The 48,755-nt window shown below is 60.2% G+C and carries 43 protein-coding genes and 1 pseudogene (1 of these 44 only partly in view); 27 read left to right on the top strand and 17 right to left on the bottom strand.

Going from position 1 to position 48,755, the window contains the following annotated elements:
* Window positions 1-190: 190 nt before the first annotated feature.
* A complete protein-coding gene (locus tag M2394_RS18735) occupies window positions 191-1,027 on the bottom strand; it encodes a cache domain-containing protein (RefSeq protein ID WP_259173490.1) in 837 nt (278 codons plus the stop codon).
* 50 nt (window positions 1,028-1,077) lie between these two features.
* Entirely contained in the window at window positions 1,078-1,851 is a 774-nt protein-coding gene (locus M2394_RS18730) for a transporter substrate-binding domain-containing protein (protein WP_259173489.1), read from the bottom strand.
* 415 nt (window positions 1,852-2,266) lie between these two features.
* On the opposite strand from M2394_RS18730, the gene M2394_RS18725 reads away from it, so the two are divergent.
* The gene (locus M2394_RS18725) at window positions 2,267-3,637 is read left to right on the top strand and encodes a glutamine synthetase family protein (protein ID WP_178921585.1); all 1,371 of its coding nucleotides are present in this window, start codon (window positions 2,267-2,269) and stop codon (window positions 3,635-3,637) included.
* A gap of 79 nt (window positions 3,638-3,716) precedes the next feature.
* Here the strand turns inward: M2394_RS18725 and M2394_RS18720 are convergent, their stop codons facing one another.
* From M2394_RS18720 to M2394_RS18710, 3 genes are all read right to left on the bottom strand, one after another.
* Complete coding sequence (locus tag M2394_RS18720) at window positions 3,717-4,475, bottom strand: hypothetical protein (protein WP_259173488.1); 759 nt, start codon at window positions 4,473-4,475, stop codon at window positions 3,717-3,719.
* A gap of 179 nt (window positions 4,476-4,654) precedes the next feature.
* Window positions 4,655-5,857, bottom strand: a complete 1,203-nt coding sequence (locus M2394_RS18715) for an amidohydrolase family protein (protein WP_259173487.1) — start codon at window positions 5,855-5,857, stop codon at window positions 4,655-4,657.
* Complete coding sequence (locus M2394_RS18710; protein ID WP_259173486.1) at window positions 5,854-6,897, bottom strand: TauD/TfdA family dioxygenase; 1,044 nt, start codon at window positions 6,895-6,897, stop codon at window positions 5,854-5,856. The genes M2394_RS18715 and M2394_RS18710 overlap by 4 nt, the downstream gene beginning before the upstream one ends.
* Before the next feature lie 233 nt (window positions 6,898-7,130).
* Between M2394_RS18710 and M2394_RS18705 the strand changes: the two are divergent.
* The 7 genes and pseudogenes from M2394_RS18705 to M2394_RS18675 form a co-directional block, all read left to right on the top strand.
* A pseudogene (locus M2394_RS18705) lies at window positions 7,131-7,280 on the top strand (glutamine synthetase); the annotation flags it as partial.
* A 101-nt stretch (window positions 7,281-7,381) separates the two neighbouring features.
* Window positions 7,382-7,981, top strand: coding sequence for a class I SAM-dependent methyltransferase (locus M2394_RS18700; protein WP_178921583.1), 600 nt, complete (start codon window positions 7,382-7,384; stop codon window positions 7,979-7,981).
* A gap of 123 nt (window positions 7,982-8,104) precedes the next feature.
* A complete protein-coding gene (rnd, locus tag M2394_RS18695; protein WP_259173485.1) occupies window positions 8,105-9,238 on the top strand; it encodes a ribonuclease D in 1,134 nt (377 codons plus the stop codon).
* On the top strand, window positions 9,235-9,528 hold the full coding sequence (locus M2394_RS18690) for a YcgL domain-containing protein (RefSeq protein ID WP_016971378.1): 294 nt from the start codon (window positions 9,235-9,237) through the stop codon (window positions 9,526-9,528). The genes rnd and M2394_RS18690 overlap by 4 nt, the downstream gene beginning before the upstream one ends.
* Before the next feature lie 119 nt (window positions 9,529-9,647).
* Window positions 9,648-10,580: a D-2-hydroxyacid dehydrogenase gene (locus M2394_RS18685; protein ID WP_259173480.1), complete on the top strand. Its 933-nt coding sequence runs from the start codon at window positions 9,648-9,650 to the stop codon at window positions 10,578-10,580.
* Between the two features lie 138 nt (window positions 10,581-10,718).
* On the top strand, window positions 10,719-14,228 hold the full coding sequence (locus tag M2394_RS18680; protein ID WP_259173479.1) for a hypothetical protein: 3,510 nt from the start codon (window positions 10,719-10,721) through the stop codon (window positions 14,226-14,228).
* A gap of 46 nt (window positions 14,229-14,274) precedes the next feature.
* Window positions 14,275-18,714, top strand: coding sequence for an SET domain-containing protein-lysine N-methyltransferase (locus M2394_RS18675; RefSeq protein WP_259173478.1), 4,440 nt, complete (start codon window positions 14,275-14,277; stop codon window positions 18,712-18,714).
* Window positions 18,715-18,762: 48 nt separating this feature from the next.
* Here M2394_RS18675 and M2394_RS18670 read toward each other — a convergent pair whose 3' ends face one another.
* On the bottom strand, window positions 18,763-19,347 hold the full coding sequence (locus tag M2394_RS18670; RefSeq protein ID WP_176995308.1) for a nitroreductase family protein: 585 nt from the start codon (window positions 19,345-19,347) through the stop codon (window positions 18,763-18,765).
* A 154-nt stretch (window positions 19,348-19,501) separates the two neighbouring features.
* Here M2394_RS18670 and M2394_RS18665 point away from each other — a divergent pair, with 154 nt between their 5' ends.
* Window positions 19,502-19,951: a YcgN family cysteine cluster protein gene (locus tag M2394_RS18665; RefSeq protein ID WP_003172524.1), complete on the top strand. Its 450-nt coding sequence runs from the start codon at window positions 19,502-19,504 to the stop codon at window positions 19,949-19,951.
* Window positions 19,952-19,965: 14 nt separating this feature from the next.
* A complete protein-coding gene (locus M2394_RS18660; RefSeq protein WP_259173476.1) occupies window positions 19,966-21,186 on the top strand; it encodes a hypothetical protein in 1,221 nt (406 codons plus the stop codon).
* Between the two features lie 141 nt (window positions 21,187-21,327).
* Here M2394_RS18660 and M2394_RS18655 read toward each other — a convergent pair whose 3' ends face one another.
* The 3 genes from M2394_RS18655 to M2394_RS18645 form a co-directional block, all read right to left on the bottom strand.
* Window positions 21,328-21,669 carry a DUF2892 domain-containing protein gene (locus M2394_RS18655; RefSeq protein ID WP_259173475.1) on the bottom strand — a complete coding sequence of 114 codons (342 nt, stop codon included), beginning with the start codon at window positions 21,667-21,669 and terminating at the stop codon, window positions 21,328-21,330.
* A gap of 67 nt (window positions 21,670-21,736) precedes the next feature.
* On the bottom strand, window positions 21,737-22,204 hold the full coding sequence (locus M2394_RS18650) for an RNA methyltransferase (RefSeq protein WP_003189607.1): 468 nt from the start codon (window positions 22,202-22,204) through the stop codon (window positions 21,737-21,739).
* 97 nt (window positions 22,205-22,301) lie between these two features.
* The gene (locus tag M2394_RS18645; RefSeq protein WP_178921568.1) at window positions 22,302-23,246 is read right to left on the bottom strand and encodes a LysR family transcriptional regulator; all 945 of its coding nucleotides are present in this window, start codon (window positions 23,244-23,246) and stop codon (window positions 22,302-22,304) included.
* Window positions 23,247-23,435: 189 nt separating this feature from the next.
* Between M2394_RS18645 and M2394_RS18640 the strand changes: the two genes are divergently transcribed.
* Genes M2394_RS18640 through M2394_RS18610 form a run of 7 tightly spaced genes read left to right on the top strand, consistent with a single transcriptional unit; the run spans window position 23,436 to window position 32,948 of the window.
* Window positions 23,436-25,082: a DUF1302 domain-containing protein gene (locus M2394_RS18640; RefSeq protein WP_178921566.1), complete on the top strand. Its 1,647-nt coding sequence runs from the start codon at window positions 23,436-23,438 to the stop codon at window positions 25,080-25,082.
* A 38-nt stretch (window positions 25,083-25,120) separates the two neighbouring features.
* Complete coding sequence (locus M2394_RS18635) at window positions 25,121-26,470, top strand: DUF1329 domain-containing protein (RefSeq protein ID WP_178921564.1); 1,350 nt, start codon at window positions 25,121-25,123, stop codon at window positions 26,468-26,470.
* A complete protein-coding gene (locus M2394_RS18630; RefSeq protein WP_178921562.1) occupies window positions 26,470-27,513 on the top strand; it encodes a YCF48-related protein in 1,044 nt (347 codons plus the stop codon). The genes M2394_RS18635 and M2394_RS18630 overlap by 1 nt, the downstream gene beginning before the upstream one ends.
* Entirely contained in the window at window positions 27,510-29,924 is a 2,415-nt protein-coding gene (locus M2394_RS18625; protein ID WP_178921560.1) for an RND family transporter, read from the top strand. Before M2394_RS18630 ends, M2394_RS18625 begins: the two co-directional genes overlap by 4 nt.
* Window positions 29,921-31,150, top strand: a complete 1,230-nt coding sequence (locus M2394_RS18620) for an MFS transporter (RefSeq protein WP_259173469.1) — start codon at window positions 29,921-29,923, stop codon at window positions 31,148-31,150. The genes M2394_RS18625 and M2394_RS18620 overlap by 4 nt, the downstream gene beginning before the upstream one ends.
* 35 nt (window positions 31,151-31,185) lie before the next feature.
* Complete coding sequence (locus tag M2394_RS18615) at window positions 31,186-32,163, top strand: fumarylacetoacetate hydrolase family protein (RefSeq protein WP_259173468.1); 978 nt, start codon at window positions 31,186-31,188, stop codon at window positions 32,161-32,163.
* Window positions 32,160-32,948 carry a cyclase family protein gene (locus tag M2394_RS18610; protein WP_178921554.1) on the top strand — a complete coding sequence of 263 codons (789 nt, stop codon included), beginning with the start codon at window positions 32,160-32,162 and terminating at the stop codon, window positions 32,946-32,948. The genes M2394_RS18615 and M2394_RS18610 overlap by 4 nt, the downstream gene beginning before the upstream one ends.
* Before the next feature lie 117 nt (window positions 32,949-33,065).
* On the opposite strand, the gene M2394_RS18605 is transcribed toward M2394_RS18610, so the two are convergent.
* Window positions 33,066-33,440: a YajD family HNH nuclease gene (locus M2394_RS18605; protein WP_010212122.1), complete on the bottom strand. Its 375-nt coding sequence runs from the start codon at window positions 33,438-33,440 to the stop codon at window positions 33,066-33,068.
* 98 nt (window positions 33,441-33,538) lie between these two features.
* Here M2394_RS18605 and M2394_RS18600 point away from each other — a divergent pair, with 98 nt between their 5' ends.
* Window positions 33,539-34,459 (top strand): ParB/Srx family N-terminal domain-containing protein, encoded by a 921-nt coding sequence (locus M2394_RS18600; RefSeq protein WP_259173465.1) that lies wholly within the window; start codon window positions 33,539-33,541, stop codon window positions 34,457-34,459.
* 131 nt (window positions 34,460-34,590) lie between these two features.
* Here M2394_RS18600 and M2394_RS18595 read toward each other — a convergent pair whose 3' ends face one another.
* The gene (locus tag M2394_RS18595) at window positions 34,591-35,277 is read right to left on the bottom strand and encodes a spermidine synthase (RefSeq protein WP_178921551.1); all 687 of its coding nucleotides are present in this window, start codon (window positions 35,275-35,277) and stop codon (window positions 34,591-34,593) included.
* Window positions 35,278-35,355: 78 nt separating this feature from the next.
* On the opposite strand from M2394_RS18595, the gene M2394_RS18590 reads away from it, so the two are divergent.
* Window positions 35,356-35,640 carry a hypothetical protein gene (locus tag M2394_RS18590; protein ID WP_176995312.1) on the top strand — a complete coding sequence of 95 codons (285 nt, stop codon included), beginning with the start codon at window positions 35,356-35,358 and terminating at the stop codon, window positions 35,638-35,640.
* On the opposite strand, the gene M2394_RS18585 is transcribed toward M2394_RS18590, so the two are convergent.
* Both M2394_RS18585 and M2394_RS18580 read right to left on the bottom strand, forming a co-directional pair.
* Complete coding sequence (locus M2394_RS18585) at window positions 35,637-36,110, bottom strand: cyclic nucleotide-binding domain-containing protein (RefSeq protein WP_178921549.1); 474 nt, start codon at window positions 36,108-36,110, stop codon at window positions 35,637-35,639. The two genes, M2394_RS18590 and M2394_RS18585, sit on opposite strands and share 4 nt — an antisense overlap.
* Before the next feature lie 70 nt (window positions 36,111-36,180).
* A complete protein-coding gene (locus tag M2394_RS18580; RefSeq protein WP_259173463.1) occupies window positions 36,181-38,223 on the bottom strand; it encodes a S9 family peptidase in 2,043 nt (680 codons plus the stop codon).
* A 24-nt stretch (window positions 38,224-38,247) separates the two neighbouring features.
* Here M2394_RS18580 and M2394_RS18575 point away from each other — a divergent pair, with 24 nt between their 5' ends.
* Genes M2394_RS18575 through M2394_RS18565 form a run of 3 tightly spaced genes read left to right on the top strand, consistent with a single transcriptional unit; the run spans window position 38,248 to window position 40,130 of the window.
* Window positions 38,248-38,778 (top strand): MFS transporter, encoded by a 531-nt coding sequence (locus M2394_RS18575; protein ID WP_259173462.1) that lies wholly within the window; start codon window positions 38,248-38,250, stop codon window positions 38,776-38,778.
* Between the two features lie 21 nt (window positions 38,779-38,799).
* Window positions 38,800-39,576 (top strand): class II glutamine amidotransferase, encoded by a 777-nt coding sequence (locus tag M2394_RS18570; RefSeq protein ID WP_176995316.1) that lies wholly within the window; start codon window positions 38,800-38,802, stop codon window positions 39,574-39,576.
* An 11-nt stretch (window positions 39,577-39,587) separates the two neighbouring features.
* Window positions 39,588-40,130: a DUF2937 family protein gene (locus M2394_RS18565; RefSeq protein WP_178921544.1), complete on the top strand. Its 543-nt coding sequence runs from the start codon at window positions 39,588-39,590 to the stop codon at window positions 40,128-40,130.
* A gap of 109 nt (window positions 40,131-40,239) precedes the next feature.
* On the opposite strand, the gene M2394_RS18560 is transcribed toward M2394_RS18565, so the two are convergent.
* Window positions 40,240-41,160: a LysR family transcriptional regulator gene (locus M2394_RS18560; protein WP_259173461.1), complete on the bottom strand. Its 921-nt coding sequence runs from the start codon at window positions 41,158-41,160 to the stop codon at window positions 40,240-40,242.
* 173 nt (window positions 41,161-41,333) lie between these two features.
* Here M2394_RS18560 and M2394_RS18555 point away from each other — a divergent pair, with 173 nt between their 5' ends.
* The 3 genes from M2394_RS18555 to M2394_RS18545 are packed head-to-tail and all read left to right on the top strand — an operon-like array spanning window position 41,334 to window position 43,686.
* Window positions 41,334-42,074 carry a 5-oxoprolinase subunit PxpA gene (locus tag M2394_RS18555; RefSeq protein WP_259173460.1) on the top strand — a complete coding sequence of 247 codons (741 nt, stop codon included), beginning with the start codon at window positions 41,334-41,336 and terminating at the stop codon, window positions 42,072-42,074.
* On the top strand, window positions 42,071-42,775 hold the full coding sequence (locus tag M2394_RS18550; protein ID WP_259173459.1) for an allophanate hydrolase subunit 1: 705 nt from the start codon (window positions 42,071-42,073) through the stop codon (window positions 42,773-42,775). The genes M2394_RS18555 and M2394_RS18550 overlap by 4 nt, the downstream gene beginning before the upstream one ends.
* Window positions 42,772-43,686, top strand: coding sequence for a biotin-dependent carboxyltransferase family protein (locus M2394_RS18545; protein ID WP_259173458.1), 915 nt, complete (start codon window positions 42,772-42,774; stop codon window positions 43,684-43,686). The genes M2394_RS18550 and M2394_RS18545 overlap by 4 nt, the downstream gene beginning before the upstream one ends.
* 106 nt (window positions 43,687-43,792) lie before the next feature.
* Here the strand turns inward: M2394_RS18545 and M2394_RS18540 are convergent, their stop codons facing one another.
* The 3 genes from M2394_RS18540 to M2394_RS18530 all read right to left on the bottom strand — a co-directional run bounded on the left by M2394_RS18540 (window position 43,793) and on the right by M2394_RS18530 (window position 47,126).
* A complete protein-coding gene (locus tag M2394_RS18540) occupies window positions 43,793-44,971 on the bottom strand; it encodes a VWA domain-containing protein (RefSeq protein WP_176995322.1) in 1,179 nt (392 codons plus the stop codon).
* On the bottom strand, window positions 44,971-45,816 hold the full coding sequence (locus M2394_RS18535; protein WP_034112447.1) for a MoxR family ATPase: 846 nt from the start codon (window positions 45,814-45,816) through the stop codon (window positions 44,971-44,973). Before M2394_RS18535 ends, M2394_RS18540 begins: the two co-directional genes overlap by 1 nt.
* A gap of 233 nt (window positions 45,817-46,049) precedes the next feature.
* A complete protein-coding gene (locus tag M2394_RS18530; protein WP_178921533.1) occupies window positions 46,050-47,126 on the bottom strand; it encodes a DUF748 domain-containing protein in 1,077 nt (358 codons plus the stop codon).
* 124 nt (window positions 47,127-47,250) lie between these two features.
* On the opposite strand from M2394_RS18530, the gene cysK reads away from it, so the two are divergent.
* Together cysK and M2394_RS18520 are read left to right on the top strand one after the other, a co-directional pair.
* Window positions 47,251-48,225 (top strand): cysteine synthase A, encoded by a 975-nt coding sequence (gene cysK / locus M2394_RS18525; protein ID WP_259173456.1) that lies wholly within the window; start codon window positions 47,251-47,253, stop codon window positions 48,223-48,225.
* Window positions 48,226-48,334: 109 nt separating this feature from the next.
* Window positions 48,335-48,755, top strand: the start of a protein-coding gene (locus M2394_RS18520; protein WP_259173455.1) for an aspartyl/asparaginyl beta-hydroxylase domain-containing protein. 518 nt of this gene lie beyond the right edge of the window; the window shows 421 of its 939 coding nt (coding positions 1-421); its start codon is at window positions 48,335-48,337; the stop codon falls past the right edge of the window.

Below are 48,755 nucleotides of genomic sequence, written 5' to 3'. Positions count from 1 at the left end.
TGGATGGCGCGTGGCGGCGGCCCCCCAAATCACTGTCGGATTACGGGCACACCGAGCCTAGGCGAGGTGCCGAGTGTTGGGGCAAGAGCCTTTTGGTTACTTTTGGGCTCTTTCCAAAAGTGACCCGCCGTAAGGGCGGAACCCATATCAGCCATCACCCAAATAATGGATACGCCCACCACCCAAAACCTCAGGGACTGTAATACCCCACAGCCACCATCAAATCCCCCACCCTACGCAAATAAGCATGCTTATTCTCAACCCGATCCGTCACCGGGTTCTTCCAGCGATACTTGTACTCCCCCTGATCCTGCTCCCCCATCAGCCTCAAGATAGGCTCCCCCACCGGCTTCCCATCCGGATCCTTGATCTTGGCAAAGTCGGTATTCACCAGCCGCAAATTGGTCCCATGCGCCACATAGCGTTCGGTCTTAAGGTCCACCACAAACACATACAAATCATCCTGCAGAAACCCACCCTGCAATGAGTTGATCGCCTTCAGCGTCCCGGCTTGGTCCTTGAGCAGCGCATTCGCCGCCTTGTTGCGCAAGGCCCGCGCCTGTTCCGGCGTCGCCCGTGGCAGGTAATACCCCACCGCCAGAATCCGCTCCCCCACACGCTGATAAAACACATGCTTGTGTTCAACCTTGCCGTCATTCCAGTTCTGCCAGCGGTAGTCCGCCTGCTGGATGCCCTGGCCCTCGGGCACGTTCAAGGCGTCCTTGAACGACTGCCGCAAATCCGGCCCCAGCACCTCGGACACATCACGGCCGATCAGCGCCGAGGAGGGCCCGCCGCTGGCCAGCAAGACGCCTTTTGTGTCGACCACGAACACGTAGCGGTCATGGTCGACAAATTCCCCCTGGCGGCTGAACGCGGCGAAGGCCTTGTCGCCGTTGCTCTGGTAATACGCCAGGGCTTTTTCCAGTAGCGCCTTGGCGGTGTGGGCGTCCTCTTCCTGAGTGGTGGCGTGCACCTGGCTGGCACACAACAGCAGCAGCCAGGTGAGTCGGAGCAGTCCCTTCATGACCCGTCCCTCGTTGTTATTGATGTGACAACAGCGTAGACCGCCGTGGCTCAGGGCGCCGCCAGCCATTGGTTGACGATGCCGTCGTACACGCCAGTGGCCACGCTCAGGTGCAACCACTGGTCGACGTAGCTCTTCCAGGCCACATCATCGCGGGGCAGCAAAAAGGCTTTTTCGCTGTATTGCATCGGGTGGTCAGGGTTGACCGCGCACAGCCCGGGTTTCTGCTTCTGTTGGTAGCGCGCCTCACTGGCGTCGGTGATCATCACGTCGGCCTTGCCCGCCAGCAGTTCGTCGAAGATCGTCACGTTGTCGTGCAGGCGGATTTGCGCCTGGCCCAGGTGGGCACGGGCGAACACTTCGTTGGTGCCGCCAGCGGGCTCGATCACCCGCACTTCGGGTTTATTGATTTGCTCGACAGTCTGGTAGTGCTGCACATCGGCGCAGCGCACCAGCGGGATCTTGCCATCCACGCCGAGGGTTTGGCTGAAGAAGGCTTTTTTCTGGCGCTCCAGCGACACCGAGATACCGCCCACGGCGATGTCGCAGCGTTGGGCGAGGAAGTCCGGCATCAGGGTTTTCCAGGTGGTGGGCACCCAGCGGATCTTGGCGTTGAGGCTCTTGGCCAGGTTTTCGGCCATGGCAATGTCGATGCCTTCATACGTGCCGTCGGCGCGCAAGGAGGTGTAGGGCTTGTAGTCGCCGGTGGTGCACACGTTGAGCGTGCCACGCTGCAGCACCTCGTCGAGACGCGACGGGGCGTTGTCGGCCAGGGCAGGCGTGGCCAGGCAGGCCAGTACACACAGGGTCAGAGGCGCTTTCATGCAGTCGAATCCTTGGGGGCATGATCAGGGGCGGTCATTATTTGCAGGTGCCGGGGAGGGTGGCAAGGCGCGGCGAATGTTTAGCCAACGTGCAACCAAACTCCATCAACCCTGACTTGAACCCCCTTTGCAGGCATGTGACGCTGCCGGGCATCTACCTCACTGTGACCCTTGTATGGACGGTTCCCCCGACACTCACCCCGAGACATCGCCTGGCGCCCATGTGCCGAGCTGTCCGACGGTTGTCGAGGCACTGCCGTCCGAGTTGGCCTTTTGGGCGTTGTTCCACTGCCGACACGCGCGCCCACCAGATACTTTTCTCCTACGTTGATCTGCCCCATGGATGACGCGCACCTGTGCGCATCTGCCCGGCGGCGCCTGCGCGCCTGCCTGACGCAAACGTATGAGAATTGCCATGAGTGTTTTTGCCAGCCTGCACGAAGCCCAATCCTTCCTTGAACACAACCCGGACATCGAGATGTTCGAGCTGTTTATCCTCGACAACAACGGTGTGCCGCGCGGCAAGTTGCTGCACCGCGACGAGCTGTTGGCGGTGTACGACAGTGGCCGTCCGCTGCCCAGCACCATCCTTGGCCTGACCATCAACGGTGATGACGTAGAAAACTCGGGGCTGGTGTGGGAGGTGGGTGATATCGATTGCCGTGCCTACCCGGTCAGCGGCAGTTTGCAGCGCATGCCGTGGCGCCTGATCCCGACGGCAGCGGTGCAGGTCAGCATGCACCCCACCGAAGGCCTGCCCGCGACGGTGGCCGACCCTCGGCATTTGCTGGCCAAGGTGATCGACGGCCTCAAGGCTGATGGCTATTACCCGGTGATGGCGGCGGAGCTGGAGTTCTACCTGCTCGACCAGAAGCCCGACAGCAATGGTCGCCCGCAACCGGCGCGGGATGGGGACGGCGGCCGGCCGCGCTCGACCCAGGTCTACGGCCTGCGCGAGCTGGAGCAGATCGAGCCGTTTCTCGCCGACCTCTACAGCGCCTGCAAACTGCAAGGTATCCCGGCGCGCACGGCGATCTCCGAATACGCCCCGGGCCAGGTGGAAATCACCCTGGAACACCGCGCCGACGCGCTGCAGGCGATGGACGAGGCGGTGCGTTACAAACGCCTGGTCAAGGGCGTGGCCCACAAGCACGGGATGACCGCCTGTTTCATGGCCAAGCCCTTCGACGACCTGGCTGGCACGGGCATGCACATGCACGTCAGCCTGGCGGATGCCCAGGGCAATAACCTGTTTGCCAGCGAAGCCACCGATGGCACGCCGCTGTTGCGCCAGGCGGTAGGCGGCATGCTCAGCACCTTGCTCGACTCGTTGCTGATGTTCTGCCCCAACGCCAACTCCTACCGCCGTTTCCAGACCAACAGCTATGCGCCGCTGGCCGCCACCTGGGGCGTCGATAACCGCACCGTCAGCCTGCGCGTGCCGGGAGGGCCGGCGAATTCGCGGCATATCGAACACCGCATCTGCGGCGCCGACGCCAACCCTTACCTGGCGGCCGCCGCGATCCTGGCCGGTATCCACCGGGGGATCCGTGAGCAACTGGACCCCGGCGCGCCGGTGGAAGGCAATGGCTATGCCCAGGCCAAGGAACTGCTGCCGACCGACTGGCTCACCACCTTGCGCGCGCTGGAAGGTTCCAGCTGGGCGCGGGATGCGTTCGGCAGCGAATTCCTCAACGTCTACCTGGCGGTAAAACGCGCCGAATACCGTCAATTCATGGGCGAAGTGGGTGAGCAGGATTGGCGGTGGTACTTGCACCAGGCATAGCTACCAAAAAACGATAAAGATGTATGGGTGGTGGGATGACGCCACCTATCAATTGGGCAATATGAATAAAGGGTTATTGTTATGGAGTGAGCCTTTTAATTCTTGAAAATACAAAGTGAATGATTTTTGGCATCGTATAAATAGGGAGTTGGGAGCAAGCAAAAAATAGTGCTATAGACGGAGTAATGCTTGTGCCCAGCACCGCCCATAGCAATCCAATATTTCTATTGCCGCAGGTGAGGGCCATGGTCAGTCGATCATTTAGGTTTCCCGGAAATGCTATGAAGCCTGCTATTTGTAATGTGGTATTTATGGCGTACGCTAAGAATATAGTTGATAGCACGACTTGAGGCTCGTTGATGATTAAGGCTTGCATGTCGCTCATTGTGCCGCAGGCAAATATGAGTAAGGCACAGATGACGATGCCGTCTATCGCAATTCTATTTTTTATGATTTTTTCTTTTGCGATGCGTCTAAGAACAACAGTTATCGCAATACAGCTTGCCAATAGCGTGATTAATCTTAGAGCGAGTCCGTAAGGGTCTAGAGTGATGCTTGAGGTGGGGTCGAATATTTTTAATATAAGTGGTGCTGTAAAGGGTGCTAACAACATTGACGCGATCGTTGTGACAAGCGAGAGTGAGGGCGATAATCCAAGCATTCTTGCCACGGCTGCATTACCGCTAGCTGGCGGTGCTGCTATGGCAAGCGCAATAGCGAGAGATAGACTGGGGCTCACACCTAACAAAAGGCTAAGGGTGCCTGCGATATAAGGACAGGCGACTATCATGAATACAGGGAAAAATAGACTGATTTTTGGCTTTTTTACAGCAGTCATAACCTCCGTCATATCGGTTCTTAGGAGCGTGCCCAATACAAATATAAATACCGTTTCGGTGATCAAAGATGTTGCGTGTTCAGCAAGAGTAGGGAAAATTATTCCTATGGTTACACCGATTGCGAGCACAGTTGGACCATGGTGAGTGATTAGTTCAAGAGTGTGTCGGAGTGTAAGTCTCATAGGGATTCTCTGGAAGGCATAAGAGCTATCGTTGGCATCACTTCTGCTGGTGGGGAGTTCTTTGATTGTTGTAGGATCAGTTTTCCATCAATGATGATTGATGTGATGCTAGGTAAGTCACCTATTTTTAGGCTGGAAAGTACATCCTTACCTGCGCCGCCTAGTGGTGCGCTGGTAAGTATGAAATCGGCTTCTCTATTGATTTCGATCATGCCGCGATTCAGTTTTCTTATCTTTGCTGTATTGCCGGTAGCAAAACAGATGACCTGTTCGGGTGGTGTGTTGCCGAGACTGCTCAGGAGTGCAATTGTGCGCATCATTCCGAGTGCAGGTACACCACATCCCGCAGGTGAGTCTGTTCCAATTACAATGCGGTTGGTTTGGTTTAGTTCTTTTGCGTAGTTTAAAACCATAACTGCCGCCAACTCATTTCCATTGTGAACAATTTCCAAGGCTCCAAGGCAGCCCTCACATAAGCAGCGGATTTCATTTATGGGGAGTGCTGTGTAACCTCCATTAATATGGCCGATGATGTCAGGGGCGATTTCCAGTATTTCTTCGGCTCCCATCCTCTTGGAAGTCGCGATAGAGGGGCCTCCTGTGTGAGTCATTGAAATGATGGAGTGTTTTTTTGCATATCGAACCAGTTCTGCTGCTTTGGAAGCACTTTTCACCGGGCCTATTCCAACCTCCCCAAGCTGAGTAATCCCTTGGCTCGCTAGCTCTCGAAAGTCGTCTTCTTCAAACTCGTTGTTCAATAAAGGCGAACCCGCGATCATTTTTACGCCTGAGGGTCGGTAGTTGCTGAATACCCTCTGAGTAGCAATGGCCATTGCTTTGATGCCGATGCGATCAGACGGGAGGCCGGGAGTGTGAACTTCTCCTGCCGATATCATTGTAGTAACGCCTCCCTGTAAACAATGCCAAATCCAGTTGTGGTTTCCTGAGCGAGGGCTGTACTCACCTAACGTGGGGTGTGTGTGGTTATCAATAAGTCCGGGCATTAGAGTAGTGCCGTGCGCATCGATAAAAAGATCTGCACCGGATAAATCAATGTCGCAGGCAGCACCAATCTCTACGATAATCCCATTAATGCTCACGATAGTGTCCGCCAGTATAATCGGCTCTTCGATATTTCCCGACAGTAACGTGCCAATGTTGGTTATTACTGTTTTGTATTTTGCAATTTTGATACTCATTCTTGCTCCTTGGTTGCAGGTGAGTCATATGTTTGAGAGGGATCGAAAATCCTATTTTTATGCTCTTTAAGATGCCTGAAAGCCCATAAGTTGTTTGTTATGAAAACTCTCTGTATCCATCGATATGGCATGCCGTTTTTATCATAAGTTGCTTTGAATTTTTCTCGTGCGTGGAGTGTGAATCGATTGTTGATGAAGACGAGGCAGCCGGGGGTGATATCAACACTCTTGGCGGCGAGCTTTATCTGTTTTTGGAAGGCGTTGTATGCAAGTTCTGCGCTCTTGTTTAACGGAGAGACCATATCTGCATAAAATGCGACTGCTACTCTTGGGAGGTTGATAGGGCCGCTCAATATGGCGGAGGGGGGCGTTTGATCAGGTTTCGACTTGTCCCTCCAACGAAAGGGTTTTTTAATAGCGAAGCTATTTGAGTACAACACGTTAATCTCTTCAGGCGACATTTTTTCTAACGCATCCCTCGCGTCTGAAATCAATGTTTTAGGTCCTGCTTTTTTCGGGTCTTTTCGCACGCCGAGTAGAAGCAGTGCTAGCGGGGACGTATCGCCTCTCACATCGTAAATTTGAGCTGCATTCTCAATATGAAAGTCGAGTTCAACCTCTGAGCCTAAGCCGGTGTAGTCCATTGCTGACGTGCAGCGCGGCGTCAGGTCGTTAACGATTTTCGTACCCTCGAATGAAGTGGAGTAGGGTTCGGCAATGAAAGATCCGAATGCGAGCAATATATTTTCTGTCAGGTTGCCGCTTTTTATTTTGTATTCTTGAGTTGTATCGGTGGGGCTGCCCATAACATCGTCGATTGGAAGATTTTCGAAGATGCAGTACGAAGTATTGTTTCTTTTGAGTGATTCGAGTTTGGTTATTAGTCTGTCAGGGAATAGGGTGTGCGCTGTTCTTCTTAGTTTTTCTATTTGGTGTTCTGAGTGTTCCGGGGTATACGGAATGTCAGAGAGTGCTTTTTTGAGTAGTTCTTTTTCTCTAGTCGTTAATCTAAAGTGGTGTGTCGTACCTTTTCTGGGCATGTTGCACTCCTTTGAATTATGCCGAGCTTCTGTCTTTGATCTATTGTCATGCGCTAGTTTCTCGGGTGATATAGGAACTGTCCTTCGGTTCCGTAATTTGTTTTTTGCTATTCAGTCGTACATTTCCTACATTGCGTGTCGTGGATAATCATTTTGAGTGGCGCCTTTCGCGTAATCGTATTTAGCTGTTTTGCTACTACGCCCAATCTAAGCAATTAGTCGGCTAACTCATCTTGCGCGCGCTGGAAGGTTCCAGCTGGGCGCGGGATGCGTTCGGCGGCGAATTCCTCAACGTCTACCTGGCGGTAAAACGCGCCGAATACCGTCAATTCATGGGCGAAGTGGGCGAGCAGGATTGGCGGTGGTACTTGCATCAGGCGTGACGGGTTTGGTGGCGGTACGGGTTTCGACCTTTTTTTCACGTTGCAGTGGTTAAGCTGCGTATCAAGGTCGTTCACTACCGTTCCACTCACTTGAGCCCGTGATGTCGCCACAACCACCATCCTCCATCGAGATTGAATTCGCCGAGCGCTGCGACCGTGAGCACGCCAGGGTCTGCGGCGACACGCGCCCGCCGGGGCTGTTGCAGCGCCTGGCGGTGTGGCGCGATGAGCGGCTGGTGCGCCATGCGCTCAAAGTGGCCGGCGAACCGGGCCTGATCCTCGACCTGGCCTGCGGTTCGGGGCGGTTCTGGCCGGTGTTGGCCGAGCACATCAACCGCGTGATCCTGGCCTCGGACAATTCCCAGGCCATGCTCGACCACGCGTGCACCCATCACCCGGCGTCGTTGCTCAAGCGGGTCAAGACCTTCCAGGGTTCGGCGTTTTCCATCGGCCTGTCGGCCAATGCGGTGGATTGCATCTTCTGCCTGGAATTGTTCCGCCATGTGCCCACGCGCGAAGCGCGCCTGGCGCTGCTCAGTGAGTTCTATCGGGTCAGCCGCGATACGGTGATCGTGTCGGTCAATGCCGGCACACCGGTAGAGGAGGAGTTTCGCCACGCCGGCTTCAGCGTCCTGAACCACCAAGAGTTCCTGCCGGGCTCCAAGCTGTGGCGTGTCTACGTTCTGCGTAAGAGAGGATAACTCCTAGCGGTCGGACTACTCTTTCATCTCTTGTAGGAGTTTTCACGATTGTGCGTGCACAGCGAATGCTCGCTACGGCCTTTCGCGATATATACTGCGCGCCATTCTTCAAGGGAGAGCCGTGTGGCCATCGATATTCACTGGATCTGCGACAACGATAGCCTCGGCCAGCACTGCGCCGAATGGCAGCAGTTGCCATTCGTCGCCCTCGACACCGAATTCATGCGGGTCGACACCTTTTATCCTATTGCCGGGCTGATCCAGATCGGTGATGGCGCACGCGCTTACCTGATCGATCCCCTGACCATCGACAACTGGCAACCCTTGGCCGCCTTGCTGGAGAACCCGGCGGTGATCAAGGTGGTACACGCCTGCAGCGAAGACCTGGAAGTATTGCTGCGCCTGACCGGCAGCCTGCCGGTGCCGTTGTTCGATACCCAACTGGCGGCGGCTTATCTGAACCTCGGTTTCTCCATGGGCTATTCGCGCCTGGTGCAAGCCGTGCTCGATATCGAATTGCCCAAGGGCGAGACCCGTTCGGACTGGCTGCAGCGGCCACTGTCCGAGACCCAGGTGAGCTATGCCGCCGAAGATGCGGTGCACCTGGCGGAGGTCTACACCCGCTTGCGCCCGCAACTGTCGGACGACAAGTACACGTGGGTCCTGGAAGACGGCGCCGAACTGGTGGCCAACCTGCGCCGCGAAGTGGACCCTTACGAGGTGTACCGCGACGCCAAGCTGGCGTGGAAACTGTCCCGCGCGCAACTCGCCGTATTGCGCGAGCTGTGCGCCTGGCGCGAACAGCAGGCCCGCGTGCGTGACCTGCCGCGTAACCGCATCATTCGCGAACACTCGCTATGGCCCCTGGCCAAATCCCAGCCGGACAACCTCGCCGCGCTGGGCAAGATCGAAGACATGCACCCGCGCACCGTGCGTCAGGACGGCCAGTTCCTGCTGGATCTGATCAAACGTGCCGGCAGCGTGCCGATGGACCAGTGGCCGCCCGCCGTTGCCGAACCGCTGCCGGTGGATGCCGCGGCGCTGATCAAGCAACTGCGTGCCCTGGGCCAGGCCGAAGCTGAGCGCCTGGACATGGCGCCGGAACTGATGCTGCGCAAGAAAACCCTCGAAGCCCTGGTCAAAAGTGGCTATCCCGATGGGCCTTACCAATTGCCAGACTCGCTGCGTGGCTGGCGCCGCGAGTTGATGGGCCAGGCGCTGCTCGACAGCCTGGCCACTGCCGGAGAACAGCCTTGAAACGTATTTGCTCCATCTACCGCAGCTCCAAACGCACCGGCATGTACCTGTATGTGCTCAAGAGCGATGCCCTTGAACGGGTACCCGAAGGCCTGCTGACGATTTTCGGCAAGCCGGCGCACGCCTTCGACCTGGTGCTGACGCCTGAGCGCAAGCTGCAACAGGAAGACATCGTGCAAGTCCTGGAAAACCTCGACAAGCAGGGTTACCACCTGCAAATGCCACCGGCCGAGGACGAGTACATCGAACACTTGCCCGAAGAGCTGCTGCGCCGCAACGACCCGATGTGATCGGTCAGTGCCCTGTTCAGGGCACATTCATCCATGGACTCGTATTATCAGGCGCTGGCCGCAGGGAGGCAGCGAACGGCCTCGGCGGTCGCCTGCATTGTTTTTGAAAGGTTTTAACCATGCGTGTTCTGATTGCTGAACAGGATCACCCGCTCTACGCCCAGTTGCTGAGCGCAGCGGCTCCGGACCTTGAGGTGCTCACCAGCGGCGACTCGGCCGAGCTGTCGCGCCTGGCTGCCGATTGCCCGGTATGGCTGGGCCAGCCAGACCTGCTGGCGACGCTGTTGCGCCAAGGTCATCATCCGCAATGGCTGCAATCGACCTGGGCCGGTATCACGCCGCTGTTGGCCGATGGCTTGCCCCGCGACTATCGCCTCACCCGTGCGGTGGGCATCTACGGCCAGGTCATGGCTGAATTCGTGCTCACCTATATGCTCGGCCACGAGCGTGAAGTGCTGGCGCGGCTGGTCAGCCAGGTCGAGCGCAAGTGGGACAATCGCATGGGCCAGAGCCTGGCGGGGCGCAAGGCGTTGATCGTGGGCACCGGCGATATCGGCCAGGGTGTTGCCGAGTTCTTGGTGCCGTTCGGCGTGAAGCTGTACGGCATTGCCAGTGCCGCCCGGGAGCAGGCGCCGTTCATCGAAGTGGCCGGGCTGGACCAGTTGGGCCGCCTGGTGGGCGAGGTGGATTACGTGATCAACCTGCTGCCCAACACCCCTAACACCCACGACCTGTACGACGCGGCGTTGTTCAAGCAATTCAAGCCGACCGGGTTGTTTATCAACGTCGGGCGCGGTGTGTCGGTGGTGGATGCCGACCTGGTCGAGGCCTTGAAGGAAGGGCACCTGGCCGGCGCGGTGATCGATGTGTGCCGCCAGGAACCGCTGCCACAACGGCATCCGTTCTGGACCGCCTGGGGGCTGTTGCTGACGGGGCACAGCTCGGCGCCAACGTCGCCGGAGTTGATGGTGGAGTTGTTTGTGCAAAACCTGCGGGCGTATCAAGCCAAAAAAACACTGCGTGGGACTGTGGATTTCGCACGGGGTTATTGACCCAAATACAGTGGCATTGACATAAGCACTGACAGTCAAGCGGGAACTGCTTCCCTGGGGATTAACACCCAGTGAACGCCAACCAGGCCGAAAGGCGTGGGTGGCAGGAAGTATTCCCGCTATGGACAGGTCACTACTATGCACGCCATCAATACCCTACGTACTCCATCATATTCCGTAACAAGCGCAGGTGATCAAACACCGCCACCCTCGACGAACCTCCCGCTACAGTCGCCAAACCGTCAGGTGCAGGCCCCGACGCTCGACAACCCGGCGGCGTTGAAAAGGGCTTTCGGCGACAGTTGCAACTGGCTAGCCCTGGCAAAAAAACTCAAGGATGTCACACAAGCCTTGAGCGAGGCTTATCCTGATCAAGCGCTGGCAGCGCCGCATCAGCAGGGCAGCGGTTTTCAGGCGGACTTGGCAGCACGCTTGAAAAACACCACGATCCATGTGTGTGAGGACTCCACCTATTTTCAGCAGCATCCTCTGACGTCTTCCAGTCTGGACGCCTTTCTGGCGGCCAGTGGCCTGAGCGTACCGAAATCCATTGGCGCGCTGATCGAACTCAATAACGTGGTTGCCAAGAACGCTCAGGTACATCCCCTGGGCAATTTCAGTGGCGCACTCGCCTGGCCTGTACCGTTGTCGAATCAGGACCAGGATTCGTTGGCTGCCTGGCTGCAAAGTGATTCGTCCGGCCTGCCGGGGGTGCCATTGGCCGAGGGTGCCAAAGGGGTGCTGGGGCACTTGCTCAGTGGCAGTGCTGTGTCCGAGTCTGACTTGAAGAGGCCGAGCCTGGCGATTGAGAAACTGCTCGGCTCACCCAAGGCCCAGGCGCTGGGGAAAGCCCTGCAGGACAAATTGGGTGGTATTGCCACGGACACCAGCATCAATGACTACCTTTTGGCAGCTATTCATGTCGGGCTTGATCCTGAGTCACGTGGGCGTCCTGCCCCCAACAGTGTTGCCGGGTTTGACCTGGCGCAGCGTTCACACTGGGGCAAACCTGCGTCGGTAGTGATCCAGGCTTTGGCCGAGCACTTGAGGATAAAGGGCAGAGCCTCCCGGCAGACGGCAGATCTGGCCGCACGCCTGCTGCTGGCTCGCCAGGCCCCTGAGTTGCTGGTCAAGGGCGCTCCTTCCAGCGTGACATATGGCAGCCTGCTCTGGACCCAATTTGCGATAGCCACGGCCAAGCTTGAGGCGGACTCCCCCGGCCGAGTCCTGAACATGACCTACAGCGAAGTCCTGGTCGCAGCCGAAGAGATCGGCCCCGGCCTACCGGGCGTTCAAGTGGCCCAGCGCAACGCCCTGACCCTATGGGCAGCGGCCAACGGTGTTGTTGATGGGCGCGACACTTCATCTGTCGCAAGTGAAATGGAACGCATCCGGCTCGCCTACAACAACCAGTTAAGTGTCCTGACGTCTGCAGCGACCTTGCTGCAGACTGAAATACCCGACCGCAAGGCGTTGGCGCTTGCCCAGCTCAAAGCGGCCTTTCCTGAGGTGGAAACCCACGTCTTTGAAGCAAAGACCTTGCAGAAAGCCTGGCTCAATCCAGGGCGGCCCGGTGTGTTTCCTGGCATGCGTTCGATGATGGATATCGTCATGGAGGGAGACACGCTGGGTGATAAGGAACATTGGATTTCCCAGGATAAACGCATCCCCATCCAGCGGTTCTGTGCATTGTCCGAAAGCGGCAAGCTGGATGTATCGGGTGCATTCGCCAGCGCCTATGAGCAAAGCCTCAAAGCCCTTGAAAACGGGCATGAGGGTTTGGTTCGCTACCTGATTTCCACGCTGGCGCCTGAAGATAGAATGAACTTCGAATATGGCCGGCTGGAGTTTTTTCACACGAATGACTACACCATGGCCATGGACCTCACCACCCCCCTGGCTTTGAAAACCCGGGGGCATACCCTCGATGTCAAGGTAACCCGGGGCGGCGAGACGCATATTTATGAGATCGACACCCGCACGTTCAGCATAAAAAACCGCGACTACTTAAGGTCACGCTACACACCGCCCTATACAACCGGGAAGCTGGAAGATCGCACGGCAAATACCGTTAGTAAGACAGTGCTGTTTGATCCCTTCAAGGAGGAGGCGGCCCAGGCCCGCGAAAAAAACGCGCCGGCAACCGTGCCTGACAGCTTGGGGTCCGAACGCAGTAAATACATTGCGAAGGTTTTCGCCAAGTCTCTCGACTTGCACAATGAAGACCTGCTCAACCACGCCAGGGGCTTCACGTCCTACGACCAGGGGCGTGCCCGGAATGATGCGATAGGTGAGTTCTTTCTCAACCTCATTCCCTTGCGATCGGCCATCGTCAATTTCAGTAACGGCAACTACGCGGCAGGCCTGTTTGACCTCGGGCTGGATGTCATAGGCCTCGTGACGCTGGGGGCCGGGAAGGCTGCACAGGCGAGCAGATTGCTGGCCAAAGGTGTTTCCAGTCTAGGTGCGGTGACCAAAGCCGCGCGCTTGCTGGGGGCTACCGCTGTCGAGGCGTTCAACCCCTTCAGTGGTTTGGTGGATTTGGCCACGGGAGGCGCCCGTTTGCTTGCCAAAGGTGCGCAGAAAGGCGTGGAAACCGTCAACAAGCTCAGGGGGGCCAGTGGCAGTTATGACCTGCTTAAGGCTGCCAGCAAACACTACGGTGAAGCAGCGACCGGCAGCCTCAAAATAGCGGGCCAAAGCACTGAAAACGGTGCAGTGCTCCTCAAGGGCAAATGGTACGGTTTCGACCCTGACAAGATGCGCCCCTACGGCCCACCCCTTGATGGGTTCACGCCAAGAACCCGGGCTGTGGACGGTGCGATCAGCCCCGCGAATATCGAGCCCTCCCGAGCATTGAGCAATACCCAATTTGGCAACTACAAGGTGCCGGCATCGAGCATTACCGGGCTTACACCTGACAGCCGGGGCGTGTACGTCGCTGCTGATGGGCACCTGTCGCATATCCGGCATACCGACAGCACCGGCCTGAGCGCCGTGTACGAAGTCCGCCAGGTGACCCGTACGGCAGACGGGGCCGTGCAAGCGCGGATCTATCACAACAACCGGCAAACCCCTCTGCTGGTCGAGCATGTCCAGGGTGACCAGTGGCAACGTCTCGGCGCTCAGGGCGGTGGCCTGCCGTCGGTCAAGTCGGACCTTGGGCCGGAGATTGGGCGGGGTGGAGAGGGCATTATCTACGCGAGCCTGGATGGCAAGAGTGTTTACAAAGACCTGGGACCGACGCGACTGACCACTGCCGAGGGCCACACCGATATGGAGGTGGTCAACCTGAACAAATACTACGGCGAAGGCTTTGCCGTGGTGATGATCGATGAGGGGCGTAAGTACATAAAGATGGGCAGGATCGACGGCATCGACCTCAGTCAGATTGAAAAGGGCAGTTTGCCGGCATCCGCGCGGTCGTTACTCGACGATGCATTCGCAGAAATGGAAGCGAAGGACATTTTCCATAACGATCCTCAGTTGAAAAACTTCATGTACTCCGCAAGAGACAACAAAGTGTATCCCGTGGACATGGATGGTCTGCCTGCCGAGTTTATGGTGCCGGGCGTCAGCGATGTGTACTACCGGAGTAAGGAAGAGGCACGCCGCAAGTTCAACGAGCTTCTCGCTAAGGCGCCTTGACAGCGTTACGCCGGACAACCCCTTGACTATGGACAGGTAGCCTCTCATGACGGTCATTAATCCCGCCAACCCCTATTCCCGTGACACCCAGCCGACTGTGCCAGTCGCCAACCCTCTATCGACGGTGGTGGTAGGTCGGCCCCAGACGTCGAGCTCGCAAGGTGCAGCGTCGACGCTGGATAACCCGACCGCGTTGAAAACCGCATTTGGTGACAGCTGCAACTGGCAAGTTCTGGCGAGAAAATTACACACGCTGATTGAAGCACTGAATAAACGGTTCCCCTCAGACATCCCCCTCGTGCAGGGCCAAAACGCCGCCCGGTTTGAAGCCGAGGTAATGGCAGGCCTGAAAAGTGCCTCAATGACGGTGTGCGAAGACTCCACGTTTTACCGCCAACAGGCGCTGACGGCGCCTGCCGTTGTCAGCCTCGAGGCTTTTCTGAAAGGCAGTGGCTTGACCCTTGCGAAAACCTGGGACGCGTTGATCGAGTTGAATCACATCGTGACCCGGCGCGCGCAGGTCCACCCTTTGGGGAATTTCAGCGGTGCGCTGGCTTGGCCGATACCGCTCAGCGTGCAAGCACAGCGGTCAATCATCGACATGCTGCAAAGCCCAACCACCGGGCTGCCCGGCCTGCCGTTGGTGGATACGCACACTGGCGTCCTCGGGTATCTGCTCAGTGGCAGCTCGATCACCGAGAACGACTTGCGCGCGCCAAGCGCTGCGATTGAGACGTTACTTGGCTCACCCAAGGCCCAGGCACTGGGACGGGCGATCCAGGCAAAACTGGATGGGGTTGCCAGCGACAGCAGCCTTAACGAGTACCTGTTGGCTGCGATCCAGTTGGGGCTGGACCCTGAGGCTTTGGCCGCACCGCCGCACACGACAGTCGCCGGTTTTGACCTTGCACAAAAGGGGCATTGGGGCCAGCCACCTTCGACAGTGATCGATGGCCTCAGCCGTCATCTGTTGGAAAAAGGACGGGTGACAGCGCAAACCGCCAATCTGGGCGCTCGGCTGCTAATGGCGAAGTCGGCGCCGCAGTTCCTGGTCAAGGGCATTCCCTCAAGCGTGACTTACGGCAGTGTCACCTGGGTGCAGTTGGCGATTGCGACGGCGCGCATTGAAGCGGATTCTCCAGGGCGTGCGCTCAACCTCAATTACACCCAGGTGCTGGCCCTGGCCGAGCAGCTCAACACGCCCGAGGCTGTTCTTCAGCAGGCTCAGCAACACGCGCTGACCGACTGGGGTGTGGCGAACGGCTTGCTGAAAACCACCGCGCCGACAGATGCCGAGCGTGAGCGGGTAAGAGTGGCCTACAACAGCCAACTGGCGGCCTTGAGGCGTGCCAATACCCTGGCTCAGACGCCCATCCCCAGCCGTCGGGAAATGGCGCTGGACGCGCTGAAACAGGCGTTTCCCGACGTGGACCCCAAGGTGTTCGAAGCGCCAACCCTGCATAAGGCGTTCCTGATCCCAGGCCGTACCGGTCGATTTCCCGGGATGCAGTCCATGCTGGACATCGTCATGCACGGTGGCCCGTTAGGTGCCAATGAGCACTGGGTGTCCCGGGACACGCGCATCCCCATCAAGCCCTTCTGCACTCAGTACGCCGCGGGCAAGCTGGACGTTGCGACAGCCTTCAAGACCGCATACGACCAGGCGATCACGTCGATCGAAGCCGGCCAACAAGGCTTGGCCAACTACTTGATCTCCACGTTGCCGCCCCAGGATCGTGAGAACCTGGAGCACGGGCAATTGGAGTTCTTTCATACCAACGACTATACGTTGGCCGTGGACATGACGACCAAACCCACCCTCAGTAATCGGGGCCACACCTTGCAGGTGAAAACCACGCGTGGCGGGGAGGTCAATATTTATGAGATCGACACGCGAAATGCCACGATCAAGAAACAGAATTATCTAAGGAGACGCTATACACCGCCCTATACGGACGAGAACCTGCATCACCGTAACGCCAATGTCGTGAGCAAAACGGTGGTATTTGATCCCTTCAAGGACGAACGGCTCCCCCAGGTCGGCTCGACGCGCAGCGATTACATTGCCAGGGTGTTTGCCAAGTCCCTTGACCTGCGCAACGAGGACTTGCTGCAGCAGGCCAGGGGCGTGACCTCCTTTGATGAAACCGCGGCGACAAACAAGGCCATCGGCGAGTTCTTCCTGAACCTTATTCCCCTGAGATCGGCCATCGTCAATTTCAGCAACGGCAATGTGGCTGATGGTCTGTTCGATTTGAGCCTGGATTTCATCGGATTGGTCACATTGGGCGCCGGCAAGGCGGCGCAAGCGAGCAAGGCGTTATCAAAGGGGGTTTCAAGTCTGCGTGGTGTGGCCAGGGTGGCGCGATTCATCGGCGCGACGGCCATTGAAGCCTTCAATCCCTTGAGTGGCGTGGGCGATTTGACGGTGGGCGCAGCCAGGCTTATCGGTGCGGGTGCGCAACGGGTGCTTTCCAAGGGGCTGGAAACGGTCAATGCGCTGAGGGGCGCCAGCGGCAGTTATGACCTGTTGAAGGCTGTGAGCAAGCACTATGACGGGGCGGCGACGGGCACGTTGAAGGTGGCGGGCGAGTCTGTTGAAGTCGGTGTCGTGTTACACAACGGCAAGTGGTATGCCTTTGATACCGCATTGATGCGTGCTTACGGATGCCCGCTTGAAGACTTCACCGCGCATACCCATGCCGTGGATGGTGTGAGTGGCGCGGCTCATGTGGAGCCAGGCAGCGAGTTGAGTAACACCTTGTTCCGCCACTTCAAAGTTTCCGAGGCGAGCATCAGCGGCCTGTCACGCAACAGCCAGGGGGTTTATGTGGCTGCCAACGGTCATGCCTCCCACATTCGCCACACCGACAATGCTGGGCAAACGGCCGTGTATGAAGTTCGACAAGTGACTCGCACCGAAGAGGGGGCTGTTCAGGCGCGGATCTATCACAACAACCGGCAAACGGAGGTATTAGTCCAGCATATCGAGGGGGATCAGTGGCAACGCCTGGGGGCGAAGGGCGGTGTGCATGTAAACGGCGATCATCTACGGGCGTGGGAGGCCTTGTCCGTACCGGAGCAGCAAAAGGTCACGATTCAGGGGTTTGCCAGGCGGCATCGGCTCAACCCGGCCACCTGGGCACATTACGTTCAGGCTGACGGCCGTTTGAGCGTCGCGGGCGTCATCCTGCGCGACCGCGCCGCGGGTGTACCGTTGAATGCGATTACACCCAGGCACATTCGTGACTGGCAGGGCATGACGCAGCAAGCACGTGATGCAATGACCATGGAGGGCTTCGCCAGTGGCCACAACCTGGGGATCGCTGATTTCAAGGGGCACGTGAGGCAATCCGGTGGCCTTATGGGCCGTGGCGAGGCGTTGTTGTTCAGGGCTGCCGGCGGTACGTACGACACCCTCACAGACACGCATTTGCAGCAGTGGAGCCAGCTTTTCCAACAGCCCGGTAATCGCGTCACCCCTGAGGCGTTCAGACGTCAACACAACCTCAATCCTGTCACGTGGGTCACCTTTGTCTATGTCGATGGCACCTTGAGCCCGGCGGGCTTGAAGCGCAGCGCGCGTGCGCCAGCGGGTGTTCCCGTTCTGCCTCCGACTGTGCAGCCGCCTCCTGGGGCATCGCGCAAACGGCCAGCTTCTGACCCCATCGACCCGCCGCAACAGGAACCGCTGGACTTGTCGATGCCCAAACCCTCACCTCCAGCACCGGCGCCGAACGTACCGATTCCCGGGCCGTCCAGGACTGCCTCGACCGTCGTCAAGATCGAGCCCGGCGTCACGACACCTCGTACCCTGTCGTCCCATCAGGTCGACAATTCGCTACCGATTCTGCAAGACCCGCGAGACCCCAAGATCAGCTTGACCCTCGCGCTGGAGGGGCCTATCGATGACATTCGGATCTCCCATTGGAATGGTCTGTTGGACGGTCTGGGTTCGGCAGAAAAAAAAGCGGTCGCTGATCGCATCAAGGCGTCCATAAAAGACTGGCTGCGCAGCGAAGGGCAGCACGGAACGAAGTTTGATGAAACATTGGAGGTCGTCACGCCACTGGACGATGGCGGGCCGGCGCGAGGGGCTTCGGTGTGGGCACGACGCGACATTCCCCAGTTCGAGGTGCTGGGGCCTTATTCAGGCAAATATCATGCGTCAGAGGCCTCATTATTTGAGGAGCAGCGCAAACAAGGCTCGCGAGCGGTGTTGACCTATCTGTTCGGCACGCGCTCGGGTACACGTTCGGTGAGTGCGTTCAACACCGGAAACACCCTGAGCCTGGTCAATACGGCGCAGTTGAGGAACGGGCCGGCGTGGCAGGCGAATAATGTCGCGTCCATCTCGGTGGGAAAAAACCTGACTTTCTATGTGTCGCTCAAGGACATCAAGGCCGGTGATGAGTTACTGCTGGACTATGGGCCTTATTACAACCCGGTGCCCGACATCGCGATCAAACCCGATCCCGACGCCTGACCGATCAGCGATAAAGCTGCATCCTTGGCGATGCAGCTTCATTCGACATCAAAGGCTGAAATCACCTTCGGACACCAACTCGCTCAAGGGCCGACGTGGGCTCGGCGTTTCACGGCCTTGCAGGTACTCCGGCAAGGTCGACTTGTCACCCAGCTTGCCCACGGCCACGGCGGCGTGCAGCGCGTAGCCTTCGGGAATCTTCAACTCTTTGCGGGTCAGTTCCTGGTCGAAACCGGCCATGCCGTGGGTGTGCCAGCCGCTGAGGCTGGCTTGCAGCGCCAGGTGGCCCCAGGCCGAACCGGTGTCGAAGGTGTGCCACAGGGCCGGGGTTTCTTCGCTGGCGCCGGGGGCGGTGAAGTCGGTTTTCGAGGCGATGATCACCAGGGCCGACGCGTGTTGCGCCCAGCCACGGTTGAATTCATTGAGCAGGCCCAGGAAGCGCTCCCAGTCCGGCGTGTCGCGGCGCGCGTAGAGAAAACGCCAGGGCTGCGAGTTGTAGGCCGACGGCGCCCAGCGCGCGGCTTCGAAGAAGCTCAGCAGGGTTTCCTGGGAGATGGTTTCGCCGGTGAAGGCGCGGGGCGACCAGCGTTCGGTGAACTGGGTGTGGATCGGATAATCGGCAACACGTGTCATGGAGCAGTTCCTGATCGTCAATTCGGCGTTCAAAGCTACTGCGCGGCCACTAGACTGACAAGTGTTGTTACACCGCCAGTCGTAAGCGCTTGGCCCCGGGGGCCTCTGGCACTAGACTGGCGGCCTTTTCACCTACTGATACTGATGTAGAGCCATGGCCGCCAAAGTCGAACCTTTCTGGATACGCAAAACCCTCGAACACCTCGACCAGGAGGAATGGGAGTCGTTGTGCGACGGCTGCGGCCTGTGCTGCCTGCAAAAGCTCGAAGATGAAGACGACAACAGCGTCTATTACACGCGTATCGCCTGCAAACTGCTGGACCTCAAGACCTGCCAGTGCACCGACTACCCCAACCGTCGTGCGTCGGTGCCCGACTGCATCCAGCTCACCCCGGGCCAGGCCGACCAGTTCAAATGGCTGCCGCCGACCTGTGGTTACCGCCTGGTCAGCGAGCGCAAGGACTTGCCGCTGTGGCACCACCTGGTGTGTGGCGACCGCGACGCCGTGCACCACGAACGCATTTCCCAGTCCGGGCGCATGCTCAGCGAAGGCAGCGTGCCCGAAGATGACTGGGAGGATTACCTGATCTTCCGCGCGGGCTGAAAAAAGGAGTGTGTATGAGGCTGGGATCCAAGCTGGCGGCGACCCTGGTGCTGTTGTCGCTGAGCCTGCCGGGCTGGTGCGCGAAGAAAGTCGACCTCGATTATCACGTCAAGCTGCTGCCCCAGAGCGACCAGGCCGAAGTGCGCGTGAGCCTGTCCCAGGGCGCGGCCGTGCGCAGCCTCGACTTCGACCTGGGCCATGACGGTGACTACAGCGACTTCAAGGCCGACGGCCAGTGGAAAGTCACCGGCACCCGTGGCCTGTGGCAGCCCGGCGCGAGCAAGGCCAGCCTGACGTACCGCGTTCGCCTCACCCATGCACGCAAACCGGGTGTCTATGAAGCCCGCATGACGCCAAGCTGGGCGCTGTTCCGTGGCGAAGACCTGGTGCCGGCCGCACGGTTGGACCAGCAGGATGGGGTCGAGCTGGTGTCGCGGCTGGTGTTCGAGTTGCCGGCCGGCTGGAAAAGCGTCGAAACCGCCTGGCCACGTATCGGCAAGAACAAATTCCGCATCGACAACGTTTCGCGTCTGTTCGACCGGCCCACCGGCTGGATGCTTGCCGGCAACCTCGGCAGCCGGCGCGTGCGCCTTGGGGAAACCGAAGTCACCGTGACCTCGCCCAAGGGCCAGGCCATGCGCCGCATGGATGTGCTGACCCTACTGACGTTCGTCTGGCCCCAGGTGGAGGCGGCATTTCCGCGCCATCCGGCCAAACTGCTGGTGGTGGGTGCGAGTGACCCGATGCGCCGTGGCGTGTTCTCGTCACGGGACTCGATCTTCCTCAACAGCCGCACACCGCTGGTCAGCGAAAACGGCAGCAGCCCGTTGATCCGTGAGGTAGTGCAGGCGATAGGCCGCTTCAACGACCATGAAAGCAGTGACTGGATCAGCGAAGGTTTGGGTGAGTACTACGCCATTGAGTTACTGCGGCGTGCCGGTGGCATCACCGATGAACGGTATGCCGCGATCCAGACGCGCCTGAACCATGAGGGCAAGGACGTCACCACGCTGCGTGGCGAGCACGTCGGTGCGGCGACGGTTGCGCGTGCGGTGGTGGTGTTGCAGGAGTTGGACCGGGAGATCCGCGTGAAGACCCACAATAAGCGTTCACTGGATGACCTGGCCCAGGCGGTGATGCGCGCCAACAGCATCACCACGCCAGAGTTTGTGCAGTTGGCTGAAAGCATTATTGGCGAGTCGTCGGTGGTGCTGGATAGCAAATTACTGCGCTGATTCCAAACCTTGCACTATCCAATGTGGGAGCGGGCTTGCTCGCGAATGCGGTTTATCAGTTCAAGATGAGTTAACTGACACACCGTCTTCGCGAGCAAGCCCGCTCCCACATTTAGATCTCCATTGTTTGGACGATCCCTGTTAGCCAGTGGTTTTTTCAGCGGCCACTTCAGCCTTGGTCTTCAAGTTTTTCAACTCGGCACCCGCGCGTTCGATCTTCGTGCGCACGCTGTTCATTTCCTGGCGGCCCTGTTCCAGCTTGTCCTTGAGCGAGCTGTGCCCGGTAAAACCACGGGCCAGGGCCACGCCGCCGATCGCTACCTGGATCAAGCCGAAAATGCCGCCACGGCGCAGGCCTTTACCCACCATCATCACGCCACCGGCCACCGAGCCGATGCGTTCCCAGCCATGCACGTTCTGTGTCGGTGGGGTTTCAAACGGCGTGTGCTCGATGATAGGTCGCAGGGTTTTGCTGTCGCTCATGATCTGTCTCCAACAAGGGCAAAGGTAAACAGCTGACTGCCCGCAGGCGCCGGATGTTCCCTCAGAATCAGTATTTGGGGCCCGAACGGGTGTTGTTGCCCTTGGCCAGGCGGTCATAGAGCACCACGTTGACGGTCGCCGCGAGGTTCATGCAGCCGGTGGTCGGGATGTACACCACGTCTTCACACCAGTCACGGATCTCCTTGTCGAGGGAGCCGTCCTCAGGGCCGAAGATATACAGCGCGCGGTCCGGGTGGGTGTATTCGGGCAGCGGGCGGGCGCCCTCCACCAGTTCCACGGCGACGGGGATGCAGCCCAGGGGCAGGATCTTTTTCAGGTCATCGATGCCGATCAGCGGAATGTCGTGGTGGACCTTCTTGGTGTCGGTGATGAAGTCCCGGGCGCGCTCGTAACGCACGCCGGTGTAGAACACCGAGGCCACGCCGTAGCAGCCGGCGGCGCGCATCACCGAGCCAACGTTTTCGGGGGATTTGGGGTTGTACAGACCGATGCAGCTGTAGCGTTTATTGCCCACGGGGAAGGGTGCCTTGGAGAAAAAACGCGATTATACGGCCTGGAGGTGATGCGGTCTTGGACGATCGTTATGCAGCCAAGTACAAGGGTCGGACGCTCTAGCGTTGATTCGAGCGGTCTGGGCTACCTGCACGCAGGGTATATTCCGCAGCCAACTCCTGCAGCATATTGCGTATCCAGCGATGGGCTGGGTCGCTGTCGAGCACTTTATTCCACAGGGTGAATTCCCGTAGCAGTGGCATCTCAAACGGCGGCGTCAGGACACGTAACGACAGAAAGTCCTTGTACAGCGTCGCCAGGCTGCGGGGTATCACGGCCACCCGCTGAGTGCCTACCAGCAGATGCGGCACGGTGTTGAAGCTGCTGGTGGTCAGTTCCACCCGGCGGGCTTGGCCATAACCCTGCAGGATCTTTTCGCTGAAGCTCGGTTCGCGGGCGCTGCCGAAGTTGACCGCGATATGGCCCAACTTCAAATATTCTTCCAGGCTCAGGTGCTCGCCCACCAGGTTGTTTTGCGACCAGACCACGCACTGGTAGTCATCCTCGAATAACAATTCCTTGGCATGCAGGTCGGACAAGTACTGATCCGGCATGATCACAAAGTCCACTTCGCCTTGGGTCAGCATCTGGTTGTAGTGATCGGAGGCGTGCTGGATGTCCAGTGTGATATGCGGCGCACGTTGCTGCAGGCGCTGGGCCAGCGGCCCCAGAATTACCGTGGTCACGAAGTCGGTGGCAATCAGCTTGAAGTGCCGCTTGCAGGTCAGCGGGTCGAATTCGGGCTTGTTAACGATGGTCGACTGAATATCCAGCAACACTCGTCGCACGGGCTCCGTTAGCCCTTGGGCAAGCGGCGTAGGGAGCATCTTACGACCGACCTGCACCAGCAACTCATCATCAAAATAATCGCGCAGGCGCCCGAGCAACCCGCTGGCTGCTGACTGGCTGACGTTCAAACGCGCAGCGGCGCGGGTGATGTTTTGCTCGGTCAGCAGCGTGTCGAGCACCACCAGCAAGTTCAAATCCAAGTGATGAAAACGCATGGCCCTGCCCCCAGAAGAGTACGGCGCTTTGTATCACTTTTTTTGGATGGGTGGCATCCCGATAATCGATTGTTCGGATTGTTTGGCCGTCCCTATGATCGACCCAGAACCTGCAGGAGCGCAGCTTCGCAACAGACCTTTCAAGACAAAAATAACAAGTCAGAGGTTGGTACGATGAGACGGATACCTATGAGCGGCTGCCAAGCGACCGCCCTGGCCACCGCGCTGGCCGCAGTTGGCTGTTTGCCCCACGCGGGCGCTTTTGAAATCGACACTGGCGACTCCGACCTGCGCCTGCGGTGGGACAACACGCTCAAGTACAACGCCGCCTGGCGCGTCAAAGACCGTGACAGCAAGCTGGTGAGCGCGGTCAATCAGGACGACAGTGACCGCAATTTCAGCAAAGGCCTGATCTCCAACCGGGTGAACATCCTGTCGGAATTCGATGCGCGCTATAACAACTTCGGCGCACGCGTCAGCGCCGCCGGCTGGTACGACAACGTCTACGAAAACCGTAACGATAACGACTCGCCAGGCACTGCCAACCAGCGCTCCGTTAACTACGACCACTTTACCGACGACACCCGCAAACTGCATGGCAGCAATGCCGAGATCCTCGACGCGTTTGTATTCGGCAAGGGCAACATCGGCGAGCTGCCCAGCAGCTTCCGGCTGGGGCGCCATACCGTGCTGTGGGGCGAAAGCCTGTTCTTCGGCGCCAACGGCATCGCGGCGGGGCAAGCGCCCGTGGATATCATCAAGGCCACCTCGGTGCCCAACACACCGTTCAAGGAACTGATTCGCCCGGTCAATCAGTTCTCCGGGCAGATCCAATTGCGGCCCAATGTTTCGGTGGCGGCGTATTACCAGTTTGCCTGGGAAGAGAATCGCATCCCGGCGGTGGGCAGCTATTTTTCCACCTCGGATGCCGTGGGTGAAGGCGGCGAACGCTTGATTGTCGGCGGTCCGATTGGCCCCAATCGGCAACCGCTGGCGTTCTTTCGCGGCAAGGACATCAAGCCCGACGACAAGGGCCAGTACGGCCTGTCGCTGCGTTTTTCCCCGGAAGACTGGAACACCGACTTCGGCCTCTACGCCATCCGTTACCACGCCAAAGACCCGATGATTTACACCCATGCCAACCCCACCGGGCCGAATGTTCAGACCGGCCAGTTGGGCGATTACGAACTGGTGTATGCCGAAGGCATTCGTGCGTATGGCGCCAGTTTCAGCACCTCGGTGGGCGATGCCAATGTCGCCGGCGAAGTGTCGGTACGGCGCAATACGCCGCTGGTCAGTCTGTCCCAGGCCAACCCCACTGGCCTTGGCGACAACGACAGCCACGCGCTGTATGCGGTCGGCAACTCGCTGCACGCGCAACTCTCCAGCCTCTATTCGTTTAACAGCAACGGCTTTTGGGATTCCGCCAGCCTGGCCGGCGAAGTGGCCTGGCACCGACGCACCAGCATCACCAAAAACGCTGCCGCGCTGGACCCCAACAGTGAACGCGATGCCTGGGGATTGCGCATGAGCTTCACGCCGAATTTTTTCCAGGTGTATCCCGGTGTCGACCTGAGTGTGCCACTGGGGCTGGGCTACAACCCCAAGGGGCGTTCTTCGGTGATCAGCAAGTTCAACAACGGCGTGGGCGACAAGGGCGGCGACGTCAGCGTGGGCCTGCAGCTCGAGTACCTGCAAACTTGGAAGGCCGGCCTCAACTACACGCACTACATCGGTGGCGCCGACAACTTCCTCGACAGCCGCAATGCCAACACCTACGGGCAACCGCTCAAGGACCGCGACTTTATTGCCTTCACCGTCCAGCGGTCGTTCTGAACACAGCAGCACAACAACAATAAACAGAGGTGCGTTTCATGAAACTCCAACCGTTGATGCTTGCGGGTCTGCTGGTGGCCGTTGCGCCCTCCGCCTGGGCGGCGACCGAGGCCCAGGCCCAGCTACTCAAGTCCACGCTGACCCCGCTGGGCGCCGAGCGCGCCGGCAATGCCGATGGCAGCATTCCTGCGTGGGACAAGGGCTTTACCCAAGTGCCGGCTGGCGTCAACCCGGGGCCGCGGCTGCCGGACTACTTTGCCGCTGACAAACCGCTGTACTCGGTTACCCCACAGAACGTTGCGCAGTACGCCGACAAGCTCAGCGACGGGCAAAAAGCACTGTTCGCCAAATACCCGACCTACCGGATCGACGTGTACCCGAGCCGGCGCACGGCTGCCGCACCGCAATGGGTCTACGACAACACGCTGAAAAACGCCACCAGCGCGCACCTCACCAGCCAGGGCAACACCCTGGAAGGCGCCAGCGGCGGTATTCCATTTCCCATTCCCACCACCGGCGCCGAGGTGATCTGGAACCATCACTTGAGCTGGCGTGGCGTGGCGTGGAAGAACGACTACAACGTGTACGTGATTACCGCCAGCGGCCAGCGCATCTTGTCCGCTACCGTGCAGGCACAGCGCGAGATGCCGTACTACTTCCAGGACGGTAAATCCGAATACAAAGGCGTGTACTGGATGACCCGCCTGGTCAACCTCGGCCCGCCGCAGCGTGCCGGTGAAGCGCTGCTGGGACGCGAACCGCTGGATTACGCCAGCGGCGGCCCGCAATCCTGGGTCTATCTGGCCGGCCAGCGCCGGGTGCGCAAACTGCCGGTGTCGTCCTATGACACGCCAACGCCCACCAGCTCCGGCGTCGCCAACTTCGACGAAGTTTCGGTATTCACCGGCCCGCTGGACCGTTACGACTGGAAGATCGTCGGCAAGCAAGAAATGCTGATTCCCTACAACAGCAACAAAATTTTGCAACCGGCCAAGGATGATGCGGTCCTCAGTGAACGCTTCCTCAACCCCGACCACATGCGTTGGGAACTGCACCGCGTATGGGTGATTGAAGGCAACTTGGTTGCCGGCAAACGCCACAGCATGCCCAAGCGCCGGCTGTACGTAGACGAAGACACCTGGATGGCGGTTTTGGGGGACAGCTGGGACGCCAACCACCAGTTGTGGCGCACCTATTTTCAACTGCCGTACCTGATGCCGCAGTTGCCTGGCCTGGTGCGCGGCTTGTACGGCCAGTACGACCTGCAGACCGGCGCGTGGATGGCACACAACGTGGTCACCGAAAAACGTGTGCACAACGACGTGGTTGCGCCGTTTCCTGACAGTGATTTCAGCCCGGACGGCCTGGCTGCCGACGGGGTGCGTTGATGCCTCGTTATTACTACTGGCTGGCGCTGGGCCTGCTCGGCGCCAGCCTGGCAACCCAGGCCAGTGAAGCATCGGTCAGCGATGTTTTATTGCGCCCGGCTCTCAAGGTGAGCGCGCCGCAACAAGCGGTGTTGATCGACATCACCCGCGCCGGCACGCGGCTGGTCGCTGTCGGCGAGCAAGGTCTGATTCTGCTCTCGGACGACAACGGCCGGCACTGGCGCCAGGCCGCGGTGCCTGCCAGTGTGAGTCTCACGTCGGTGAGCTTTGTGTCTGCCTTGCAAGGCTGGGCGGCAGGGCATGCGGGCGTGGTGTTGCACACTGTCGATGGCGGTGAGCGCTGGACCCTGCAACTGGACGGCAAACAGTCAGCCCAGCGGGTGCTCGATGCCGTGCCCTCCGGCAACCGGCAGCAACTCAACATTGCCCAACGGTTTGTCGCCGACGGTGCCGACAAACCCTGGCTGGCGGTCCATTTCAGCAACGAGCGCGAAGGCATCGTGGTGGGCGCCTTTGGCCTGATCCTGCACACCAGCGACGGCGGCGCCACCTGGCAGTCGTGGGTCGATCGCCTGCCCAATCCGGCCGGCAACCACCTGTATGCAATCGCCACCCAGGGCCTGCGCATCTACATTGTTGGCGAGCAGGGCACCATATGGACATCGGCGGACGGCGGCGCGAGTTTCATCCGCTTGAGCAGCCCCTATGACGGCAGTTTTTTTGCCTTGGATGTGTCCCCTGACGGTGATGTTCTCGTGGCGGGATTGAAGGGCAATGTATGGCGCAGCAACGATCAAGGTGTGCACTGGCAAGCCGCGCCAAACCCATTTAACAGCAGTGTCATGTCGGCCCGCTCGCTGGGCAGGGCGGGCGTAATGCTCGCCGACCAGAGCGGTCACCTGTTACTCAGCACGCCAGGAGCTGCGCTGCGTGAGCAAGGCGTATCGGCAGCTGTGTCGTCATTTATCCAAGCGGCGGACGGACAATGGATCACGGTCGGCGCACGGGGCATCCAGCGCGTGGAACAGGTGAACGTGCAATGACCGATCTCAGTCATCCTGGCGAACAGAGTCTCAAGGCATTTGATCGGCGTTCCGGTTCGCTGGTCGAACGTGCGCTGTTCAACCATCGTGCGTGGGTGCTCTGGCTGTGCCTGCTGCTGACCCTCGGCCTCGGTGCCGCGAGCACGCGCCTTGGGCTTAACGCCAGCTTCGAAAAAATGATCCCTACCGGGCATCCCTACATCGCCAACTACCTGGCCAATCAACCAGAGCTTACTGGCCTGGGCAACGCCGTGCGTATTGCCGTAGAGGCCCCCGGCGGTTCGATCTACGACGCGCACTACCTGGAGCTGCTGGCACGCCTCAATGACAAAGTGTTCCTGTTGCCGGGTGTCGACCGGCCTTTCATGAAGTCGTTGTGGACCCCCAACATGCGCTGGATGGCCGTGACCGAAGAGGGCGTGGAAGGCGGCCGGGTGATCCCTGACGACTACGACGGTTCGCCCGACAGCCTCGACACCGTGCGCCGCAACGCTGCGCGCTCGGGTGAGATCGGCCAGACGATTGCCGTCGACGGCCGCAGCAGCCTGATCTTCGTGCCCTTGATGGACATCGACGCGCAAACCGGCAAGCCGTTGGACTACAGCGCCTTGTCACAACAATTGGAGCGACTGCGCACTGAATTCCAGGCCCAGGGTCTGACCCTGCACATCACTGGTTTCGTCAAAGTGGTGGGCGACCTGATCGAGGGCTTGCGCCAGGTGCTGCTGTTTTTTGCAGCAGCGATTGTGATTGCCACGCTGATGCTTTACGCGTTCACCCGCTGTCTGCGCAGCACGTTGCTGGTGATGGCCTGTTCGTTGGTCGCTGTGGTTTGGCAACTGGGCCTGGTGGCGTTGCTCGGGTTTGAACTTGACCCGTATTCGGTGCTGGTACCGTTTCTGGTGTTGGCCATCGGCATGAGCCATGGCGCACAGAAAATGAACGGCATCATGCAAGACATCGGGCGCGGCATGCACCGCCTGGTGGCGGCGCGCTTCACCTTTCGACGGCTGTTTCTTGCCGGTCTCACCGCGTTGCTGTGTGACGCGGTGGGTTTCGGCGTGCTGATGCTGATCGACATCCAGGTGATTCAAGACCTGGCATTGATCGCCAGCATCGGCGTCGCGGTGCTGGTGTTCACCAACCTGATCCTGCTGCCGATCCTGCTCAGTTATTGCGGGGTCAGCGCCCGTGCAGCCGTGCGCAGCCTGCGCAGTGAAGACGCCGCCCTGTGCGGGAAAAAGCATGCGTTGTGGGCGTTTCTGGACCGCTTCACCCAGCGCCGCTGGGCGACGGTCACGCTGATCGTCAGCGCGTTGCTCGGCGGTGGCGGCTGGTGGATCAGCCAGCAACTGCAAGTCGGTGACCTGGACGCCGGCGCGCCAGAGTTGCGCGCCGACTCGCGCTACAACCGCGACAACGGTTTTATGGTGGCGCATTACGGCGCCAGCAGCGATGTGTTCGCGGTCATCGTGCGTACGCCTGACAACGCGTGCTCCGACTACACCACGTTGATGCGTGTTGATGCACTGGAGTGGCGCTTGCGCCAACTGCCGGGCGTGGAGGCCACGGCGTCACTGGCGAGCCTCAACCGCAGCCTGTTGGTGGGCATGAGCGAGGGTAACCCGAAGTGGTATGACCTGACGCAGAACCAGGCGCTGCTTAATTCGATCACCGGGCGTGCGCCGCGTGAGTTGTTCAATCAAAGCTGCAACACCCTCACGCTTTACACCTACTTGCGCGACCACAAGGCGGTGACGCTCACCCGATTGGTGAATGAAGTTGAAGCGTTTGCCCAGGCCAACAACACCGCAGACGTGAAGTTTTTACTGGCTGCTGGCAATGCCGGTATCGAAGCCGCCACCAACATTGTGGTCAAGCAGGCCAATCACGACATGCTGTATTGGGTGTACGGCGCGGTCATCGTGCTGTGCCTGCTGACTTTCCGTTCGGTAGCGGCCGTGATTTGCGTGGTGCTTCCGCTGATGCTTACTTCGATTTTGTGCGAAGTGCTGATGGTGTGGCTGGGCATCGGCGTCAAGGTCGCGACCTTGCCGGTGATTGCGCTGGGCGTGGGCATCGGCGTGGATTACGCGCTTTACGTGATGAGCATTCTGCTGGCGCGACGCAAAGCCGGAGACAGCCTGTCCCAGGCGTATTACCAGGCCCTGCTGTTCACCGGCAAAGTGGTGATGCTCACCGGCGTCACCCTGGCCGTTGGCGTGGCCACTTGGGCGTTTTCGCCGATCAAGTTCCAGGCGGATATGGGTATTTTGCTGGCGTTCATGTTTTTGCTGAACATGGTCGGCGCACTGGTGCTGCTGCCGGCCCTGGCGCACTTTCTGCTGCCCGCGCCGGCAGCAGCTGTCACGTCTGAACACTCGATAACAACAACAGGAAAAACCTCATGAGTCAGTTCTCGCAAGCCGCTCCCGTGCCGCGTCGGCGCGGTTCGGGCGCATTGTTGTTGCTCGGCAGTTGCCTGCCGGTGCTGGGCGGCGTGTTGATTGCGCCGGTGTTGCCGCGCATCGCCGAACAATTTGCCGGCACGGCCAATGTCGGGCTGCTGGTGCCCATCGTGCTGACATTGCCGGCGCTGATGATCGCGCTGTTTTCACCGTTCGCCGGCTGGCTCTCCGACCGCATCGGGCGTAAGCGTCTGCTGGTGTTGGCGATGCTGCTGTATGGCATCTGCGGGCCGTTGCCGCTGGTGCTGGATGGCCTTGACGCGATCCTGCTCAGCCGAGCTGGGTTGGGGCTGGCCGAGGCGGCCATCATGACCTGCTGCACGGCGTTGATCGGCGACTACTACGACGGTCGTGAGCGCGTGCAATTGCTGTCGTGGCAGACCATCGTTACGTCGCTCTCGGCGACCGCGTTTTTCATGCTTGGCGGGTTTATCGGCGAGCACGGTTGGCGCGTGCCGTTTGCGTTATACATCGTCGGCCTGGTGTTTGCGCCACTGATGCATTGGGTGCTCAGAGAGCCATTACGCCGTGTCAGTGCTGCGCTTGCGGTGCCGCACACAGGGGCGTTTCCAGTGCGCTCACTGTCGGTGATTTGCGCCATGACGCTGTTGGTTGCGCTGGGCTTTTTTATCGTGCCGGTACAAACCGGGTTCCTACTGGAGCACATCGGCATCGACTCGCCGCAGCGCATCGGCATGGCAATTGGCTTGGGCCATTCGGCGGTGTTTCTGGGCGCAATACTGTTCCGTCGCCTGAGTCGGTTCGGGCCTGGGTTGCTGCTGGCGCTGGGGTTCTTGATCTCCAGCGCCGGCATCCTGCTGCTGGCCAATGCCGTGGATTACCGCACGGCGATCATCGCGGTCATGGTCAACGGTCTGGGGGGCGGCCTGGCATTGCCGACGGTGCTGAGTTGGGCGCTATCGACCTTGAGTATCGAACATCGCGGCAAGGGTACCGGCCTGTTCAATGCAGGTTTTTTTGGTGGCCAGTTTGCCAGTCCGTTATTAGTGATGGCCTTGTCCGGCGTGGCGGGCGGTCGCGTCGGCGCCGTGGCACTGGTGGGCTGGGGCCTATTGCTGGCGGCGCTGGTAGCGTTGATTGCGCCTTGGATAGCAGGCAAGCGGTTGCTGGATCCGATTCAGGTCGCCAATGACGTGGTACTGCATTGACCCGACCGCTGTTTACCCTTCAGAAGGATGCACCGATGAAACTCGCTACGTTAAAAAATGGCCAGCGTGACGGCCAGTTAGTGGTGGTCTCCCGGGACTTGCGCCAAGCCGTGATCGCGCAGCCGTTCACCACTTTGCAGCAAGCCCTGGAAAACTGGGCACACGCCGAGCCGGTCTTGAGCCAGCAATATCAAGCACTCAACCAGGGCCAGGTGCCCGAGGCGTTTGCCTTTGACCCGGTCGCTGCCGCTGCGCCGCTGCCGCGAGCCTATCAGTGGTGTGATGGTTCGGCGTTTCTCAATCATGCGCACCTGCTGCAAAAGGCCTTTGACCTGGCGCCGATGAAAGACGAACGCATCCCCTTGATGTACCAGGGCGCCAGCGATGACTTCCTCGGCCCGAGGGATGACGTGCCGTTGCCGGAGGTGAATCACAACATCGACTTTGAGGGAGAGTTTGCGGTGATCCTCGACGAAGTGCCGATGGGCTGCCCTGTCGAGCAGGCGTTGCAATACGTGCGGCTGGTGTTGCTCGTCAACGATGTGAGCCTGCGCGGGTTTCTGCTGCATGAGGTGAGCACCGGCTTCGGTTTTTTGCAGGCTAAGCCCTCGTCGAGTTTTTCGCCTGTGGCCGTTACCCCGCACGCACTCGGCAGTGCCTGGCGCAACGGGCGCGTGTGCTTGCCGTTGACCGTCACGTGGAACCAGAATTGGTTCGGCTCACCGAATGGCGCCGAAATGAGTTTCAGCTTTGCCGACCTGATCGCCCACGCCGCGCGCACCCGGCGTTTGCGTGCCGGGACCATTATCGGCTCAGGTACCGTGTCCAACCTTGACTGTGCGGCAGGTTCGGCGTGCATCAGCGAGCGTCGCGCCATCGAGATGATTGAGCATGGCAAGCCGCTGACCGGGTTCATGAACTTTGGCGACCGCATTCGCATCGAGGCGCTGGACGGCGACGACCAGTCGGTGTTCGGCGCCATCGACCAACGTGTGGTGGAGGCTTCTTCATGAGTGCGCGCCAACGTCGCCTGGTGGACTTATCCGTCGTCCTCGAAAACAACCCCTACACCGACCCACCGCCGTTACTGCCAAAAATCGAATACATCGATCATCAAGCCGGGGAAGCAGAGTTGCTGGCAATGTTCCCGGGCCTGCGCATCGAAGACATGCCGGGCCAGGAGGCCTGGGCCGCAGAACGCCTGAACATCACCACCCACAGTGGCACGCACATGGATGCGCCTTGGCATTACGCGTCCACCACCGACGGCGGCAAGCCCGCCTATGGCATTGATGAGTTGCCGCTGGACTGGTGCCTGCGACCGGGAGTGAAACTCGATTTTCGGCATTTCGCGGACGGGCACGTAGTGACCGCTGCCGAGATAGAGGCCGAACTCAAGCGCATCGACTACGTGCTGCAGCCGCTGGACATCGTGCTGGTGAACACCCGTGCCGGCGCGTTGTTCGGGCAGCCGGGTTATCTCGATGCGGGCGTGGGCATAGGTCGGGAAGGCACCCTTTATCTACTGGAGCGCGGCGTGCGCGTGGTGGGCACCGACGCGTGGAGTTGGGACGCACCGTTCAGTCACACCCGCGCGCGGTTTGCCGCCACCGGCGACAGTTCGTTGATCTGGGAAGGGCACAAGGCCGGGCGCGATATTGGCTACGGGCAGATGGAAAAACTCGCCAACCTGGAAGCGCTACCGGCCTTCGGTTTCGAGGTGTCGTGTTTTCCCTACAAGATCAAACACGCGTCGGCCGGATTTGTGCGGGCAGTCGCGATCTTTGAGGAGGACTAGGGCGATCGCTATCGCAGGCAAGCCAGCTCCCACAAGGGAACGCATTCCAATTGTGGGAGCTGCGGTGCGACGATTCGACTTGCCTGCGATGAGGTCAGAACAGGCGATGAAGAGCGTTCAGTCGTCCTTCTTCATCAACCCCGCCAACGCCGCAAACGGGTTATGCGTGGCCTTGGCAATCGTCGGGCTGCTGGTGGAGCCGTCGCCGAAGTACTGCTGGTCGGTGTAGCGCGAGTGCTCGTTGTCGTGGCAATACAGGCACAGCAACTCCCAGTTGGAGCCATCCTGGGGATTGTCATCATGGTTGTGGTTGCGGTGGTGTACCGTCAGTTCGCTCAGGCGCTTGCCTGAGAACTCACGGGCGCAGCGGCCGCACACGTGGGGGTACATCTTCAAGGCTTTGTCGCGGTAGCCCATTTCCCGGTCGCGCTGGGCATCGGCAAGGATGCGGTCCAGCTTGGCGGTGTGGGAGGGCGGGTTGGTCGAGCTCATCATGGCTCCTGGCTATTTGGGGGTTCACGGATAGGGTTGATTCTAGCCGCTTGCGCTGCACTTGACTGCTTCACTTTACAGATAAGGATCTGAAACTCATGCGTCTGCCTTCATGGATTGTTGCGTTACTGCTGTGTGCTGTTACCGCCCAGGCCCAGGCGTTTTCCACGCCCAAGCCCGGCCAGGTGATCGAGGTGGCCCTCGACCAGCTGCACCCCACCCAGGCCGTGGTGGGGTTTGACCAGATCTACTACAGCCTGGGCCTGTTCGCTGACAAACCGGCCAAGGTCTTCGACGAATACTGTGAAACCAATGGCCAGGGCACGGCTGACAAGGTGCCGAAAAAAGCCGACCTGCACACACCCGACAGTTTCACCTGCAAGGACCCGGTGGGCACCCACCCCGACGACATGAAAACCGTGGTGGTCGGCCCGGCCGGCCAGCTGTATCTGACCGATGGTCACCACAGCTTCACCACCCTGTGGGAAGTGCCCGGTGGTGGCCCGCAATTGAAAATGTGGGTGAAAGTGACGGACGACTTCAGCAACAGCCCGGACATGGCCACCTTCTGGCGCCGCATGGAGGCCGCGCGCAAGGTGTGGCTCAAGGACAACCGGGGCCAGACGTTGCCACCCGAGCAACTGCCGGTGCACCTGGGCTTCAAGAACCTGCAGGACGACACCTTCCGCAGCCTGGTGTATTTCACCCGCAAGGCGGCCTACGGCAAGCCGGACGATGGCGCGATTGCGCCGGAATTCCTGGAGTTCTACTGGGGTAACTGGCTGCGCACCCAGATCGACCTGAGCGCGTACAACCTGGGCAAGAAGGGCGGCTACAAGGACGCCATCGAGGCAGTCGCCAAGCGCATGGTCAGCCTGGCGCCGGGTTCGCAGGTGGGGGACAGCGGGTTCACCGCCCATCAACTGGGCGGGATGACCCAGTTGGACCGGGATGAACTGGAAAAGACCTTCGACAAAAAAGTGCCGTACGTGATCGATTACCGCAAATCCCGAAACTGAGGCAGGACGAAATGTGGGAGCGGGCTTGCTCGCGAATACGGTGTGTCAGCCGGCACATCTGGTGGCTGATGCTCCGCATTCGCGAGCAAGCCCGCTCCCACACGGGACCTGTGGTGTTTGGTGAATCGTGTTCAGCCTTTGAGCTTCTCGGCGATCCAGATGGTATGCCGGGTGCCCTTGTTGCCATGGGCGAACACCTGCACTTCTTCGGCCTTGAAACCCGCCTTGCGCAGTTTGTCGCTGAACAGTTTGTCGGCGCTGGCCGACCACACGGCCAACACGCCCTTGGGGCGCAAGGCCTTGGCACAGGCCGCCAGGCCACCGGCGGAGTAGAGCCAACTGTTGGCCTTTTGCGTGAGGCCTTCGGGGCCGTTGTCCACGTCCAGCATGATCGCGTCAAACCCCTGGGGCTCGGTTTGCAGCACCTTGGCCACGTCTTCCATGCGGATCACGGTGCGTGGGTCCAGCAGTGGCCGACCGGATTTTTCTCCCAGGGGGCCACGGTTCCACTCCACCACGCCCGGCACCAATTCAGCGACAACCACCTCGGCTGTCTTGCCCAAATGCTTGAGTGCCGACGCCAGGGTAAAGCCCATGCCCAGCCCGCCGATCAACACCCTTGAACCCGGGCGCCCGGCAACCTTGCGGCAGGGGATTTCCGCCAGCGCGTCTTCGGAACCGTGCATGCGCGTGTTCATCAACTGGCCGCCGTCACCGCCCTGGATCTTGATGACAAAATCCTCACCGTATTCGAACAGGCACAAGGCACCGCCGTTGTCGGGGATCGGGGTGGTGTCCAGCAGAACGAAACGTTTCATGGAAATCTCATTGGGAAGGGCATTCTTGCGCGGTTGGGAGTAGCCTTACGACATTCCGGTCAGGCCATGGAGCCATCGATGAAGTGCAGCATTCTAACGGTCATTGTGCTTGGCGCGCTCACATTGGGTGCGGCGCAGGCTCAAGAGGTGCAAAGCGTGCCGGTCGCACCCGCGCCAACCCCAGGCGCCCCGGGCACGCCGACCCCAACCTTGTACCCACAAGTCACCCCGCCGGTCGCGCCAAAGGCCACGGCCAACGGTTCACCGGCACTGGTGCCCATCGTGTTGCCCACGCCGCCTAAAGATCAAACCGTGCCGGGCCTGCTGCAGAACGACAGCAAGCCAAAGACCCCGGGCGGTTAAAACTGTTGCGACAACAGTTGCCCGTCGGCCATGCGCAGGCGCTTGGACAGGGCAATGGCGATGGCACGGATGATCTTGGCGGCGACCCTGGGCGCTTCGTTGAGCATTTTTTCCAGGGAGTCCTTGCCCAGGTTCAACAGCACGCACTCACTGGCGGCCACGCAACTGGCTGAACGGCGCTCGCCGTCGAGCACCGCCATTTCGCCGAAGGCCCGACCGCTGCGCAGGGTGGCGATGGTCACGCGTTGGCCGTCGTGATGGGTTTTCTGCACGGCCACCTGGCCGCTATGGATGATGCACATGAACGTGCCGGCATCGCCTTCGAGGAAGATCACTTCATCGCGGGCAATGCTGCTGATATTGAAGTAGCCCGCAGCCACATGAAAATCTTCCGGCAGCAGCGGGTCAAACAGCCCGCAGTCCATCAGCATGTCGCGGATTTCGTTATTCAGTAAGGTCGGTTGTGGCATGGCTGCAATCTGGGTCCATCAAACAGGTAGGCGGTCTGTGTGTTCAGACAGGACCGCCGCACTAAGTTCCTTAAATCAGCCCCAATGCCTTGAACACAAATCCATATTCGAGCGCTACGTCACGTAATCCCTGGTAACGACCGCTCATCCCGCCATGGCCGGCGCCCAGTTCGGTCTTGAGCAGCAGCAGGTTGTCGTCGGTCTTGGTGTCGCGCAGCTTGGCCACCCACTTGGCCGCTTCCCAGTACTGCACGCGGCTGTCGTTGTAGCCGGCAATCACCAGCAGGTGCGGGTAGGCTTGGGCGCTGACGTTTTCATACGGCGCATAGGCCTTGATACGCGCATACACCTCGGGTTCTTCGGGGTTGCCCCACTCGTCGTACTCGGTGATGGTCAACGGCAGCTCCGGGTCGAGCATGGTGTTGAGCACGTCGACGAACGGCACCTCGGCAATCGCCGCCTGGAACAGTTCCGGGCGCTGGTTGAGCACCGCACCGATCAGCAGGCCACCGGCACTGCCACCGCTGATGGCCAGTTGTTGGGAGGTGGTCAGGCCTTGGGCAATCAGGTGTTCGGCGCAGGCAATGAAGTCGCTGAAGGTGTTCTGCTTGTGTGCCTGCTTACCGTTGCGGTACCAGGCTTCACCCAGCTCGCCGCCGCCGCGCACATGCGCGGTGGCAAACGCCACGCCCCGGTCCAGCAGGCTCAGGCGCGCGTGGGAGAACCACGGGTCGAGGCTTGAACCGTAGGCACCATAGCCATACAGGTACAGCGGCGTTGGCTTGCCGAGGTGGTCGCGCTTGACCACCAGGCTGATCGGCACCTGGGTGCCATCGACCGACGTGGCCCACAGGCGCTGGCTGACGTAGTCGTCGGCGTTGAACACGCCGAGCACCGGCGTCTCCTTGAGCACCTGCTGCGCGCCGCTGGCCAGTTCGAGCTGGCGCACTTGGGCCGGGCGGTTCAGGGCCTCGTAGCGCAGGCGGATCTTGTTGCTGGCAAATTCCAGGCTGTTCTGTACGTAGAGGCTGTAGGCGGCGTCGGGCAATTCCACGCGATACGCCGATTTGCCCTCGGGGTGCACTTCGATCACCGGCAGGCCGCCGATGCGCAGGCTCAGAGTCATGGCGCTGGCATTCAGGCTGACGCCGTCGAGCATCACCTCGTCGCTGTGGGGAATCAGGTTCTGCCATTCGCTTTCGGTCGGCACGTCGCCAATGTCGGTCGCCACGAACAAGGCGTAGTTGATGCCATCACGGTTGCTGCGGATGAACCAGGTCCACGCGCCATTCAACTGGCCATGGTCGACATCGTATTCATGGTCCTCGACCCGTGGCGCCAGGCAGGTGAAGTCCAGGTGCGGCTGCTCGGCGTCCAGGGCCCAGATTTCGCTGGTGGTCTTGCTGCCCAGCGCGAGCAGCAATTGGCGCTCGGAGCTGGAGCGGTAGCAATGCAGGAAGAAACGTCCGTCCGGCTCATGGAACACTTCCTGCGCCGCCGTGCCATCCAGGCGATAGCGATACAGCTTGTGCGGGCGGTGGGTGTCGTCCAGTTCGCCGAAGAACAGGGTCAGGCTGTCATTGGCCCAGGTCATGCTGCCGTCGCAGTTTTCAAACTCCAGTTCGCTGACCTTGCCGGTGGCCAACTCCTTCACGTACAGGGTGAAGATTTCTTCACCGCTGGTGTCCAGGCTGTAGGCCAGGCGCTGATGGTCGGGGCTGATGCTGAACGCGCCCAGTGAAAAAAAGCCGCCATTGGCCAGCACGTTCGGGTCCAGCAGAAGTTCTTCGCTGCTGTCGTCCACCGTGTTGCTGTCGTCGGCGGGGCGGCGGCAGCGGTAGTGGCGGGCGTATTCGTCGCCGGCCGTGGTGCGCGTGTAGTAGAGGTACGGGCCCCAGGGGGAGGGCAGGGACAGGTCGGTCTCCAGGATGCGGCCCTTGATCTCTTCGAACAGGGTTTCGCGCAGGTCTTGCTGGTCGGCGAGCTGAGCCTCCTGCCAGGCATTTTCGGCCTTGAGGTAATCGAGGACGTCGCTGCTGTCACGCTCTTGGAGCCAGGCATACGGGTCTGGGCCTTCGGCCTTGCGGGCAATCGGGGCGAGCGATGTAGGCATGGATTATTCTCTATCTGGCGGAAGGTGGCCGGCATTGCAGCCGCGACACCGAAAAGCCGTTATCATAGCGGCCTGTTTGCCTACCTTGCCATGGACACCATGACCGAGAACGACTATCTGACCGCTTGGGGCCTTTACGCCTTCGCCGCTTTGGGCTGCCTGTTGGTGTGGTGGCGCATGACCCGCTGGATCTGGCGCTGGTTGCGCGAGCCGCTGCAATTGCTGATGGCGGTGCTGTTGTTCAGCCCGACCATCGTCGACCCGGTCAAGACCCAGTTTGCCCCGGCCGTGGCGATTACCGCCCTGGACCTGGTGCTCAAGGTCGGCAACAACGCCTGGCGGGCCATCTCCGACTTGTTCATGTACACGATGATCGCGTTTGGCGTGTACCTGGTGATTGTGTTGATCCGCTGGCCCATCGAACGCGCCGCCAAGGCCCGTCGTGAGCGCAAGGCCGCGGCTGACGCTGCCCTGGCCGCCGAGCCGCAGGAAGATGACGAACCTTTCCGTCGCCCGGCCCCGGTGAGCGGCATGCGGGTTGAACCGCGCCTTTAACGTTGCAGCGAGAGCCCTGGCATGTGTGAATTATTGGGCATGAGTGCCAACGTCCCCACCGATATCGTGTTCAGCTTCACCGGGCTGATGCAGCGCGGTGGGCGCACCGGCCCCCACCGGGATGGGTGGGGCATCGCGTTCTATGAAGGCCGTGGCCTGCGTTTGTTCCAGGACCCGGCCGCCAGCAGCGAGTCGGAAGTGGCACTGCTGGTGCAGCGTTACCCTATCAAGAGCGAAGTGGTGATTGGCCATATCCGCCAGGCCAACGTGGGCAAGGTGTGCCTGTCCAACACCCACCCGTTCGTGCGCGAACTGTGGGGCCGCAACTGGTGCTTTGCGCACAACGGCCAGTTGGCGGACTTCAACCCCCGCGCCACCTTCTACCGCCCGGTGGGCGATACCGACAGCGAAGCGGCGTTTTGCGACTTGCTCAACCGTGTCCGCGAGGCGTTTCCAGAGCCGGTGGACATCGAGCAGGTGCTGCCGGACCTGATCGCCGCCTGTTCCGAATACCGCAGCAAAGGTGTGTTCAACTGCCTGCTCAGCGACGGCGACTGGTTGTTCTGCTACTGCTCGACCAAGCTGGCGCAGATTACCCGGCGTGCACCGTTTGGTCCCGCGCGCTTGAAAGATGTCGACGTGATCGTCGATTTTCAGGCCGAAACCACCCCCAATGACGTGGTGACGGTGATTGCCACCGAACCTTTGACCGACAACGAAAACTGGACCCGCTACGAACCGGGCCAATGGAGCCTGTGGCGGCGCGGTGAATGCGTCAGCCAGGGCATCACCGAGTAAGGATATCGCCCATGTTGCTCAGCTATCTGCGGTTGGTGCTGTTTGCCATTGGTTTGTTGGTCGGCGTGCAAGTGCCGGGGTTTATCAATGACTACGCCAAGCGTGTCGAAGCCCACCTGATCGAGGCCCAGACCAACTTGCGCGGGTTTGATGCCACGGCGCAGCAGTTCTTCAACGGTGACTTGCAGGCCCTGGTGGCGCATTACCGGGCCAGCGATGACCCGGTGTTTCGCAGCGATGCCAACAGCCTGGGTTCGTTACTCGACCGCCAACTGGTGCTCGACAAGCAATTCCAGGCCATGCAAGGCCCGTGGTACATCCGCGCGTTGCAGGTGGCCGTGGCGGCCGACCCGGCTATCCGCCTGGAAACCTGGAACGGCTACAGCTATCAGATCCTGTTGACGCCAGAGGCCATGGGCTGGGGCCTGGGTGGGGCGATGCTGTTGTCGTTCGGCATCGAGTGCCTGTTCCGCCTGATCGACTGGGTGGTGTTGGGCGGCAAGCGCCTGCGCCAGAGCCGGCCGATCGAAGAGCGTGACCTGAAGGGATTGTAAGTACACCTCGGATCAAATGTGGGAGCTGGCTTGCCTGCGATGGCGGTGGGTCAGCTCTCACATTGACTGCTGATATCCGCTATCGCCGGCAAGCCGGGCTCCTACAGGGTTAATCGGGTTTTGCCAGTAGCATCCGCGCTGGGCCGACTTCTTCGGCATAGCGGGCGACGACCCTCTGGCACAGCCCGACAATCTCCTCCACCAACTCCACCCCCACGCGCCACGACACCACCACCTGCAAGTTCGGCAAACGTTGCTCCATCGGCAGCATCACCAATTCCCCTCGCGCCAGTTCCTCCATGACCAGCACCGGCGGGAGCGCGCCGATCCCGAAGCCATCACGCAACAACCGGGTAATCGCCGACACCGAATTCACACAGCTCATCCGGGGCGCGGCCACGCCGTTGGCCTGCATCAGGCTAAGCACGTCCTGATGCGGGTGGGAGTTTTTCGAGTAGGTGATGATGCGTTCCTGGGCCAGTTCGGCGAGGGACGCGTAGTCTCGGTGGTAGATCGATTGGCTGGCGACGATCCAGGCCATGGGGTGGCTGGCCAGCTCCAGGCTGCGCACGGTTTCGAGGCGCAGCAGGTCGGTCTGCAGGATCAGGTCAAGGAAGCCTTTTTGCAGCTGATCGCTGAGGTTGAGTGCGGTATCGGCGACGAGTTCGATTTCCACCAGGGGGAAATGGTCCATCAGTTCCGCCACCAACGGGCTGAGCCAGGTATGGATCACCGTGTCCATGACGCCGATCCGAATCCGCCCGACCTTGCTGCTGGTGGTCTCCAGGGACTGCTTGAGGCCCTGCATGGTCACCATCATCTGCTCGGCGTAATCGAGCACCTTCACGCCTTCCGGGGTCAGGCTCACGCCCCGCGAGTCGCGCAGAAACAGCTTCACCCCCAGTTCGCTTTCGAGCACGGCGATGCGGCTGGAAATCGACGCCTGGGTGGTGAACAGCTTCTCGGCGGTCAGGCGAAAACTCTTGAGCTTGGCCACCCAGACGAAGGTTTCGAGGAACTTCAAATTCATGGGATCAACTTTTCTTATGCATGGATCGGTTTTTATTAGTTGGACGCCGCACCGGGCAAACGCCAAAAATCGAGCCATTCCACGATAAGCGTCGTGGGGGTGTCAGGACAAGTTGCGAGTTCTGCGTAAAAAATCCCACACTACAAAAAATAAAGCCTACAGGAGCAACTACCGTGAGCCGTCTGCTTTTGAATTGCGACATCGGCGAAAGCTTTGGCAACTGGACCATGGGTCTGGACGCCGAGGTCATGCCGTTCATCGATTGCGCCAACGTGGCTTGCGGCTTCCATGCGGGCGACCCGAGCATCATGCGCAAGACCGTCAGCCTGGCGCTCAAGCACGGTGTGCAAGTAGGGGCGCATCCGGCGTACCAGGACCTGCAAGGCTTCGGTCGTCGCTCCATGGCCTACACCCCCCAGGAAATCCAGGACCTGCTGCACTACCAGATCGGCGCGCTCGACGGTATCTGCCTTGCCCAAGGTGGGCGCGTGAGCTACGTGAAACCCCACGGCGCAATGTACAACGACATGATGGCCAACCCGGCGCAATTGCGCGCGGTGATCCAGGCCGTGGCGGCCTATGGCGACCTGCCGCTGATGCTGCTGGCCACCCGCGACAACAGCGCGGCACAGGCCCTGGGCGACGAGTACGGCGTGACCCTGTGGTTCGAAGCGTTTGCCGACCGCGCCTATGACGCCAAGGGGCATTTGGTCTCGCGCCAGTTGCCCGGCGCCGTGCACCACGACGCCGACACCATCGTGCAGCAGGCCCTGACCCTGTCCCGAGGCGAAGCCCTGGTTGCCAGCGATGGCAGCGACCTGGCCCTGCAGGCCAACACGCTGTGTGTGCACGGCGACAACGCCAGCTCGATTGCCGCCGTGAAGCGTATCCGCGAGGCATTGAAGCCAGCATGAAGGCACGGATTGAAGTGGTGGCCATCGACTGCCTGATGGTGCGTCTGTTTGAGGTGATAGCCGAAGCCAACATGCCGTGGATGCTCGCCGCCACGGGGCGCCTGCGCGAAGGCTTTGGCGCGGCGCTGGTGGACCTGGTGCCGTCCTACACCACCCTGATGGTGCATTACGACCTCAGCGCGTTGAGCCCGGTCCAGGCACGGGGGCTGATTGACCAGGCGCTCGCGGACCTGCAACCGCAGGCCCAAGGTGGCGGCCAGTGCCACGTGTTGCCCGTGTGGTATGACCTGAGTGTCGGTCCCGAGTTGACCCTGCTCAGCCAGCGCAGCGGCCTGAGTATCGACGAGGTGATCCGTCGTCACAGTGCCCATGAATACCAGGTGTTCGCCCTTGGCTTTGCGCCGGGCTTTGCCTTCATGGGGCTGGTGGATGAAATCCTCGCCACCCCACGGCTCAATACCCCGCGCAAACGCGTGGCGGCGGGCAGCGTCGGCATCGCCGAACGGCAGACCGCCGCCTACCCGGTGGTGTCGCCGGGCGGCTGGAACCTGATCGGCCGCACACCAGCCAAGCTGTTCGACCGTGAGCGTGACGGCTACAGCCTGATGCAGCCCGGCGACACGGTGCGGTTCGAGGCGGTGGGTCGCGCCGAATTCATCAACCTGGGTGGCGATGCCACGCCGTTGGAGGCGCAGGCATGAGCCGCTTGATGATCGAGGCCAGCACGCCGCTGTGCCTGTTGCAGGACGCCGGCCGCTTTGGGGTACGCCATTTGGGCGTCACCCAGGGCGGCGCGCTGGATTGGGTGTCGATGTCCTGGGCCAACTGGCTGCTGGGCAATGCGTTGGATGCACCGGTGGTGGAAATCACCCTGGGTGGGTTCACCGTGCAGGCCGAGGGGTATTGCTTGCTGGCCCTGGCTGGGGCGGATTTGGGGGCCTACATCGACGAGCGTGCCATCAGCCCCGGACGCAGTTTTATCCTGCAAAAGGGTCAGCGTTTGCGCTTTACCCAGCCGTTCAGCGGCGCGCGGGCCTACTTGGCGGCGCCGGGCGGGTTTGACGCGCCGCAGGTGCTGGGCAGCAGCGCCACGGTTGTGCGCGAAGAGCTGGGCGGGGTGGATGGTTTTGGCAAGGCGCTGGCCGAAGGCGGGTACCTGGCGTATTCCGGGGTGGGCGGCGCGATGAAGGTGTTGGGCGACCACGCCTTGCCGGCCAAGGCGCCGCTGGACGTGATTGTCGGCGCACAGATCGGCCAGTTCAGCGGCCAGAGCCTGTTCGATGCCTTCAACACCGAGTGGGCCTTGGACAGCCGCGCCGACCGCATGGGCATGCGCCTGTTGGGCACGCCGTTGCAGTATCAGGGGCCGTCGTTGATTTCCGAAGGGATCCCGCTGGGGGCGATCCAGGTGCCCCCGGATGGGCAGCCGATCGTGTTGCTCAATGACCGGCAGACCATTGGCGGTTACCCACGCCTGGGGGCGTTGACGCCATTGTCGCTGGCACGGCTGGCGCAGTGTCTGCCGGGGGAGAAGGTACGGTTGGCGCCGATGGTGCAAGAGACGGCGCACCAGCAGCACATCGATTTCCTCCAGCGATTTTTGAACAGCTAAAAGCATCGCAGGCAAGCCAGCTCCCACAGGGGAGTGCATTCCAACTTTGAAATGCATTCCCCTGTGGGAGCTGGCTTGCCTGCGATAGCGTCAGTGAGCACACCGCCTATTTGGAAAGAAAGCGCATCCCTTCTTCCAGGCCCCGCAAGGTCAGCGGATACATCTGATCTTCAATCAACTCGCGCACAATTCCCGTCGACGCCGTGTAGCCCCAGGTGTCTTTCGGGTACGGGTTTATCCAGATCAGCTTCTTGTACTTGGCCATGAAGCGCTGCATCCACACATAACCCGGTTCTTCATTCCAGTGCTCTACGCTGCCGCCCGCCTGGGTGATCTCGTACGGTGCCATCGACGCATCGCCGATGAAGATCACTTTGTAGTCGGCGCCGTATTTATGCAGCAGGTCCTGGGTGGAGGTGCGTTCCGAGGTGCGCCGCTGATTGTTCTTCCACACCGATTCGTACACGAAGTTGTGGAAGTAGAAATACTCCAGGTGCTTGAACTCGGTCTTGCACGCCGAGAACAGCTCTTCGCAGATCTTCACGTGGGCGTCCATCGAGCCGCCGATATCAAACAGCAGCAACAGCTTGATGGTGTTGCGCCGCTCCGGGCGCATCTGGATGTTCAGTAAACCGGCATCGCGGGCGGTGTGGTCGATGGTGCCGTCGATGTCCAGCTCGTCGGCCGCCCCCTGGCGCGCGAACTTGCGCAGGCGACGCAGGGCGATCTTGATATTGCGCGTACCCAGTTCCACCCCGTCGTCGAGGTTCTTGTACTCGCGCTGGTCCCACACCTTCACCGCCTTGCCCTGGCGCTTGCCGGCGTCACCCACGCGAATGCCTTCGGGGTTGTAGCCCCCGGAGCCAAACGGGCTGGTGCCACCGGTGCCGATCCACTTGTTGCCGCCGGCGTGGCGTTCCTTCTGTTCTTCCAGGCGCTTCTTGAATTCTTCGATCAACTTGTCGAGGCCGCCGAGGGACTGGATCTGCGCGCGTTCTTCGTCGGTCAGCGAACGTTCGAATTCCTTGCGCAGCCAGTCTTCCGGGATCAGCGCCTGCAAGTGGTCGTCGAGCTTTTCCAGGCCGTTGAAATAGGCACCGAAGGCTCGGTCGAACTTGTCGAAATGCCGTTCGTCCTTCACCAGGATCGCCCGGGCCAAGTAATAAAACTCGTCCATGTCGGCGAAGGTCACGCGCATTTTCAGGGCGTTGATCAGGTCGAGCAGCTCGCGCACCGACACCGGCACCTTGGCGGCACGCATCTCATTGAACAGGTTGAGCAGCATCAGCGATTACCGCGACGGCTCATGAACGCCAGACGCTCCAGCAACTGCACGTCTTGCTCGTTCTTCACCAGGGCGCCGGCCAAGGGCGGGATCGCCTTGGTCGGGTCACGCTCGCGCAGCACGGCCTCGCCGATGTTGTCGGCCATCAGCAGCTTGAGCCAGTCCACCAGTTCGGAGGTGGAGGGCTTTTTCTTCAAGCCCGGCACTTTGCGTACGTCGAAGAACACGTCCAGCGCTTCGCTGACCAGGTCTTTCTTGATATCGGGGTAGTGCACATCCACGATCTTCTGCAGGGTGGTGCGGTCGGGGAAGGCGATGTAGTGGAAGAAGCAGCGGCGCAGGAAAGCGTCCGGCAGCTCTTTTTCGTTGTTGGAGGTAATGATGATGATCGGGCGTTTCTTGGCCTTGATGGTCTCGTCGATTTCGTAGACGTAGAACTCCATCTTGTCGAGTTCTTGCAGCAGGTCGTTGGGGAACTCGATGTCGGCCTTGTCGATTTCATCGATCAGCAGGATCACCCGCTCGTCGGACTCGAAAGCTTCCCAGAGCTTGCCCTTCTTCAGGTAGTTGCGCACGTCGTGCACTTTGTCCACGCCCAACTGCGAGTCGCGCAGGCGGCTGACCGCGTCGTACTCGTACAGGCCCTGGTGGGCCTTGGTGGTGGACTTGATGTGCCAGGTGATCAGCTTGGCGCCGAAGGACTCGGCCAATTGCTCGGCCAGCATGGTCTTGCCGGTGCCGGGCTCGCCCTTGACCAGCAGCGGCCGCTCCAGGGTGATGGCGGCGTTGACGGCCAGTTTCAGGTCATCGGTAGCCACATAGGCCTGGGTGCCTTCGAACTTCATCGGTGTTTCCTCGCATTCATCAATGCCCGGACTATACCGCGCAGCCCCGGCGACTGTGAACGCAGACGGGTTATTCAGTCTCTGAATGGCCGGTCACGCCACCCCAATTATTGTAGTGAGCGGGCTTGCCCCGCGCGGCGTCGCTCCAAACGCCCGGTTTCGCCAGCGAATGAGCGGTGTTTGGTCTGGCGTGGCGCGGGGCAAGCCCGCTCACTACAAATAATAGGGATGTCTTAGTCGGTGCTGGGCTTGGGCTGTTCGTAGCGTGCATTGAAGGCCTGGATAAAACCGTTACGCAAAATCGCCAAAAACGCAGAGAACGCGCTGACATTTTGCTGATGCACGTTGCCGCTGAGTTCCACGCGGGTGGCGAATTGGTTTTTGCTCTGGTTTTTCAGCACGGTTTCACTGGCGCCCACCACCGCCTCCCAGATCGAGCGGAAGATGTTCTTGTCTTTGTTTTCCACGTCCTGCTGCCAGTCGAACACTTCCACGTCGCGCAACAGCGGCTTGATATAGCCGGTCAGTTGGCCCTTTTCGGCCTGGGCTTCGATCACCACATCGCCGGTACCGGCCTTGAAGTCGAACTTGCCGTAGGCCGAGGCGAAGTCGTTCATGCGCTTGAGCTGCAGGTCCTTGGCGCGAAAGCGGAACTCGAAGTTTTCGAAATTGCTCAGCGGGTCAAAGGTGGCCGTGGCTTCCAGGGGCGCCTGGCCTTGCAGCAGGGCCTTGCCTTCGAAGCGGGCGTCGCGCTTACCTTTGACGTCGACCACGTTGGTCAGGTTATAGAAGCTGGCGTTAACCGCCGTGGCGTTGATGTTGACCGGTGGCTTGGAGCTGAAGTTACGAAAGGCGATCTTGCCGTCTTCGATGCGCACTTCGTCGAGGGTGATCGGCAGCAGCTTGCCCAGTTGCGCCCGCCAGTCGGTGCCCTTACCGGTCTGGGACGCCTGCTTGTTGGCGCCGCCATCGACGAAGTTCACCTCGGGGTTGATAAAACGCACCTTGGCGACCACCGCATGGTCATTGATCAGCGACGGCCAGCTAACCGCCAGGTCGATCAACGGCGCCTTGACGAACGGCACCGGTACTTTGCCATCGACCTTGGTAATCTCCAGGCCATTGATCTTGTAGGCGCCGCGCCACAGCGCCAGGTCCACGTCGGCCACGCGGCCACGGTAGTCGCCCATGTCGGCAAGCTTGTCATTCAAGTAGTTGCGCACCAGATAGGGCAGGGCGAGGTCCAGGGCGACCAGCACCACCACCAGCCCGGCGACGGTCCATAGCGGCCAGCTGTAGCGACGTTTCATCGGATGTTCTCCATGCAGGTAGGCGATGGACTGCCGGGAGGTGCGCAACGTTCCTCTGACTGGACGCGTTGCAGCACGAGGCATACCCTTGGGGCCTTCCTGAAACCGCCCAATAGGACCCGTCATGAGCCGCATCTTTGCAGACAACGCGCACTCCATCGGTAACACGCCCCTGGTGCAGATCAACCGGATCGCCCCGCGTGGCGTGACCATCCTGGCCAAGATCGAAGGACGCAACCCAGGCTACTCGGTGAAGTGCCGCATTGGCGCCAACATGATCTGGGACGCGGAAAGCACCGGCAAACTCAAGCCCGGCATGACCATTGTAGAACCGACCTCGGGCAACACCGGGATTGGCCTGGCGTTTGTCGCTGCCGCCCGTGGCTACAAATTGCTGCTGACCATGCCGGCGTCCATGAGCATCGAACGGCGCAAAGTGCTCAAGGCCCTGGGCGCCGAGCTGGTGCTGACCGAGCCGGCCAAGGGCATGCCCGGTGCCATCGCCAAAGCCGCAGAAATTGTTGCCAGCGACCCGGCCACCTATTTTATGCCGGGCCAATTCGAAAACCCGGCCAACCCGGCGATCCACGAGAAAACCACTGGTCCGGAAATCTGGAACGACACCGACGGCGCGGTCGACGTGCTGGTTGCCGGTGTGGGCACGGGCGGCACCATCACTGGCGTGTCGCGTTATATCAAGCACATTGCGGGCAAGCCGATTCTCTCGGTGGCGGTCGAGCCGATCGTGTCGCCGGTGATCACCCAGGCGCTGGCCGGTGAAGAGATCAAGCCCAGCCCCCACAAGATCCAGGGCATCGGCGCCGGTTTCGTGCCGAAAAACCTGGATTTGTCGATGGTCGACCGCGTGGAATTGGTCACCGATGACGAATCCAAGGCCATGGCCCTGCGCTTGATGCAGGAAGAGGGGATCCTGTGCGGTATCTCCTGCGGCGCGGCGATGGCCGTGGCGGTGCGCCTGGCCGAGAAGCCGGAAATGCAGGGCAAGACCATCGTGGTGGTGCTGCCGGACTCCGGCGAGCGCTACCTGTCGAGCATGCTGTTCAGCGATTTGTTTACCGATCAAGAAAACCAGGCTTGATGTATGTCAGCGCCAATACCTTAGGCCTTCTGCATACTGGCCCAACTGTTTATCATGGCCGGCTGCTACGTCTGCTGTTGGCCAGGCGCTTATTTTCAGGAGTTGCTGCATGACCTTTTCTTTGGCCGCCAAGCTGTCAGTGCTGGCGTTGTTTATCGGCAGCACGTTGTACGTGCACCTGCGCGGTAAGGCGCGTTTGCCGATGTTGCGCCAGTTCGTCAACCATTCGGCGCTGTTCGCCCCCTATAACGCCTTGATGTACCTGTTCTCGGCCGTGCCGTCCAAGCCCTACCTGGACCGCAGCAAATTCCCGGAACTGGATGTGCTCAAGGACAACTGGGAAGTGATCCGCGAAGAGGCCATGCACCTGTTCGACGAGGGTTACATCCGCGCGGCCGAGAAGAACAACGACGCCGGTTTCGGTTCCTTCTTCAAGAAGGGCTGGAAGCGCTTCTACCTCAAGTGGTACGACAAACCCCTGCCCTCGGCCGAGGCGCTGTGCCCGAAAACCGTGGCATTGGTCAGCAGCA

The organism is Pseudomonas sp. BIGb0164 (assembly GCF_024810135.1).
Taxonomy (GTDB): domain Bacteria; phylum Pseudomonadota; class Gammaproteobacteria; order Pseudomonadales; family Pseudomonadaceae; genus Aquipseudomonas.
The sequence above is the reverse complement of the archived record's forward strand: the minus strand, read 5'-3'. Positions and strand labels throughout refer to the sequence as shown.

Excerpts from the sequence above, each read along its gene's own strand:
- M2394_RS18560 (WP_259173461.1), bottom strand. The coding sequence starts at position 41,160 with ATGAATTTGAAGTTCCTCGAAACCTTCGTCTGGGTGGCCAAGCTCAAG.
- M2394_RS18710 (WP_259173486.1), bottom strand. The coding sequence starts at position 6,897 with ATGCCCAGAAAAGGTACGACACACCACTTTAGATTAACGACTAGAGAA.
- M2394_RS18720 (WP_259173488.1), bottom strand. The coding sequence starts at position 4,475 with ATGACTGCTGTAAAAAAGCCAAAAATCAGTCTATTTTTCCCTGTATTC.
- M2394_RS18540 (WP_176995322.1), bottom strand. The coding sequence starts at position 44,971 with ATGCTGCTCAACCTGTTCAATGAGATGCGTGCCGCCAAGGTGCCGGTG.
- M2394_RS18545 (WP_259173458.1), top strand. The coding sequence starts at position 42,772 with ATGAGCCGCTTGATGATCGAGGCCAGCACGCCGCTGTGCCTGTTGCAG.
- M2394_RS18600 (WP_259173465.1), top strand. The coding sequence starts at position 33,539 with ATGCGTCTGCCTTCATGGATTGTTGCGTTACTGCTGTGTGCTGTTACC.
- M2394_RS18680 (WP_259173479.1), top strand. The coding sequence starts at position 10,719 with ATGCACGCCATCAATACCCTACGTACTCCATCATATTCCGTAACAAGC.
- M2394_RS18675 (WP_259173478.1), top strand. The coding sequence starts at position 14,275 with ATGACGGTCATTAATCCCGCCAACCCCTATTCCCGTGACACCCAGCCG.
- M2394_RS18640 (WP_178921566.1), top strand. The coding sequence starts at position 23,436 with ATGAGCGGCTGCCAAGCGACCGCCCTGGCCACCGCGCTGGCCGCAGTT.
- M2394_RS18585 (WP_178921549.1), bottom strand. The coding sequence starts at position 36,110 with ATGCCACAACCGACCTTACTGAATAACGAAATCCGCGACATGCTGATG.
- M2394_RS18630 (WP_178921562.1), top strand. The coding sequence starts at position 26,470 with ATGCCTCGTTATTACTACTGGCTGGCGCTGGGCCTGCTCGGCGCCAGC.
- M2394_RS18550 (WP_259173459.1), top strand. The coding sequence starts at position 42,071 with ATGAAGGCACGGATTGAAGTGGTGGCCATCGACTGCCTGATGGTGCGT.
- M2394_RS18730 (WP_259173489.1), bottom strand. The coding sequence starts at position 1,851 with ATGAAAGCGCCTCTGACCCTGTGTGTACTGGCCTGCCTGGCCACGCCT.
- M2394_RS18735 (WP_259173490.1), bottom strand. The coding sequence starts at position 1,027 with ATGAAGGGACTGCTCCGACTCACCTGGCTGCTGCTGTTGTGTGCCAGC.
- M2394_RS18620 (WP_259173469.1), top strand. The coding sequence starts at position 29,921 with ATGAGTCAGTTCTCGCAAGCCGCTCCCGTGCCGCGTCGGCGCGGTTCG.
- M2394_RS18570 (WP_176995316.1), top strand. The coding sequence starts at position 38,800 with ATGTGTGAATTATTGGGCATGAGTGCCAACGTCCCCACCGATATCGTG.
- M2394_RS18635 (WP_178921564.1), top strand. The coding sequence starts at position 25,121 with ATGAAACTCCAACCGTTGATGCTTGCGGGTCTGCTGGTGGCCGTTGCG.
- M2394_RS18625 (WP_178921560.1), top strand. The coding sequence starts at position 27,510 with ATGACCGATCTCAGTCATCCTGGCGAACAGAGTCTCAAGGCATTTGAT.
- M2394_RS18655 (WP_259173475.1), bottom strand. The coding sequence starts at position 21,669 with ATGAGCGACAGCAAAACCCTGCGACCTATCATCGAGCACACGCCGTTT.
- M2394_RS18595 (WP_178921551.1), bottom strand. The coding sequence starts at position 35,277 with ATGAAACGTTTCGTTCTGCTGGACACCACCCCGATCCCCGACAACGGC.
- M2394_RS18715 (WP_259173487.1), bottom strand. The coding sequence starts at position 5,857 with ATGAGTATCAAAATTGCAAAATACAAAACAGTAATAACCAACATTGGC.
- M2394_RS18645 (WP_178921568.1), bottom strand. The coding sequence starts at position 23,246 with ATGCGTTTTCATCACTTGGATTTGAACTTGCTGGTGGTGCTCGACACG.
- M2394_RS18725 (WP_178921585.1), top strand. The coding sequence starts at position 2,267 with ATGAGTGTTTTTGCCAGCCTGCACGAAGCCCAATCCTTCCTTGAACAC.
- M2394_RS18670 (WP_176995308.1), bottom strand. The coding sequence starts at position 19,347 with ATGACACGTGTTGCCGATTATCCGATCCACACCCAGTTCACCGAACGC.
- M2394_RS18590 (WP_176995312.1), top strand. The coding sequence starts at position 35,356 with ATGAAGTGCAGCATTCTAACGGTCATTGTGCTTGGCGCGCTCACATTG.
- M2394_RS18700 (WP_178921583.1), top strand. The coding sequence starts at position 7,382 with ATGTCGCCACAACCACCATCCTCCATCGAGATTGAATTCGCCGAGCGC.
- M2394_RS18535 (WP_034112447.1), bottom strand. The coding sequence starts at position 45,816 with ATGAAGTTCGAAGGCACCCAGGCCTATGTGGCTACCGATGACCTGAAA.
- M2394_RS18610 (WP_178921554.1), top strand. The coding sequence starts at position 32,160 with ATGAGTGCGCGCCAACGTCGCCTGGTGGACTTATCCGTCGTCCTCGAA.
- M2394_RS18615 (WP_259173468.1), top strand. The coding sequence starts at position 31,186 with ATGAAACTCGCTACGTTAAAAAATGGCCAGCGTGACGGCCAGTTAGTG.
- cysK (WP_259173456.1), top strand. The coding sequence starts at position 47,251 with ATGAGCCGCATCTTTGCAGACAACGCGCACTCCATCGGTAACACGCCC.
- M2394_RS18665 (WP_003172524.1), top strand. The coding sequence starts at position 19,502 with ATGGCCGCCAAAGTCGAACCTTTCTGGATACGCAAAACCCTCGAACAC.
- M2394_RS18580 (WP_259173463.1), bottom strand. The coding sequence starts at position 38,223 with ATGCCTACATCGCTCGCCCCGATTGCCCGCAAGGCCGAAGGCCCAGAC.
- M2394_RS18565 (WP_178921544.1), top strand. The coding sequence starts at position 39,588 with ATGTTGCTCAGCTATCTGCGGTTGGTGCTGTTTGCCATTGGTTTGTTG.
- M2394_RS18530 (WP_178921533.1), bottom strand. The coding sequence starts at position 47,126 with ATGAAACGTCGCTACAGCTGGCCGCTATGGACCGTCGCCGGGCTGGTG.
- M2394_RS18660 (WP_259173476.1), top strand. The coding sequence starts at position 19,966 with ATGAGGCTGGGATCCAAGCTGGCGGCGACCCTGGTGCTGTTGTCGCTG.
- M2394_RS18685 (WP_259173480.1), top strand. The coding sequence starts at position 9,648 with ATGCGTGTTCTGATTGCTGAACAGGATCACCCGCTCTACGCCCAGTTG.
- M2394_RS18605 (WP_010212122.1), bottom strand. The coding sequence starts at position 33,440 with ATGAGCTCGACCAACCCGCCCTCCCACACCGCCAAGCTGGACCGCATC.